This is a genomic window from Pseudomonas sp. GM21 (genome assembly GCF_000282215.1).
Classification (GTDB): Bacteria; Pseudomonadota; Gammaproteobacteria; order Pseudomonadales; family Pseudomonadaceae; genus Aquipseudomonas.
This window is the reverse complement of record NZ_AKJS01000004.1, coordinates 1-41,307: the sequence shown is the minus strand read 5'-3', so window position 1 is coordinate 41,307 and position 41,307 is coordinate 1. Positions and strand designations below refer to the sequence as shown.

At 58.8% G+C, this 41,307-nt stretch carries 41 protein-coding genes, 4 tRNA genes and 1 pseudogene; 27 read left to right on the top strand and 19 right to left on the bottom strand.

Annotation, left to right across the window (positions count from 1 at the left end; genetic code table 11):
• The 3 genes from PMI22_RS28610 to PMI22_RS28620 form a co-directional block, all read left to right on the top strand.
• A partial coding sequence (locus PMI22_RS28610) for a GTPase (RefSeq protein WP_007942343.1) occupies positions 1 to 692 on the top strand: 692 nt, incomplete at its 5' end.
• A gap of 137 nt (positions 693 to 829) precedes the next feature.
• Positions 830 to 1,948 carry a glutamate 5-kinase gene (gene proB / locus PMI22_RS28615; RefSeq protein WP_033048621.1) on the top strand — a complete coding sequence of 373 codons (1,119 nt, stop codon included), beginning with the start codon at positions 830 to 832 and terminating at the stop codon, positions 1,946 to 1,948.
• A gap of 12 nt (positions 1,949 to 1,960) precedes the next feature.
• On the top strand, positions 1,961 to 2,425 hold the full coding sequence (locus PMI22_RS28620) for a CreA family protein (protein ID WP_007942341.1): 465 nt from the start codon (positions 1,961 to 1,963) through the stop codon (positions 2,423 to 2,425).
• 183 nt (positions 2,426 to 2,608) lie between these two features.
• On the opposite strand, the gene rpsT is transcribed toward PMI22_RS28620, so the two are convergent.
• Entirely contained in the window at positions 2,609 to 2,887 is a 279-nt protein-coding gene (gene rpsT, locus PMI22_RS28625; RefSeq protein ID WP_007942340.1) for a 30S ribosomal protein S20, read from the bottom strand.
• Positions 2,888 to 3,139: 252 nt separating this feature from the next.
• Here rpsT and murJ point away from each other — a divergent pair, with 252 nt between their 5' ends.
• From murJ to ispH, 6 genes are all read left to right on the top strand, one after another.
• Entirely contained in the window at positions 3,140 to 4,678 is a 1,539-nt protein-coding gene (murJ, locus tag PMI22_RS28630) for a murein biosynthesis integral membrane protein MurJ (RefSeq protein WP_007942339.1), read from the top strand.
• Between the two features lie 128 nt (positions 4,679 to 4,806).
• Positions 4,807 to 5,757, top strand: a complete 951-nt coding sequence (ribF, locus tag PMI22_RS28635) for a bifunctional riboflavin kinase/FAD synthetase (RefSeq protein ID WP_007942338.1) — start codon at positions 4,807 to 4,809, stop codon at positions 5,755 to 5,757.
• Entirely contained in the window at positions 5,758 to 8,589 is a 2,832-nt protein-coding gene (ileS, locus tag PMI22_RS28640; RefSeq protein ID WP_007942337.1) for an isoleucine--tRNA ligase, read from the top strand.
• A complete protein-coding gene (lspA, locus tag PMI22_RS28645; protein WP_007942336.1) occupies positions 8,582 to 9,094 on the top strand; it encodes a signal peptidase II in 513 nt (170 codons plus the stop codon). Before ileS ends, lspA begins: the two co-directional genes overlap by 8 nt.
• Before the next feature lie 7 nt (positions 9,095 to 9,101).
• Positions 9,102 to 9,539, top strand: a complete 438-nt coding sequence (gene fkpB, locus PMI22_RS28650; protein ID WP_177323418.1) for an FKBP-type peptidyl-prolyl cis-trans isomerase — start codon at positions 9,102 to 9,104, stop codon at positions 9,537 to 9,539.
• A 148-nt stretch (positions 9,540 to 9,687) separates the two neighbouring features.
• Positions 9,688 to 10,635, top strand: coding sequence for a 4-hydroxy-3-methylbut-2-enyl diphosphate reductase (gene ispH, locus PMI22_RS28655; RefSeq protein WP_007942334.1), 948 nt, complete (start codon positions 9,688 to 9,690; stop codon positions 10,633 to 10,635).
• On the opposite strand, the gene PMI22_RS28660 is transcribed toward ispH, so the two are convergent.
• Positions 10,632 to 11,153 (bottom strand): GspH/FimT family pseudopilin, encoded by a 522-nt coding sequence (locus PMI22_RS28660; protein WP_007942332.1) that lies wholly within the window; start codon positions 11,151 to 11,153, stop codon positions 10,632 to 10,634. The genes ispH and PMI22_RS28660 overlap by 4 nt on opposite strands.
• 107 nt (positions 11,154 to 11,260) lie before the next feature.
• Between PMI22_RS28660 and PMI22_RS28665 the strand changes: the two genes are divergently transcribed.
• The 7 genes and pseudogenes from PMI22_RS28665 to thiO all read left to right on the top strand — a co-directional run bounded on the left by PMI22_RS28665 (position 11,261) and on the right by thiO (position 15,341).
• Positions 11,261 to 11,734: a GspH/FimT family pseudopilin gene (locus tag PMI22_RS28665; protein ID WP_007942330.1), complete on the top strand. Its 474-nt coding sequence runs from the start codon at positions 11,261 to 11,263 to the stop codon at positions 11,732 to 11,734.
• On the top strand, positions 11,731 to 12,180 hold the full coding sequence (gene pilV, locus PMI22_RS28670; protein ID WP_007942329.1) for a type IV pilus modification protein PilV: 450 nt from the start codon (positions 11,731 to 11,733) through the stop codon (positions 12,178 to 12,180). The genes PMI22_RS28665 and pilV overlap by 4 nt, the downstream gene beginning before the upstream one ends.
• Complete coding sequence (locus tag PMI22_RS28675) at positions 12,177 to 12,890, top strand: PilW family protein (protein WP_007942328.1); 714 nt, start codon at positions 12,177 to 12,179, stop codon at positions 12,888 to 12,890. The genes pilV and PMI22_RS28675 overlap by 4 nt, the downstream gene beginning before the upstream one ends.
• Entirely contained in the window at positions 12,887 to 13,366 is a 480-nt protein-coding gene (locus PMI22_RS28680; protein ID WP_033048620.1) for a pilus assembly PilX family protein, read from the top strand. Before PMI22_RS28675 ends, PMI22_RS28680 begins: the two co-directional genes overlap by 4 nt.
• Positions 13,367 to 13,553: 187 nt before the next feature.
• A pseudogene (locus PMI22_RS31770) lies at positions 13,554 to 13,769 on the top strand (hypothetical protein); the annotation flags it as partial.
• 14 nt (positions 13,770 to 13,783) lie between these two features.
• Positions 13,784 to 14,185, top strand: a complete 402-nt coding sequence (locus PMI22_RS28690; RefSeq protein WP_007942325.1) for a type IV pilin protein — start codon at positions 13,784 to 13,786, stop codon at positions 14,183 to 14,185.
• A gap of 55 nt (positions 14,186 to 14,240) precedes the next feature.
• The gene (thiO, locus tag PMI22_RS28695; RefSeq protein WP_007942323.1) at positions 14,241 to 15,341 is read left to right on the top strand and encodes a glycine oxidase ThiO; all 1,101 of its coding nucleotides are present in this window, start codon (positions 14,241 to 14,243) and stop codon (positions 15,339 to 15,341) included.
• Between the two features lie 128 nt (positions 15,342 to 15,469).
• On the opposite strand, the gene PMI22_RS28700 is transcribed toward thiO, so the two are convergent.
• The 4 genes from PMI22_RS28700 to PMI22_RS28715 all read right to left on the bottom strand — a co-directional run bounded on the left by PMI22_RS28700 (position 15,470) and on the right by PMI22_RS28715 (position 19,770).
• Positions 15,470 to 16,810, bottom strand: a complete 1,341-nt coding sequence (locus tag PMI22_RS28700) for a sigma-54-dependent transcriptional regulator (RefSeq protein WP_007942317.1) — start codon at positions 16,808 to 16,810, stop codon at positions 15,470 to 15,472.
• 2 nt (positions 16,811 to 16,812) lie between these two features.
• Positions 16,813 to 18,402, bottom strand: a complete 1,590-nt coding sequence (locus tag PMI22_RS28705) for a sensor histidine kinase (RefSeq protein WP_033048619.1) — start codon at positions 18,400 to 18,402, stop codon at positions 16,813 to 16,815.
• Positions 18,392 to 18,625 carry a PP0621 family protein gene (locus PMI22_RS28710; protein WP_007942313.1) on the bottom strand — a complete coding sequence of 78 codons (234 nt, stop codon included), beginning with the start codon at positions 18,623 to 18,625 and terminating at the stop codon, positions 18,392 to 18,394. Before PMI22_RS28710 ends, PMI22_RS28705 begins: the two co-directional genes overlap by 11 nt.
• A gap of 122 nt (positions 18,626 to 18,747) precedes the next feature.
• Positions 18,748 to 19,770, bottom strand: a complete 1,023-nt coding sequence (locus tag PMI22_RS28715) for an outer membrane protein assembly factor BamD (RefSeq protein ID WP_007942312.1) — start codon at positions 19,768 to 19,770, stop codon at positions 18,748 to 18,750.
• 151 nt (positions 19,771 to 19,921) lie between these two features.
• Between PMI22_RS28715 and rluD the strand changes: the two genes are divergently transcribed.
• From rluD to PMI22_RS28750, 7 genes are all read left to right on the top strand, one after another.
• Positions 19,922 to 20,884, top strand: coding sequence for a 23S rRNA pseudouridine(1911/1915/1917) synthase RluD (gene rluD / locus PMI22_RS28720; protein ID WP_007942311.1), 963 nt, complete (start codon positions 19,922 to 19,924; stop codon positions 20,882 to 20,884).
• Positions 20,881 to 21,606: a peptidoglycan editing factor PgeF gene (gene pgeF, locus PMI22_RS28725; protein ID WP_007942310.1), complete on the top strand. Its 726-nt coding sequence runs from the start codon at positions 20,881 to 20,883 to the stop codon at positions 21,604 to 21,606. Before rluD ends, pgeF begins: the two co-directional genes overlap by 4 nt.
• Before the next feature lie 130 nt (positions 21,607 to 21,736).
• Positions 21,737 to 24,301: an ATP-dependent chaperone ClpB gene (gene clpB, locus PMI22_RS28730; RefSeq protein WP_007942308.1), complete on the top strand. Its 2,565-nt coding sequence runs from the start codon at positions 21,737 to 21,739 to the stop codon at positions 24,299 to 24,301.
• Positions 24,302 to 24,600: 299 nt separating this feature from the next.
• Positions 24,601 to 24,676, top strand: a tRNA-Asn gene (locus PMI22_RS28735).
• A 9-nt stretch (positions 24,677 to 24,685) separates the two neighbouring features.
• Positions 24,686 to 24,762, top strand: a tRNA-Pro gene (locus PMI22_RS28740).
• A gap of 5 nt (positions 24,763 to 24,767) precedes the next feature.
• Positions 24,768 to 24,843, top strand: a tRNA-Lys gene (locus PMI22_RS28745).
• A 96-nt stretch (positions 24,844 to 24,939) separates the two neighbouring features.
• Positions 24,940 to 25,016 (top strand) — tRNA-Pro (locus PMI22_RS28750).
• A gap of 99 nt (positions 25,017 to 25,115) precedes the next feature.
• On the opposite strand, the gene PMI22_RS28755 is transcribed toward PMI22_RS28750, so the two are convergent.
• From PMI22_RS28755 to PMI22_RS28775, 5 genes are all read right to left on the bottom strand, one after another.
• The gene (locus PMI22_RS28755) at positions 25,116 to 25,514 is read right to left on the bottom strand and encodes an HvfA family oxazolone/thioamide-modified RiPP metallophore (protein WP_007942307.1); all 399 of its coding nucleotides are present in this window, start codon (positions 25,512 to 25,514) and stop codon (positions 25,116 to 25,118) included.
• Between the two features lie 325 nt (positions 25,515 to 25,839).
• Positions 25,840 to 27,138: an NAD(P)/FAD-dependent oxidoreductase gene (locus PMI22_RS28760; RefSeq protein WP_007942306.1), complete on the bottom strand. Its 1,299-nt coding sequence runs from the start codon at positions 27,136 to 27,138 to the stop codon at positions 25,840 to 25,842.
• A 60-nt stretch (positions 27,139 to 27,198) separates the two neighbouring features.
• Positions 27,199 to 27,372, bottom strand: coding sequence for a DUF3094 domain-containing protein (locus PMI22_RS28765; protein ID WP_007942305.1), 174 nt, complete (start codon positions 27,370 to 27,372; stop codon positions 27,199 to 27,201).
• Between the two features lie 50 nt (positions 27,373 to 27,422).
• A complete protein-coding gene (locus tag PMI22_RS28770; RefSeq protein WP_007942304.1) occupies positions 27,423 to 27,950 on the bottom strand; it encodes an MOSC domain-containing protein in 528 nt (175 codons plus the stop codon).
• Positions 27,947 to 28,573 carry a DUF1780 domain-containing protein gene (locus tag PMI22_RS28775; protein WP_007942303.1) on the bottom strand — a complete coding sequence of 209 codons (627 nt, stop codon included), beginning with the start codon at positions 28,571 to 28,573 and terminating at the stop codon, positions 27,947 to 27,949. The genes PMI22_RS28770 and PMI22_RS28775 overlap by 4 nt, the downstream gene beginning before the upstream one ends.
• Before the next feature lie 138 nt (positions 28,574 to 28,711).
• Between PMI22_RS28775 and PMI22_RS28780 the strand changes: the two genes are divergently transcribed.
• A complete protein-coding gene (locus PMI22_RS28780) occupies positions 28,712 to 29,401 on the top strand; it encodes an energy-coupling factor ABC transporter permease (protein ID WP_007942302.1) in 690 nt (229 codons plus the stop codon).
• A gap of 63 nt (positions 29,402 to 29,464) precedes the next feature.
• Positions 29,465 to 29,680, top strand: coding sequence for a hypothetical protein (locus tag PMI22_RS28785; protein WP_007942300.1), 216 nt, complete (start codon positions 29,465 to 29,467; stop codon positions 29,678 to 29,680).
• 3 nt (positions 29,681 to 29,683) lie between these two features.
• On the opposite strand, the gene yacG is transcribed toward PMI22_RS28785, so the two are convergent.
• The 4 genes from yacG to PMI22_RS28805 are packed head-to-tail and all read right to left on the bottom strand — an operon-like array spanning position 29,684 to position 32,592.
• Complete coding sequence (yacG, locus tag PMI22_RS28790; protein WP_007942299.1) at positions 29,684 to 29,884, bottom strand: DNA gyrase inhibitor YacG; 201 nt, start codon at positions 29,882 to 29,884, stop codon at positions 29,684 to 29,686.
• Positions 29,881 to 30,504: a dephospho-CoA kinase gene (gene coaE, locus PMI22_RS28795; protein WP_007942298.1), complete on the bottom strand. Its 624-nt coding sequence runs from the start codon at positions 30,502 to 30,504 to the stop codon at positions 29,881 to 29,883. Before coaE ends, yacG begins: the two co-directional genes overlap by 4 nt.
• Positions 30,501 to 31,373: a prepilin peptidase gene (locus tag PMI22_RS28800; protein WP_007942297.1), complete on the bottom strand. Its 873-nt coding sequence runs from the start codon at positions 31,371 to 31,373 to the stop codon at positions 30,501 to 30,503. The genes coaE and PMI22_RS28800 overlap by 4 nt, the downstream gene beginning before the upstream one ends.
• A 1-nt stretch (position 31,374) precedes the next feature.
• Positions 31,375 to 32,592, bottom strand: coding sequence for a type II secretion system F family protein (locus PMI22_RS28805; RefSeq protein ID WP_007942296.1), 1,218 nt, complete (start codon positions 32,590 to 32,592; stop codon positions 31,375 to 31,377).
• 231 nt (positions 32,593 to 32,823) lie between these two features.
• Between PMI22_RS28805 and PMI22_RS28810 the strand changes: the two genes are divergently transcribed.
• Together PMI22_RS28810 and PMI22_RS28815 are read left to right on the top strand one after the other, a co-directional pair.
• Complete coding sequence (locus PMI22_RS28810) at positions 32,824 to 33,246, top strand: pilin (protein WP_007942295.1); 423 nt, start codon at positions 32,824 to 32,826, stop codon at positions 33,244 to 33,246.
• A 309-nt stretch (positions 33,247 to 33,555) separates the two neighbouring features.
• Entirely contained in the window at positions 33,556 to 33,909 is a 354-nt protein-coding gene (locus PMI22_RS28815; RefSeq protein WP_007942293.1) for a BON domain-containing protein, read from the top strand.
• Positions 33,910 to 34,129: 220 nt separating this feature from the next.
• Here PMI22_RS28815 and PMI22_RS28820 read toward each other — a convergent pair whose 3' ends face one another.
• The 4 genes from PMI22_RS28820 to acs form a co-directional block, all read right to left on the bottom strand.
• Complete coding sequence (locus PMI22_RS28820) at positions 34,130 to 37,114, bottom strand: DUF748 domain-containing protein (RefSeq protein WP_033048617.1); 2,985 nt, start codon at positions 37,112 to 37,114, stop codon at positions 34,130 to 34,132.
• 60 nt (positions 37,115 to 37,174) lie between these two features.
• A complete protein-coding gene (locus PMI22_RS28825; protein WP_007942291.1) occupies positions 37,175 to 38,191 on the bottom strand; it encodes a class I SAM-dependent rRNA methyltransferase in 1,017 nt (338 codons plus the stop codon).
• 76 nt (positions 38,192 to 38,267) lie between these two features.
• Entirely contained in the window at positions 38,268 to 39,140 is an 873-nt protein-coding gene (locus tag PMI22_RS28830; RefSeq protein WP_007942290.1) for an oxygenase MpaB family protein, read from the bottom strand.
• A 50-nt stretch (positions 39,141 to 39,190) separates the two neighbouring features.
• Positions 39,191 to 41,128 (bottom strand): acetate--CoA ligase, encoded by a 1,938-nt coding sequence (gene acs / locus PMI22_RS28835; protein ID WP_007942289.1) that lies wholly within the window; start codon positions 41,126 to 41,128, stop codon positions 39,191 to 39,193.
• Positions 41,129 to 41,307: the final 179 nt, after the last annotated feature.

Here is a 41,307-nt window from a genome sequence, read left to right as displayed (position 1 = left end):
CGGTATCGGCTGCCAAGCCGAAAGTCGCCGATTACCCGTTCACCACCTTGGTGCCGAACCTGGGCGTGGTCAGCGTCGATCGCTGGAAGAGCTTCGTGGTTGCGGACATTCCGGGCCTGATCGAAGGCGCTTCCGATGGTGCTGGCCTGGGGATTCGCTTCCTCAAGCACCTGGCGCGTACCCGTTTGCTGCTGCACCTCGTGGACATGGCGCCGCTGGATGACACCAGCGCACCGGATGCCGCTGAAGTAATCGTCAGCGAGTTGACCAAATTCAGCCCGTCCCTGGCTGAGCGTGATCGCTGGCTGGTGCTGAACAAGTGCGACCAGATCCTTGAGGAAGAGCACGATGCTCGCGTCAAGGAGATCGTCGATCGTCTGGGGTGGACTGGTCCGGTTTATGTGATCTCGGCTATCTCCAAGCTCGGCACCGAGCGTCTGTGTCACGACATCATGCGCTACATGGAAGATCGTGCTGACCGTCTGGCTGCCGACCCGGCTTACAAGGAAGAGTTGGCTGAGCTCGATCAGCGCATCGAAGACGAAGCCCGTGCTCAGTTGCAGGCCCTGGATGACCAGCGTGCCCTGCGTCGCAGCGGCGTGAAGTCAGTCCATGACATCGGCGACGATGATTGGGATGAAGAAGATGTGGATGACGAAGACGGTCCGGAAATCATTTACGTGCGTGACTGATTCGTTGCAGTAAACTTAAGCGCCGCTCAATCGAGCGGCGTTTTAGTATCTGGAAATCGATAGTTGGTCACGAATAACCACGAATAACGTTACGGGCAGTGCCAGGTCGCGCTGTCCTCAAGCTAAGGTTGAAGATGATGCGGAGCAAGGTGACAGGTGCGCAGCGTTGGGTCGTGAAGATCGGCAGCGCTTTGCTGACGGCGGACGGCAAAGGCCTGGATCGCGCAGCAATGGGTGTCTGGGTCGAGCAGATGGTGGCTTTGCATGAAGCTGGCGTCGAGCTCGTGTTGGTGTCTTCCGGGGCGGTGGCTGCGGGGATGAGCCGCTTGGGCTGGACCGTACGACCCAGCGCGATGCACGAGTTGCAGGCTGCCGCCGCCATCGGTCAGATGGGGTTGGTGCAGGCCTGGGAGTCGAGCTTTGCCGAGCATGATCGGCACACGGCGCAGATTCTCCTGACGCACGATGACTTGTCCGACCGCAAGCGTTACCTGAACGCCCGCAGCACCTTGCGTGCACTGGTTGAGTTGAAGGTGATCCCGGTGATCAACGAAAACGACACCGTGGTGACTGACGAAATCCGTTTCGGCGACAACGACACGCTGGCGGCCCTTGTGGCCAACCTGGTCGAGGCTGACTTGCTGGTGATCCTCACGGATCGCGATGGCATGTTCGACGCTGATCCGCGCAACAACCCCGACGCTAACCTGATTTATGAAGCGCGCGCCGATGATCCAGCGCTGGATGCGGTGGCGGGCGGTACCGGTGGTGCGCTGGGGCGTGGTGGTATGCAGACCAAATTGCGTGCTGCGCGTCTGGCGGCCCGCTCCGGGGCGCACACCATCATCGTGGGCGGGCGCATTGAGCGCGTGCTGGATCGCCTGAAGGCGGGTGAGCGCATTGGCACCTTGCTCTCGCCTGAGCGTGGCATGCTGGCGGCGCGCAAGCAGTGGCTGGCCGGGCATTTGCAAACCCGTGGCACGCTGGTGCTGGATGGTGGTGCGGTGAAAGCGTTGGTCCAGGACCATAAAAGTTTGCTGCCGGTGGGGGTCAAGCTGGTCCAGGGCAGCTTCCGTCGTGGCGAAATGGTGGTGTGTGTGGCGCCGGATGGTCGCGAGATCGCTCGAGGCCTTGCTAACTACAGCGCGCTGGAAGCGCAAAAAATTATCGGTCAGTCGTCTGAGGCGATTGTCGGTCTTTTGGGTTACATGGCTGAGCCGGAACTGGTTCACCGCGATAACCTGATTCTGGTCTGAAGGAATACCTGAATGCGAATGGCAAAAGGATTGTTGGGTCTGCTGCTGGCGATGCCGTTGCTGGCTTCGGCTGAGGAAATTGGCCAGGTATCAACAGTGTTCAAATTCGTCGGTCCGAACGACCGTATCGTCGTCGAAGCGTTTGATGATCCGAAGGTCGATGGCGTGACGTGCTACCTGTCGCGAGCAAAGACGGGTGGTGTGAAGGGTGGTTTGGGGCTGGCTGAAGATCGCGCCGAGGCGTCCATCGCTTGCCGTCAGGTCGGGCCCATCAGCTTCAAGGGTGAGCTGAAGGATGGCGATGAGGTGTTCAAGGAGCGCACGTCGCTGGTGTTCAAGACCATGCAGGTGGTGCGCTTCCTCGACAAGAAGCGCAATACGCTGGTGTATCTGGTCTACAGCGATCGTGTGATTGAAGGTAGCCCGCAGAATGCGGTGACGGCGATTCCGATTCTGCCGTGGGCGCAGCCTCAATAATCTGACGCAAATCCAAGTGTGGGAGCGGGCTTGCTCGCGAAGGCGGTGTAGCAGTCAACGATGATGTTGAATGTAACGACCTCTTCGCGAGCAAGCCCGCTCCCACATTTTTTTTGTTGTGTTTGCCAAATCGCAGGCAATAAAAAACCGACCCTGAGGTCGGTTTTTCAACAAGCTTATCGCTTAAGCGGCAACAGCAAGGTTCAGAGCCTTGACGTGACCGTTCAGGCGGCTCTTATGACGAGCAGCCTTGTTCTTGTGGATGATGCCTTTATCGGCCATACGGTCGATAACTGGCACGGCCAGAACGTAAGCAGCTTGAGCTTTGGCAGCGTCTTTTGCGTCGATGGCTTTAACTACATTCTTGATGTAGGTACGAACCATGGAACGCAGGCTGGCGTTGTGGCTGCGACGCTTCTCAGCCTGTTTTGCACGTTTTTTGGCGGAAGGTGTGTTGGCCACCGTCGAGCTCCTCGAAAGACTTTTTAGGAAATAGCAAACAAAATAGGCCGCGAATCATGCCGATGAGTTGATGTCTTGTCAAGGGCGGTTGAGACGTTCCGCTAAGTGGTAGGTATAAAGAGGCGGGATATTTATTTCCGGCGCTTGACCTGTAAACTCGCGAGCTTTGGCTCTGTGCTGCTGCGGCGCGGAGTATCGCATAAGTAGGCGCTTTGTTCGCCTGCTGTTTATCGACAGGCACAAACTCTTTCAATGAATCTGCTCAAATCGTTGGCCGCCGTCAGCTCTATCACGATGATTTCCCGGGTTTTGGGGTTTGTTCGTGACACGCTGATCGCACGTACATTTGGTGCCGGGATGGCGACGGACGCCTTCTTTATCGCCTTCAAATTGCCAAACCTGTTGCGCCGGATCTTCGCCGAGGGGGCATTTTCCCAGGCTTTCGTGCCGATTCTGGCCGAATACAAAAGTCAGAAGGGTGAGGAGGCGACGCGAACGTTTGTTGCGTACGTCTCGGGCCTGCTGACGCTGGTACTGGCGCTGGTGACAGTGTTGGGGATGATTGCTGCTCCCTGGGTGATCTGGGCGACCGCGCCGGGTTTTACCGATACACCGGAAAAATTCGAGCTGACTGCCAGCCTGTTGCGGGTGACCTTTCCCTACATATTGCTGATCTCCCTGTCTTCCCTGGCCGGTGCGATCCTCAATACGTACAACCGTTTTTCGGTGCCGGCCTTCGTGCCGACCCTGCTCAACGTCAGCATGATCATCTTTTCGCTGTTCCTGACCCCGTATTTCGATCCCCCGGTCATGGCGTTGGGCTGGGCGGTTCTGGTGGGTGGTCTGGCGCAATTGCTCTATCAGCTACCGCACCTGAAAAAGATCGGCATGCTGGTGTTGCCACGCCTGAACCTGCGTGACAGTGGCGTCTGGCGGGTCATGAAGCAGATGCTGCCGGCGATTCTAGGCGTGTCCGTGAGCCAGATTTCGCTGATCATCAACACCATCTTCGCGTCCTTTCTGGTGGCCGGATCGGTGTCCTGGATGTATTACGCCGACCGATTGATGGAATTGCCGTCCGGCGTGCTGGGTGTGGCGTTGGGCACGATTCTGTTGCCGACACTGGCCAAAACCTACGCCAGCAAGGATCGTCACGAGTATTCGCGCATCCTCGATTGGGGGCTGCGCCTGTGCTTCGTCCTGGTGTTGCCGTGTGCGCTGGCGCTGGGGATTCTGGCCGAGCCGCTGACCGTCTCGCTGTTCCAGTACGGCCAGTTCAGCGCCTTTGATGCTTCAATGACGCAACGGGCGTTGATCGCTTATTCAGTCGGGTTGCTCGGTATTATCGTGATCAAAGTGCTGGCGCCAGGCTTTTATGCGCAACAAAACATCCGTACTCCGGTAAAAATTGCAATTTTCACCCTGGTGGTAACCCAGTTGTTCAACCTGATGCTGATCGGTCCGCTGGCCCACGCAGGTCTGGCCCTGGCGATCAGTGCCGGTGCCTGCCTCAACGCCGGGTTATTGTTCTATCAGTTGCGCAAGCAGCAGATGTACCAGCCGCAGCCGGGCTGGGCGAAGTTCGGCGCCAAGCTCGTCATCGCCGTGTTGGTGATGTCAGGGGTGTTGCTGGTCGGGATGCACTTCATGCCGGCCTGGGATCAGGGGCATATGCTGGAGCGGTTCCTGCGCCTTGGTGCTTTGGTCGCGGCCGGTATCGTCTCTTATTTCGGGATGTTGCTGCTGATGGGCTTCCGTTTGCGCGACTTCAATCGCAAGGCATTGAGTTGAGGTTTCGACCTCGATAAACACGGGCGAGCCGGTGGTTTTGTCGGCTCGATCACTTTGGTTACGGTGTTGCCTGTCGTCGGCCGCCGGGTGTGGTTATAATCGACCACTTTATGAGCAAGAAGCGCGTTATGCAGCTGGTTCGAGGCCTCCAAAATCTGCGCCCCCAGCATCGGGGCTGTGTCGCCACCATTGGCAACTTTGACGGTGTTCACCGTGGTCACCAGGCTATCCTGGCGCGGCTGCGTGAACGTGCGCTCGAGTTGGGCGTGCCCAGCTGCGTGGTGATTTTTGAGCCGCAGCCGCGCGAATTCTTTGCTCCGGACACGGCCCCGGCCCGTCTGGCCCGGCTGCGGGACAAACTGCAGCTGCTGGCCGACGAAGGTGTCGACCGCGTCCTGTGCCTGGCTTTCAACCAGCGCCTGAGCAAGCTCAGTGCCAGCGAATTCGTTGATACCATCCTGGTGGATGGCCTTGGCGTACAGCACCTGGAAGTCGGAGATGACTTCCGCTTCGGCTGCGACCGCGTAGGAGATTTCGATTTCCTGCTACAAGCCGGCATCGTTCAGGGCTTTACCGTCGAGGCGGCGCAAACGGTCGAGCTGGACGGCATCCGGGTCAGCAGCACCCAGGTCCGCAATGCCTTGGCCGCTGCTGATTTCGCCTTGGCCGAGCGACTGCTCGGGCGGCCGTTCCAGATTACCGGGCGGGTGCTGCACGGCCAGAAACTGGCGCGCCAGTTGGGTACGCCCACGGCCAACATACAACTCAAGCGCCGTCGCGTGCCGCTGTCCGGGGTTTACCTGGTCAACGTCGACATCGACGGCAAGACCTGGCCAGGTGTCGCCAATATCGGCGTGCGGCCAACGGTTCAAGGTGATGGCAAAGCCCACCTCGAAGTGCATCTTTTAGATTTTGCCGGCGATCTGTATGACCGGCGTTTGACGGTGGTCTTCCACCACAAGCTGCGTGAAGAGCAGCGTTTCGCCTCTCTGGAGGCGCTTAAGACGGCGATCAATGCGGATGTCGCCGCCGCCCGTGCCCTGTCGCACCTAGCGCCAATCGCTAATGAAGAGCCTTAAATGACCGACTATAAAGCCACGCTAAACCTTCCGGACACCGCCTTCCCAATGAAGGCCGGCCTGCCTCAGCGCGAACCGCAGATTCTGCAGCGCTGGGACAGCATTGGCCTGTACGGTAAGTTGCGCGAGATTGGCAAGGATCGTCCGAAGTTCGTCCTGCACGACGGTCCTCCGTACGCCAACGGCACGATTCACATCGGTCATGCGCTGAACAAGATTCTCAAGGACATGATCATCCGCTCGAAGACCCTGTCGGGTTTCGACGCGCCTTATGTGCCGGGTTGGGACTGCCACGGTCTGCCGATCGAGCACAAAGTCGAAGTGACCCACGGCAAGAACCTGGGCGCGGACAAGACCCGCGAACTGTGCCGTGCCTACGCCACTGAGCAGATCGAAGGCCAGAAATCCGAATTCATCCGTCTGGGCGTGTTGGGCGACTTCGCCAACCCGTACAAGACCATGGACTTCAAGAACGAGGCCGGTGAAATCCGCGCCTTGGCTGAAATCGTCAAGGGCGGTTTCGTGTTCAAGGGCCTGAAGCCTGTGAACTGGTGCTTCGACTGCGGTTCGGCCCTCGCTGAAGCGGAAGTCGAGTACGAGAACAAGAAGTCCTCGACCATCGACGTAGCCTTCCCGATTGCCGACGAAGCCAAGCTGGCTGCCGCTTTCGGGCTGCCATCGCTGGCCAAACCGGCTTCGATCGTGATCTGGACCACCACCCCGTGGACCATCCCGGCCAACCAGGCGCTGAACGTTCACCCGGAATTCAATTACGCCCTGGTCGATGTCGGCGACAAACTGCTGGTGCTGGCTGAAGAGCTGGTCGAGTCGTGCCTGGCGCGTTACAGCCTGGAAGGTTCGGTCATCGCGACCACCACCGGTAAAGAACTGGACCTGATCAATTTCCGTCACCCGTTCTACGATCGCCTGTCGCCAGTTTACCTGGCCGAGTACGTTGAACTGGGCGCCGGCACGGGCGTGGTTCACTCCGCACCGGCCTACGGCGTGGACGACTTCGTGACCTGCAAGAAGTACGGCATGGTCAACGACGACATTCTCAATCCGGTACAAAGCAACGGCGTATACGCGACGTCACTGGAATTCTTTGGCGGCCAGTTCATCTGGAAAGCCAACCCGGCCATCGTCGACAAGCTGACTGAAGTCGGCGCGCTGCTGCACACCACGATCATCGAACACAGCTACATGCACTGCTGGCGTCACAAGACCCCGCTGATCTACCGCGCCACCGCGCAGTGGTTCATCGGCATGGACAAAGAGCCTGTGACCGGCGACACCTTGCGCAAGCGGGCGATCAAAGCCATCGAAGACACCAGGTTCGTCCCGGCCTGGGGCCAGGCGCGCCTGCACTCGATGATCGCCAACCGTCCGGACTGGTGCATCTCCCGTCAGCGCAACTGGGGCGTGCCGATCCCGTTTTTCCTGAACAAGGAAAGCGGCGAACTGCACCCACGCACCGCCGAGCTGATGGAAGAAGTCGCCAAGCGCGTCGAGGTCGAAGGCATCGAAGCCTGGTTCAAGATGGACGCCGCCGAACTGCTGGGTGACGAAGCACCGCAGTACGACAAGATCAGCGACACCCTGGACGTCTGGTTCGATTCGGGCACCACGCACTGGCATGTCCTGCGTGGTTCGCACCCGATGGGTCACGAAACTGGTCCACGCGCCGACCTGTACCTGGAAGGTTCGGACCAACACCGTGGCTGGTTCCACTCGTCGTTGCTGACGGGTTGCGCCATCGACAACCACGCGCCATACCGCGAACTGCTGACCCACGGCTTCACGGTTGATGAGTCCGGTCGCAAGATGTCCAAATCTTTGGGCAACGTGATTGCACCGCAAAAGGTCAACGACACCCTGGGCGCCGACATCATGCGTCTGTGGGTGGCTTCCACCGATTACTCGGGTGAAATGGCGGTTTCCGAGCAGATCCTGCAACGCAGTGCGGACGCCTACCGGCGTATCCGTAACACCGCGCGCTTCCTGCTCTCGAACCTGACCGGCTTCAACCCGGCCACCGACATCCTGCCGGCCGAAGACATGCTCGCGCTGGACCGTTGGGCCGTGGACCGCACGCTGCTGCTGCAACGTGAACTGCAAGAGCACTACGGCGAATACCGCTTCTGGAACGTCTATTCCAAGATCCACAACTTCTGCGTGCAGGAGTTGGGTGGTTTTTACCTCGACATCATCAAGGACCGTCAGTACACCACTGGCGCCAACAGCAAGGCCCGCCGTTCGGCGCAAACCGCGCTGTATCACATCTCCGAAGCGCTGGTACGCTGGATTGCACCGATCCTCGCGTTCACCGCTGACGAACTGTGGGAATACCTGCCGGGCGAACGCAACGAATCGGTAATGCTCAACACCTGGTATGAAGGTTTGACCGAGCTGCCGGAAGGCGTCGAGCTGGACCGCGCCTACTGGGAGCGGATCATGGCGGTCAAAGTTGCCGTCAACAAAGAAATGGAAATCCAGCGCGCGGCCAAGGCCGTCGGTGGCAACCTGCAAGCCGAAGTGACGCTGTTTGCCGAAGAAGCGCTGAGCGCCGACCTGGCCAAGCTGAGCAACGAACTGCGCTTCGTGTTGATCACTTCGACCGCGACTGTTGCACCATTCGTTCAGGCGCCGGCCGATGCCGTGGTCACCGAAGTCAGCGGTTTGAAGCTGCAAGTGGTCAAGTCGAGCCACGCCAAGTGCGCCCGTTGCTGGCACTGCCGTGAAGACGTCGGCGTGAACCCGGAGCATCCGGAAATCTGCGGTCGTTGCGTCGACAACATCAGCGGCGCTGGCGAGGTCCGTCACTATGCCTAACGCCGTTGGCCGTTTCGGACGGCTGAGCTGGCTCTGGTTGAGTTTGCTGGTCCTGGTCATCGACCAGGCCAGCAAGTTCTACTTCGAAGACAGGCTCGAGATGTTCCAGCAAATCGTGGTGATCCCCGATTTGTTCAGCTGGACCCTGGCCTACAACACCGGCGCGGCGTTCAGCTTCCTGGCCGACAGTTCCGGCTGGCAGCGCTGGTTGTTCGCACTGATCGCGATAGTGGTCAGTGTGGTGCTGGTGGTGTGGCTCAAGCGTCTGGGGCGCAATGAAACCTGGCTGGCGGTCGCCTTGGCGCTCGTGCTGGGTGGCGCGCTGGGTAACTTGTATGACCGCATTGCCCTGGGCCATGTGATCGATTTCATTCTGGTGCATTGGCAGAACCGCTGGCAGTTCCCGGCGTTCAACGTTGCCGACAGCGCAATCACGGTGGGTGCCGTGATGCTGGCACTGGATATGTTCAAAAGTAAGAAGACCGGAGAAGCCATTCATGACTGAACAGGTATTGGCCGAGCAACGCATCCGCCAGAACACGGAAGTCACCTTGCACTTTGCACTGCGCCTGGAGAACGGCGACACCGTCGACAGCACCTTCGACAAAGCACCGGCGACCTTTCAGGTCGGTGACGGCAACCTGTTGCCGGGTTTCGAAGCCGCACTGTTCGGCTTCAAGGCGGGCGACAAGCGTACGCTGACGATTCAGCCGGAAAACGCTTTCGGCCAGCCGAACCCGCAGAACGTACAGATCATCCCGCGTCCGCAGTTCAAGGACATGGACCTGTCACCGGGTCTGCTGGTGATCTTCAACGATGCGGCGAATACTGAGCTGCCTGGCGTTGTGAAAGAATTCGATGACGAGCAAGTGACCATCGACTTCAACCACCCGCTGGCTGGCAAGACATTGACCTTTGACGTCGAAATCATCAACGTCAAATCGCTGTAACTTGAGGGAGCGAGCCCGCTCGCGATGACGGCCTGACATTCAATATTGATGTCGACTGATACTCCGTCATCGCGAGCAGGCTCGCTCCCACAGTAAAAGGTTTTTCCCTGTTTTCGCTATTTCTTGCGCGCAAGACACGAGGCACAGCATGCAAATCAAACTCGCCAACCCCCGTGGCTTCTGCGCCGGCGTGGACCGTGCGATCGAAATCGTCAACCGCGCCCTTGAAGTCTTCGGGCCGCCGATCTACGTGCGCCACGAAGTGGTTCACAACAAGTTCGTCGTCGAAGACCTGCGTGCTCGCGGGGCGATCTTCGTTGAGGAACTGGATCAGGTGCCGGATGACGTCATCGTGATCTTCAGTGCCCACGGCGTTTCCCAGGCCGTGCGTACCGAAGCCGCCAGCCGTGGCCTCAAGGTGTTCGACGCGACTTGCCCTCTGGTGACCAAGGTACACATCGAAGTCGCTCGCTACAGCCGCGATGGCCGTGAATGCATCCTGATCGGCCACGCCGGTCATCCGGAAGTCGAAGGCACCATGGGCCAGTACGATGGCAGCAATGGTGGCGCGATTTACCTGGTCGAAGACGAGAAAGACGTTGGCGCCTTGCAGGTGCACAATCCGGAAAAACTCGCTTTCGTGACCCAGACCACCCTGTCCATGGACGACACCAGCCGCGTGATCGACGCGCTACGTGCGCGCTTCCCGGCGATTGGTGGTCCGCGCAAGGACGACATCTGCTATGCCACGCAAAACCGTCAGGACGCCGTCAAGCAATTGGCCGACGAATGCGACGTGGTGCTGGTGGTCGGCAGCCCGAACAGTTCCAACTCCAATCGCTTGCGAGAGCTGGCCGAACGGATGGCCACCCCGGCTTACCTGATCGACGGCGCCGAAGATCTGCAAAAGAGCTGGTTTGACGGTGTCGAGCGCATCGGCATTACCGCCGGTGCTTCTGCTCCGGAAGTGTTGGTGCGTGGGGTCATCCAGCAATTGCAGGCCTGGGGCGCAACCGGTGCCGATGAGCTGGCCGGGCGTGAGGAGAACATCACGTTTTCCATGCCTAAAGAACTGCGCGTACGTTCTCTGCTTTAACGCTGACATAAAGTCTGCTCGGCTTTATCGCTGCGCAGGCTGACGCGACCTGTCGCAGCCAACACCACTTGAAGCTGGCTGACGGGTTCGCGAGCTGCGCAAAAGTGCAGTGTCCCCGCTTGAAAGGCCCGTCCTCCGGGCATCTGTGGTGCGCCTATCCCGCTGAAACGAATGTAACGCCTGACCTGCCTATTTCCGACTATCGACCCCCGAGCGCTGCCCGCGTGCTCAACCAGTAGCGGATTGTTGCTGTCCGCCGGCCCTTTACCGCTGATGTCCAGAATGATCCGCCAGCCCTGACCCCAATCCCCGTTGATGCCATGAATCACAACGGTCTGATTGTGTGTGATGGCTAGGGTTCTGGCGTTGCGTATTCCACTGGCCAGCGCGTGCGCCGCTTGCTCTCGATGGTTCGATTCAGTGAGTGCCGCGAACGCCGGACTGACCAACAGTAGAACAATTGTGGCAATTGCCAGTCCCATAAGCAGTTCGATCAGGCTGAAACCTTGCTGTTGCATGGCATTTCCTTCCCTGGAGAGTTGTCACCCACGCAATCCATGCGGGGGTGCAGGCAGATGTTCTAGCGCGTAAAGGCAGGTATAGCCGACGGCAACCGAGGGCACCGATGGATCATCGTACAAAAGGTTTCACGCTGATCGAGTTGTTGCTCGCGCTCGCGGTGTTTCTGATTTTGATCACCCTGGCGGTGCCGGCGTTTACCCGTTCGGTGCAAACCACCAGGGCCGATACTGAAATCGGCGGCTTGCAGCGTGGGCTCAATTTCGCCCGGCTGGAGGCCATCGATCGTGGCATCACCATCCGGGTCCGCCCGACGGCTGGTGGCAATGGATGGAGCGGTGAATTGACGGTCTATGACGGTACCGGCACGCCGGCCAATGTATTGCGGGTTGTTCCAGCGATGAGCGGCGGCGCCACTCTGACGCTAACCTCAGAGGTCACAGCGCTGGACTTCAACAACCTGGGTGGTTTGTCGGCACCGTCTACTTCAGTCGTCATCAACTACGTACGGGGGACGCAAAGCAGGACGCTGAATGTGTGTTTGAACGGACGAATTCTATTGGGTGGAAGTTGCGGATGAGGGGATGGAGCAAGCGTGCACAGGAGGGCATGACGCTGATCGAAGTCTTGGTTGCGTTATTGATACTGACGGTGGGGCTATTGGGGGCCGCGGCGATTCAGCTCAATGCGCTGAAATACACCGACAGTTCACGCATGACCAGCCAGGCCAGTTTTATCGCCTACGACATGATGGACCGCATACGCGCCAATTCCGCGGCCGACTACACCGTCACACCACCGGCCTCGGGCAACTTGAGTGTCGCCCGAGATCAGGATCTCTACGATTTCACCACCAACATCGTCAATTTCGGCGGTGCGACGGCTACCGGCAGCGTGGCGTTGAACCAGCGGGTCTACACCATCACCATCACCTGGGATGACTCGCGCGCTGCCAATACCGCCAACTCGCGCCGCAGCTTCATCTTGACCAGCCGCGCCACGGTCGACCCGGTGTCCACGCCATGAGCCGCTCCAGCCGGGGGTTCGGTTTGATCGAGTTGTTGATTGCGCTGGCGTTGAGCCTGATCGTGGTGCTCGGCGTCGTGCAGATTTTTATCGCGGCTAAAAATACCTACGTTAGCCAGAACGTCTCTGCGGGGATGCAGGAAGACGCGCGATTTGTGTTGAGCAAGATGATTCAGGAAATCCGCATGGTCGGCATGTTCGGCTGTCTGGGGGCCATCACTGACTCAAGTGATGCAGGTGATTTTAACGCCAGCCAGATAACGCCCATCAGTTGGGACAATGCCAATCACAAGCTGACCCTGGTGACGGCGGATGTCGGCGGCGCGGGCGGAGTGCCGGTGTGGACGGTAATCACTAATTGTCGAAACTCGGCGACGGCGTACACCGGCGAACGTAAACCCGCAACGGGGTTTCTGGCGTTTCCGATACGGCGATTGATCTACAGCTTCAGCAATAATCAGATATTGATGGGGGCTGGCGCCGGCAAGCCAACCCAGTACGTACTGGTGAATAACGTGGAGGCGTTCAATGTCAGCTTCGGCCTCGCCAGTTCGGCCACCGATCTGGCCGCTTCCAGTTACAGCAGCAACCCGTCAGACCCGGCACGCATTCGCAGCGTACGGCTAAGCCTGACCCTCACGGACCCGAACCATCGAGTGCGCGACCAAACCTTCAACGTGGTTGCCGCTTTGCGCAACCGCTTGCCATGAGGGTGGCTGCCATGACGTCTCACGCCCAACGCGGTATGGCGCTGCTGGTCAGTCTGGTGTTTCTGCTGTTGCTGACGTTGATCGGCCTGTCTTCGATGCAGAACGCCACCCTGCAGGAAAAAATGGCCGGCAGCGTGAGCTTGCGCAATCAGTCGTTTCAAGGTGCAGAAGCGGCGCTGCGGGTGGGGGAAAGCGCCGTGCAGCGGGACGGCTATTCACTGCCGATTTGCAGCAATGGCCGTCAGTGCTCACCGCCACCCGAGTCAAAGTCCGTGACTGCCGCAGGGGTTAATTCCGCTTCGGGGGTGACCTGGATCGCATCCGGAACGGGCTTTTATGGTGTGCAAAACATTGGCACTACCCAGGCTGCCGTGAATTTACCGACTCACACCACGGCAACCCTGTACCGGGTGACGGCAGTAGGTATTGCGGGCCATTCGCGCAGCGTGGTGGAGAGTATTTATGCAAAATACTAAGCGCCACATTGCATGGCGACTGCGGCGGTTTGGCGTTGGGTTGTTGCTGTGCCTGTCGATGCCGGCCTATTGTTTTACGTCGCCGGACGCGCCAACCCCGAGTAAACGTCGATGTCTGGCCGCTGGCAATTGGTACGGTTTCTATCGCGAAAAACAGGGGTTGACGGCAATCTGCCTGAGGCTGCCTGAAGCGTTCAGCGTTAAGATGCTCGACGGTAATGGCGATGGCGTAGTCGATAATCCCGACGTAATTTCCAGCGGGGTGATCTATATCGGCGATAATCCGTCCTCCGATGGCATCGCCAATGACATCACCGGAAATGATTCTGGAGACGTGATCACCCCAGTGGTGGAAAAATCCGGCGGCGGCAGCCGTCGCATCATGTGGCGACAAATACAGTAAGTGAGAGTTGAGGCATGCGTAGATCCAACCGAGGTTTTACCCTGATCGAAATCATGATCGTGATTGCAATCATCGGGATCGTCATCACCATTGCCGCCCCGAGCTTCACCGAATACCTGAATAAAGGCCGGCGCGGCGAAATTGCCGGAATGCTATCGGAGCAGGCGCAGATCCTTGAACGGTTCTACTCCCAGAACAATGTCTACACCAACGCCACCGGCCTGAGCGCCGGCAACGACTATTACACCATCACCCCGACCCTGACTGATCAGACCTTCCTGCTGACCGCGGTGCGAAAGTCCGGTTCGAGCATGGCCACCGACAAGTGCGGGGATTTCACCCTCACCAATACCGGTGTCAGAAGCATGGTCAACGCCACAGACGGGTTGACCGCCAAGGACTGCTGGGGCGGCTGAGTTTCTTTTCGGGCGCCTCTTGCGCCCTTCGTCTATTTAACGGTTGGATCTGAACATGACCAGGCAACAGCAAGTGGTGATTGTCGGCGGTGGCGTGATTGGGCTGCTGACGGCGTTCAATCTCGCGTCCGAAGTGCAGAGTGTTGTGCTGCTGGATCGTTCGAACGTCGGGCAGGAGTCGTCATGGGCGGGGGGCGGGATTGTTTCGCCGTTGTACCCGTGGCGCTACAGCCCGGCAGTCACTGCGTTGGCGCATTGGTCCCAGGATTTTTATCCACAGCTCGGTGAGCGACTGTTCGCCGCAACCGGGGTTGACCCTGAAGTTCATACCACCGGTTTGTACTGGCTGGATCTGGATGACGAGATTGAGGCGCTGGCCTGGGCCGAGCGCGAGAACCGTCCGCTGCGGGCTGTGGATATCTCGGCGGCACACGATGCAGTGCCGGTGCTGGGCGCGGGTTTTTCGCGGGCGGTCTACATGGCCGATGTCGCCAATGTGCGTAATCCTCGGCTGGTGAAGTCGCTGAAGGCTGCCTTGCTGGCGCTGCCGAATGTGACGATCCACGAGCAGTGCGAAGTCAGCGGGTTCATTCGTGAGGGTGATCAAATCGTGGGTGTGCAGACCTCGACGGGTGCCATTGCGGGTGATCAAGTGGTCCTGACAGCCGGCGCCTGGAGTGGTGATTTACTGAAAAGCCTGGGGCTGGAACTGCCAGTCGAACCGGTAAAAGGGCAAATGATTCTGTACAAGTGCGCGTCAGATTTTCTGCCGAGCATGGTGCTGGCCAAGGGGCGTTATGCGATTCCCCGGCGCGACGGGCACATTCTGATCGGCAGTACGCTGGAGCATGAAGGCTACGACAAGACACCGACCGATTCGGCGCTGGAAAGCCTGAAGGCAACGGCGGTGGAGTTGATTCCGGCATTGGCGGATGCCGAAGTGGTCGGGCATTGGGCCGGGTTGCGGCCGGGCTCGCCGCAAGGCATACCTTACATCGGCCAAGTGCCAGGGTTTGAAGGGCTTTGGCTCAACTGCGGGCATTACCGCAATGGGCTGGTGCTGGCGCCGGCGTCGTGTCAGTTGTTTGCCGATGTGATGCTGGGGCGCGAGCCGATTATTGATCCTGCGCCGTATGCACCGACCGGGCGGATCTGACCGCTAATGATGTATCGCCGGGCAGATAGCTATCGCGAGCAGGCTCGCTCCCACAGGGGATTTGCATAGTTCACAGATCCAATGTGGGAGCGGCGGTGCGACGATTCGACTTGCCCGCTAAGGGGCCCTCAATCCAACCCTAACTTCTTCAGCCTGTAGCGCATCGACCTGAACGACAAACTCAACCGCTGAGCTGCCGCCGTGCGGTTCCAGCGGGTTTCCTCCAGCGCCTGGAGGAGGAGTTTGCGTTCGACGTTTTCCAGATAATGTTCAAGATTATCAATCTGCGTCAGGTCCGCAGCCGCACCTTCTGCCGTGCAATTACCGTCGGCCAGTCGTAAATCACTCGCTTCAATCTGCTTGTTTTCACACAAGGTGTGAGCCCGTTCGAGCACGTTCTCCAGTTCCCGCACATTGCCGGGGAAGCGGTAATTTTTCAGTGCTTCCAGGGCGAGCGGGTGAAGCGTTGCGGCGGGTAGGCCGCTGCTGGAGGCCAAGCGCTTGAGTACATGGCTGGCCAGTGGTTCGATGTCGTCACGGCGTTCGCGCAACGAGGGAACCCGCAGTTCGATCACGTTGAGGCGGTAGTACAAATCCTGGCGAAATCGCTCAGCAGAGATTTCGGCGTCGAGGTCTTTGTGGGTGGCGCAAAGGATGCGCACATCGACCACCGTTTCCTGTTGTTCGCCGATCCGGCGAACTGTTTTTTCCTGAATTGCGCGCAGCAGTTTGACTTGCATGGCCAAAGGTAAATCCGCGACTTCATCGAGGAACAGCGTGCCGCCATGGGCGGCCTGGAACAGCCCGGGCTTGTCTTCGATGGCACCACTGAAACTGCCTTTGCGATGCCCGAAGAACTCGCTTTCCATCAGCTCTGATGGAATCGCCCCACAGTTGACCGGGACGAACGGTTGTTGGGCTCGCGGTCCTTGCTCATGGATCAATCGGGCGACCAATTCTTTGCCACTGCCGGATTCGCCGCTGATATACACCGGCGCCTGGCTGCGCGCGAGTTTGTCGATGTGTTTGCGCAGGCTGCGCATGGGCAGGGAGTTGCCCAGTAGTCGACGATCAATGGCGGTACTGGCGTCGCCCGGTGCAGGCACGCGCAGGGCGCTGGTGATCAGTTCTCGCAGCCGAGTGAGGTCGACCGGTTTGGTCAGGAAGTCGAAGGCGCCGGCCTTGAGTGCATTGATCGCCGTTTCGAGACTGCCGTAGGCGGTGATCATCGCCACCGGCACTTGCGCGTAACGCTGCTGAATGTATTGAACCAACTCAAGGCCGGTGCCGTCGGGCAGGCGCATGTCGGTGAGGCACAAATCGAAGGTTTCCCGGGCCAACAACGCTTGGGCATCGCCCAGGTTACGGACACTGAAGGTATCGAGTTTCATCCGTCCCAGAGTGATTTCGAGGAGTTCGCGGATGTCCGGTTCGTCGTCGACGATCAGGACTTTGGGCCGTGGGCTCATGTTCAACTTCGTTTCCGTCCGTGGGCAAAAGTAATGCGAAAGCAGCCGCCGTCTTGGCGTGGTTTGAAGTCTAGGCGGGCCTGGTTGCTTTCGCACAGCTCACGGGACAGATACAGCCCCAGGCCTGTGCCTTGGCTACGGGTGGTAAAAAACGGTTCGAACAAATGCACCTGCTGGTCCGGCGCAACACCGGGGCCGTCGTCCGTGACTTCGAGGGTGGGCAACTGGCTGTCGGCATCGACAAACAAATCGAGCCAGACCTGGGCCATGTCGTGATTCAGGGCGCTGTGGTGCCAGGCGTTGCGCAACAAATTGTCCAGAACCTGGGTGAGCTGGTCTGGGTCCATCAAGGTGTTGAAATCGCCTGACCCTATATGCAGGTGAATGTGCTGACCTTCGGTCGCAGCTTCACGAATGTCGGCGACGAACGTTTGCAGCCATGGCTTCAGATCGAGCCGTTGCGGGACGGTTTGCTGGCGGCGGGACAATTGCAGGACGTGTTCGATAACCCGATTCATTCGCTGAGAGTGGTCTTGAATAATCTGGGTCAGACGCCGATCTGCCCCCTTGAGTTCCTCTGATTCGCGCAGCAATTGCGCGGCATGACTGATGGCGCCCAATGGATTGCGGATTTCATGGGCAATACCCGCCGTCAGTCGACCGAGTGCAGCGAGTTTTAGTTGCTGTGCTTGTTGTGCGACCTGAGCGAGGTCTTCGAGAAACACCAGGGTCTGGTGATTAGGGTTTTGGTTCAGGGCGATGAAACTGGGTTGCAATTCCAGGCCGCTGCTATCGATTTTCAGACTTTGCGGGCGCAAGGCCGGATTGTTGAACCACAGCTCAAGACGTTCGACCAGCGTTGGCGAAAAGTCATCGATCCGTTGTCCGTCGAGTGCTTTGTGCCCCAGCAATATCAAGGCGCTGTGATTGGCCAGTTGCACCCGCCGCTGCTCATCGAGCACCAGAATGCCCGTGCGCATGCGTTGCAGGATCAGCGCATTGAGCGCTTCGAGTCCCACCACTTCGCTGGCTCGCTGTTCGGCGAGGTGTTCGCTGACTTCCAGGCGTCGGGTCAAGCCTTGCACCAGCAATGCCGCGGCAAAGCACAGTGCGCCGAGCGTGCCGACTTGCAGGTAGTCGTTGGGGCTGGCCTGGTGGCTGAAGCCAAGGAGGAAGCTGAAACCGACGATACCCAGTGCGCCGACGGCGGCGATGGACAGGCCGGTACGTCCACGCAGCAGGGTATTGCTGATGGCCACTGTCACGATCAATAGATTGCCAATACCGCTGGCCACTCCACCTGCGGCGTAAAACAAACCGCAGAGCAGCAAGACGTCGACCAGCGCGAGGCCGAACAGCTGCGCCGGCCGTCGGGTGTTTCCCAAAAACACCACCAGCAGAATATTCAGCACCAGGTACAACCAGCTGCCACTGCGCAGCAGATCGTCATTGGCGAACGTCAGCAACCCGTTGTCGAGGTTGCTGGTCATCAACAACACCAAGGTGATGCCGACGCTTAAGCGGTAGAGGTGGTAAAGGCGCAGCAGTCGCCGAGCCTGTTTGTCGCCGGGACTGGACGTCTCAGCGACCACCAGGGCCCGGGCCTTGCTCAAGGTGAGCCTGGCTGCAATACCACTGTTGTTGAAGGCTCAGCGCGCGGTCGCGGGGCAGGTGAACACCGCAATGGGCGCAGCGGACCATGGGGGCAGCTTCCAGCTCGGCGGAGGACTTGAGCGTGGACGTCGAGCCCTTGAACTTGCGCCAGAACCATACCGCAGCGGCAATCAGGGCGATCCAGAACAGTAAACGAAGCATGGTGAGCAGCTTTATGACGGGTGATTAAGCAGTTTAGCCAAGGACATGCCGAGCGCACAGCGTAATCATCACGCCCACAAAAAAGGAGCCTCGCAAGGCTCCTTTTTGTACAACCAGAGGTGTCAGTCGAACACGCCAAAGGTCATGTAGCTGAACCACGAGCGGTCGCTGTTGTTGCCTTCGGACTCCTGTTGCTCTTCTTCGACGGCGTCGCCACTTCCATCTTTAGGCTTCAGTTCGGCCGGAATCGCTTCCTTGGCATCCTGGAACTGTCTCTGCACGTCCTGGTTGGCGCGGGTTTCGCCCGGCGGCAGCGGTGGACGGGACTCGATCAGGCCCAGCGTGGCCTTGCTCAACCACGAACGGTTGTCGGCTTCGGCGACCGAAGGCTTGAACTGACCGTCTTCCAGGTTTGGATTGTTCGGGTAGTTGAGCTTCAGGGTTTCGAGGCTGGTGGCTGCCAGATCGTCCAGATGCATACGCTGGTAGGCTTCAGTCATGATCGCCAGTCCGTCACCGACGGACGGGGTATCCTGGAAGTTTTCCACCACGTAACGGCCACGGTTCGCGGCGGCAACATAAGCCTGACGGGTCAGGTAATAGTGGCCAACGTGAATCTCGTAGGCCGCCAGCAAGTTGCGCAAGTAAATCATGCGCTGCTTGGCGTCCGGCGAGTAGCGGCTGTTCGGGAAGCGGCTGGTCAGCTGAGCGAACTCGTTGAAGGAGTCGCGAGCGGCGCCCGGATCACGCTTGGTCATGTCCAGCGGCAGGAAACGCGCCAGCAGGCCGACATCCTGATCAAAGGACGTAAGACCTTTCATATAGTAGGCGTAATCCACATTCGGGTGCTGCGGGTGCAGGCGAATGAAACGCTCGGCGGCCGACTTGGCAGCTTCAGGCTCGGTGTTTTTGTAGTTCGCGTAGATGAGCTCGAGTTGAGCCTGATCAGCGTAGCGACCGAACGGATAACGCGATTCCAGAGCCTTCAGCTTGGTAATTGCGCTGGTGTAGCTATTCTTGTCCAGATCTTGCTGAGCCTGCTGGTACAGCTCGACTTCGCTAAGGTTTTCGTCTACGACTTCCTTCGATGAGCAAGCAGCGGTCAATGCGAGGATGGCGATCAGCAGCAGGTGTTTCACTTGCATGGCGGCTTGCGTCCCTATGACGGCCGCTGTCTTGGGCGTGGCCGTCCTGTTATGATGAGCGCCCCGTTGTATAGCCTCGGGGCAAAAGACGCCGTATTTAACCACAAGCGCGCAGCCGAAACCAAAAGCTGTGCCGACGCCTAGTCTGAGCATGTCCGATAAAATTGAACTTCGCGCAGAGGTGCCGTCCGAATTGGGCGGCCAACGCCTCGATCAAGTCGCCGCACAATTATTCGCTGAGCACTCGCGCTCGCGCCTTTCCGCCTGGATCAAAGACGGCCGCCTGACTGTGGATGGGGCGGTTATCCGCCCGCGAGACATCGTTCACGGTGGCGCCATTCTTGAACTGACTGCCGAGCAGGAAGCTCAGGGCGAATGGATCGCTCAAGACATCGAGCTGGACATCGTCTATGAAGATGACGACATCCTGGTGATCAACAAGCCTGCGGGTCTGGTGGTTCATCCGGCTGCCGGCCACGCTGATGGCACCTTGCTCAACGCCTTGCTGCACCACGTGCCGGACATTATCAATGTGCCCCGCGCCGGTATCGTGCATCGCCTGGACAAGGACACCACCGGTCTGATGGTGGTGGCCAAGACCATTCAAGCGCAGACACAGCTTGTCACGCAATTGCAGAGCCGCAGCGTAAGCCGGATCTACGAATGCATCGTGATCGGTGTGGTGACGGCGGGGGGCAAGATCAACGCTCCCATCGGTCGTCACGGCCAGCAACGCCAGCGCATGGCGGTGATGGAAGGTGGCAAGCAAGCCGTCAGCCACTATCGCGTGCTCGAGCGTTTCCGCTCCCACACTCACGTGCGGGTGAAGCTGGAAACCGGTCGTACTCACCAGATTCGTGTGCACATGGCTCACATCAACTACCCGTTGGTCGGAGACCCTGCCTACGGCGGTCGCTTCCGTATCCCGCCGGCAGCCAGTGTGACCATGGTCGAATCGTTGAAGGCGTTCCCGCGTCAGGCCCTGCATGCGCGGTTCCTGGAGCTGGATCACCCGACCACCGGTAAACGCATGAGTTGGGAATCGCCACTGCCGGACGATTTCGTCTGGTTGCTGACCCTGCTCAAGCAAGACCGTGAGGCGTTCATCGGATGAGTGACTGGCTGATTCCCGACTGGCCTGCGCCTGCCGGGGTGAAAGCCTGTGTGACCACCCGTGCGGGCGGCGTCAGTCTGGCGCCGTTCGACAGCCTCAACCTTGGCGATCATGTCGACGACAGCCCAGAAGCTGTGGCCGAAAATCGCCGTCGCCTCACCGATCATTTCTCTATTCAACCGGCCTGGTTGCAACAGGTTCACGGCATCGCCGTGGCCCACGCGAACCCAAGCCTGGTAGCCACCGCTGACGCCAGCTGGACAGCCACGCCCGGTATCGCCTGTGCGGCAATGACGGCCGACTGCTTGCCCGCGCTGTTTTGCGACCGTGCCGGCACCCGCGTTGCGGCGGCGCACGCCGGTTGGCGCGGATTGGCGGCGGGTGTGCTCGAAGCGACGCTCGACGCATTGGCTGTCCCGGCAGAAGACGTGCTGGTCTGGCTCGGCCCGGCCATTGGCCCGCAAGCCTTTGAAGTTGGCCCGGAAGTGCGCGAAACCTTCGTCGAACAATTGCCTGAGGCCGCCAAGGCTTTTGTGCCAAGCGCCAATGCTGGCAAATTCATGGCTGATATCTACGAACTGGCGCGTTTGCGTCTGGCGGCTCGTGGTGTCACTGCTGTTTATGGTGGCGGTTTCTGCACCGTGACCGATCCGCGCTTCTTTTCCTACCGCCGCAATCCACAAACGGGTCGGTTTGCCTCTCTTGTCTGGCTGGAACGCTAGACTTCTCTGATCTGCATCAACTGATCGACGCTTGAAACTCCCAGAATCGACCGCATCTATAACAGTATCTGGCAGGTTTCTTCATTCAGGATGTTTTATAGGTCCGGCCTGCTCAAAAGGAAGGTGACCCATGCGTATAGATCGTTTAACCAGCAAATTGCAGTTAGCACTATCCGACGCCCAATCCCTGGCTGTCGGCCTCGACCATCCCGGCATCGAGCCGGCGCACTTGATGCAGGCGCTGCTTGAACAGCAGGGTGGCTCAATCAAACCTCTGCTGATGCAGGTTGGTTTCGACGTCAACAGCCTGCGTAAAGAGCTGACCAAAGAGCTCGACCAGCTGCCGAAAATCCAGAACCCGACCGGCGACGTGAACATGTCGCAGGACTTGGCGCGCCTGCTTAATCAGGCGGATCGCCTGGCCCAGCAGAAGGGCGACCAGTTCATCTCCAGCGAGCTGGTGCTGCTCGCCGCGATGGACGAGAACAGCAAGCTCGGCAAGTTGCTGCTGGGGCAGGGGGTGAGCAAGAAAGCCCTGGAAAACGCGATCAATAACCTGCGTGGCGGCGAAGCGGTCAACGACGCCAACCACGAGGAGTCGCGCCAGGCGCTGGATAAATACACGGTGGACCTGACCAAGCGTGCCGAAGAAGGCAAGCTCGACCCGGTGATCGGCCGTGACGACGAAATTCGCCGGACCATTCAGGTCCTGCAACGCCGTACCAAGAACAACCCGGTGCTGATCGGTGAGCCTGGCGTGGGTAAAACCGCCATCGCCGAGGGCCTGGCCCAGCGCATCATCAATGGCGAGGTACCGGATGGCCTCAAAGGCAAGCGCCTGCTGTCCCTCGACATGGGCGCGCTGATTGCCGGCGCCAAGTATCGCGGTGAGTTCGAAGAGCGCCTGAAATCGCTGCTCAACGAGCTGTCGAAGCAGGAAGGACAGATCATTCTGTTCATCGACGAACTGCACACCATGGTCGGTGCCGGTAAGGGCGAAGGCTCGATGGATGCGGGCAACATGCTCAAGCCAGCGCTGGCGCGCGGCGAGCTGCATTGCGTCGGCGCGACCACGCTCAACGAGTACCGCCAATATATAGAGAAGGACGCAGCCCTCGAACGGCGCTTCCAGAAAGTTCTGGTGGACGAGCCGAGCGAAGAAGACACCATCGCGATTTTGCGTGGCCTCAAAGAGCGTTACGAGGTTCACCACAAGGTGGCGATCACCGACGGCGCCATCATTGCCGCGGCCAAGCTCAGTCATCGCTACATTACCGATCGCCAGTTGCCGGACAAGGCCATCGACCTGATCGACGAAGCGGCCAGCCGTATTCGGATGGAGATCGATTCCAAGCCTGAAGTGCTCGATCGTCTGGAGCGTCGCCTGATTCAGTTGAAGGTGGAATCTCAGGCGCTGAAGAAAGAAAGCGATGAAGCGGCGATCAAACGCCTGGAAAAACTCCAGGAAGAAATCGTCCGCCTCGAGCGCGAGTATTCGGACCTGGAAGAAATCTGGAATTCGGAAAAAGCCGAAGTCCAGGGTTCTGCGCAGATCCAGCAGAAAATTGAACAGTCCCGTCAGGAACTTGAAGCCGCACGCCGTAAAGGCGACCTCAACCGCATGGCTGAGCTGCAATACGGGGTGATCCCGGACCTGGAACGCAGCCTGCAAATGGTCGATCAGCACGGTAAAAGCGAAAACCAGTTGCTGCGCAGCAAGGTGACTGAGGAAGAAATTGCTGAAGTCGTGTCGAAGTGGACCGGCATTCCGGTGTCGAAAATGCTCGAAGGCGAGCGCGACAAGCTGATGAAAATGGAAAGCCTGTTGCACCAGCGTGTGATCGGTCAGGACGAAGCGGTGATTGCTGTTTCCAACGCCGTGCGCCGTTCGCGGGCCGGGCTGTCCGATCCAAATCGCCCAAGTGGATCGTTCATGTTCCTCGGCCCGACCGGTGTCGGTAAAACCGAGTTGTGCAAGGCACTGGCCGAGTTCCTCTTTGATACGGAAGAGGCGATGGTGCGGATCGACATGTCCGAGTTCATGGAGAAACATTCCGTGGCTCGACTGATCGGTGCGCCACCAGGGTACGTGGGCTATGAAGAGGGCGGTTACCTGACCGAGGCGGTGCGTCGCAAGCCTTACTCGGTAATCCTCCTGGACGAGGTCGAGAAGGCCCACCCGGATGTGTTCAACATCTTGCTGCAAGTGCTGGAAGATGGCCGCTTGACCGACAGCCATGGCCGTACGGTGGACTTCAAGAATACCGTGATCGTCATGACGTCCAACCTGGGTTCGGTGCAGATCCAGGAACTGGTCGGTGATCGTGAAGCGCAGCGTGCGGCGGTGATGGATGCGATTTCCACCCACTTCCGGCCGGAGTTCATCAACCGGGTCGACGAAGTGGTGATCTTCGAGCCGTTGGCACGGGATCAGATCGCGGGCATTACCGAGATCCAATTGGGTCGCCTGCGCAGTCGTCTGACCGAGCGCGAGCTGAAACTGGATCTGAGCCCTGAGGCCATGGATAAGCTGATCGCGGTGGGTTACGACCCTGTATACGGCGCACGTCCGCTCAAGCGAGCGATTCAGCGCTGGATCGAGAACCCGCTGGCTCAGTTGATTCTGTCGGGTCGCTTCATGCCCGGCGAGACCGCCAAGGGTGTGGTGGAAAACGACGAAATCGTATTCGTCTGATTCACTCAGGCAGCAAAATGGATAAGGCCTCGCATTGCGAGGCCTTTTTTTCGCCAGGCTGTTGAACTCTAAGGAAAAGGCTTGTAAAGTGCGCCCCGCAGTAAGTCACCCGCCAGGGTTTCCGCTCCCCAAGCAGAAATCCAAAATAAGTTGCAAATCATTAACTTGAAAGCAATTTAGGGGGTTGACAGAGGTTCTGAAGATTGTAGAATAGCGCGCCTCAGACACACGAACGCAGCGATGCGAACGGGTCGAAGAGAACGCAAAAAGCTTCACCGTTGTAAATTGAAATATGTAGTTCCGTGATAGCTCAGTCGGTAGAGCAAATGACTGTTAATCATTGGGTCCCAGGTTCGAGTCCTGGTCACGGAGCCAATTTCAAACCGGGGTATAGCGCAGTCCGGTAGCGCGCCTGCTTTGGGAGCAGGATGTCAGGAGTTCGAATCCCCTTACCCCGACCATTTTTGGGTCGTTAGCTCAGTTGGTAGAGCAGTTGGCTTTTAACCAATTGGTCGTAGGTTCGAATCCCACACGACCCACCATTTTTGAAACCAGTTAACGCTGGGGTCAGATCTTAAGATCAGAGGCCAAAAGCACTGATCGAAGAAGGCGACTTGTAAAGGTCGCCTTTTTTTTACCGGGGTATAGCGCAGTCCGGTAGCGCGCCTGCTTTGGGAGCAGGATGTCAGGAGTTCGAATCCCCTTACCCCGACCATATTAAAAATCCTCGTATCGAAAGATACGGGGATTTTTTTTGTCTGCCGAAAAAAGCCCCGCTTCTCGGTGGAGAAAGCGGGGCGTGGTACTCAGAGGCTTAGGCGCCGTCTTGGTCTTTCAGGTGCTCGAACAAGCCTTTTGGCATTTTTTTGCCGTTGGCTTCGAAGTTGGCTTTCACGTTATCAAACGCCTCTTGCTCGTCGATGAAGCTGTCATGGTTGGTGTCGATCTTGTCGAAGTTGGATTTCGGCGCGACTTTCTGGAATTCCGCACGCGATACCTTGCCGTCGTCATCGGTGTCGGTCTTTGCCATCGACGCATCGCCACATTTGCCTTCACCGCATTTGCCTTCAGGGGTTTTCACCACCTGTTCGGCCGAGGCCAGCAGATAGCCTTGAGTCAGCGGCTGAGCAGCGAATACGGTGCCGGTCAACATCATGCCGCCAGCCAGAACAGCGCCAAGCAGACCAATAGTGTTTTTGGTGGTACGGGACATTTCAATGCTCCTGGGTTGCACGACACAACCGCTTGATAAAGGGTTGCCACGTAAGTGCGGCGACAACCGAAGCAGGCAGGCTGCCTTGCTCGGGTGTAGCCATTTAGCGGGAGTGGTGTATCGCTACTGTGTCGCGCAAGGGGGAGTTTGTAAGCGAAGGGGCGAATCGCGGGGGCAGATACAGTGAGACACTATCTTTTTGCAGGTCAGACCGAGGCGCCTGCATCGCGGGCAAGCCCAGCTCCCACATTGGATCTGTGTACGACGCAGATCCAATGTGGGAGCCGGGCTTGCCCGCGATGAGGCCCTGACAGGCGTCGAATAATTAATGCAGCTTGAGTCGCGGCTCAGTCCCGCGCCCGATCTTACTGCCCAGCATCAGCATCGCCGTACGGAACGCGCCATACAGCGCCATCTGGTGCATGCGGTACAGCGACACGTAAAACATCCGCGCCAGCCAGCCCTCCAGCATCACACTGCCGGTCAGGTTGCCCATCAAGTTACCCACAGCCGAAAAGCGTGACAGCGAGATCAACGAACCATAATCGGTGTACTTGTACGTAGGCAGAGGCTTGCCTTCGATCCGCAGCTTCAGCGATTTGGCCAGCAACGAGGCTTGTTGATGTGCCGCCTGGGCACGCGGCGGTACATTGCGATCAGTACCCGGTTGCGGGCATGCCGCGCAGTCACCGAAAGCGAAGATATTTTCATCGCGGGTGGTTTGCAGGGTGGGCAGCACGTGCAGCTGGTTGATGCGGTTGGTTTCCAGGCCGTCGATGTCTTTGAGGAACCCCGGTGCACGAATTCCGGCGGCCCAGACTTTGAGGCTGGCGTTGATCACTTTGCCATCGACGGTGATCAAGCTGTCGGCCGTCACTTCACTGACCGCGGCATTGGTCATGACGTTGACCCCGAGTTTCTCCAGGGTTTTATGCACAGGTCCGCCGATACGTTCCGGCAGGGCAGGCAATACCCGTGGTCCGGCTTCGATCAGGGTGATGTGCATGTTTTCCGGTTTGATCCGGTCCAGGCCATAAGCGGCCAGTTCGTGCGCAGCGTTGTGCAGCTCGGCGGCGAGTTCTACGCCGGTAGCACCGGCACCGACGATGGCCACGCTGATTTGCTCGACCTTGTCGGTTTGCCCGGCATGGGCGCGCAGGTAGTGATTGAGCAGTTGCTGGTGGAAACGCTCGGCTTGTTTGCGGGTGTCGAGGAACAGGCAGTGTTGCGCCGCGCCCTGGGTGCCGAAATCATTGGTGGTGCTGCCGACCGCGATCACTAACGAGTCGTAACCCACTTCACGGGCGGGCACCAGTTCCAGGCCCGCTTCGTCGTAAGTAGCGGCCAGCTGGATTTTTTTCTGCGTGCGATCGAGCCCGCTCATGCGTCCTAGCTGGAACTCGAAGTGGTTCCATTTGGCCTGGGCAACATAGTTGAGTTCGTCTTCGGAAGAGTTCAACGACCCGGCTGCCACTTCGTGCAACAGCGGTTTCCAGATGTGGGTCAGGTTCGCGTCAACCAGCATCACGCTGGCCGTGCCGCGCTTGCCCAGAGTCTTACCCAGACGGGTAGCCAACTCCAGACCGCCGGCGCCGCCGCCAACGATGACAATACGATGGGTCATGGGGATATCTCGCAAGGCTAAAAGAAATCGGTGCAATTACCCGAGCGAGCGCGATGCTGCTCATAGCGTCAGGTAACTGATAAATCGGCTCAACAGGCCCAGTCCAATGGTCACTGCCAGCACCACCACCAGGAGCATCCACGGCCGGAAAGGTCGGCGCTCGACTCGGTGCTGGGACAAGTGCAGGTACTCTTCGACACGCTTTTGGTCGTCGGGGTTCAGGCGGCTGGTCATAAAGGCCTCGTCGGTAGACGTTGCTGAATGTGTAGAAGCTACAGGCTGATTTAACGAACGTTGAACGGAGCATAGCCGGTGTCCGGGATGGGCTCGACGCTCACCGTGTCGTCCAGGCGAATGATGCCACTTTGTAACACTCGAGCAGTGATTCCGCCATGTCCGCGCACGGCCTGAAAGGTCCCCGGGCCGAGGTTGTTTTGAAGGCGCGCACAAGGCTGGCACCAGCCGGTGGTTTCGAAAATGGCCTGGCCGATCCGGAAGCGACGACCCTTGAGGCTGAACAGATTGATACCGCTGATAACGAGGTTGCGCCGCAAATCATTAGGCAATACGGGCTGATCGTCCGGGCGCCCCATCAACGAAGTGATCACCGCCAGATGTTCCCACTGAATCAACGTCACCTGCCGTGCGTTGCGTACGCCAGGACGGGCTCGATCGCCGGTCAAACCGGCCTCCAGACGCGCTTCCACCGCCTCCAGTTCGATCATCGGTAGGTGAGGTTTCGGTCGCACGCCGATCCAGCGTACGCGGCCGGTTTGCGGGACTTGCGCGATCAATTCCTGCAATGGGCTCACAGGCTGATTCCGACATCGAAGACGATGCTGCGCCCCAGGTTGCTGCGCAGGAAATCCGGCGCATCCGGGTGCGCGAACAGCACCCGGGCGAACGTCGGGCCAACCAGCGATAACGAGCGCCACCCCTGGCGCAAGTATTCGGTAGGTGGAGGGAAATGACTGTTGAGGTCCAGCACTTCGCGCTTGAGGCTGGCGAAGGCAATGATGTCGAGTTCCCCAAGGTCCATGCCACGTTCCTTGTAGTTGTGCGCTTTTTTGCGCAAGGTCGGCGCCAGTCTCAGCAAAAACTCATTGGCGGGGATGCGTTTGGGTTTGGCTTCGCGTCGCACTAGCTGGCTCAGGGAAAACGCACTGCGCCGACGTTGCAGCTCGTCACGCCATTCGTCGTTCAGTCGCCGGCCCTCATCGAGCACGAAGAACACCTCGAAATTCGCCTCTCGAAACAAAACGTCCGGTGGCTCTCCCGCCGGAGCGAACTCGTCGGCGCGGTAGGGAATGTTCAGGCCTTGCAGCAGGCGCTGGCACACCCAACGCTCACGCTCCCATTTGCGGGCATTGGACAGGAACGCGTTGGCTTGCTCGGCCGCGATGGTCAGCAGGCGTAAATAATCTGAGTCATCCATAGGCCCAAGCTTAGCGTTCAAATGCTACAAGCAGAAAGCTTTGCATCTGATGGAGCCACTTTTGCGCCGGTGTAGACTGCTGTGCATAGAGCCGTTATCACGCAAGGATTCGGCGGTGGAGTTCAAGAGGGTACCCACATGATCGGTGTAGAACTACTGTCACCGCAGACGCTGACAGTCGGCTGGCTGATCTATGTGCCCGTGCTGCTCTGGGCCATCTGGCGTGCGCCCTGGGTTGAGTTGTTCACAGACAGCCGCCGCCAGCATCTGCTGTTCGGCACCGTATTTGCGTTATTTATGTTGTGGCTGGTGCGACGGGATTTCGATACCGGCGTGTCTTATCACTTCATTGGCATGACAGCCGTGACCTTGCTGCTCGACTGGCCTTTGGCAATTGTCGGCGGCTTGGTTGCGCAACTCGGGCTGGTGCTGCTCGGGCGTCAGGACCTGGCCGCCGTTGGCGTGAACGGCGCGCTGCTGATTTTACTGCCGGTGCTGGTCACTGAATGCATCGCCATCCTGGTCGAGCGGGCGCAACCGCGTAATCCCTTTGTGTATATCTTCTGTTCCGGTTTTTTTGCGGCGGCGCTTTCGGCGTTGTTGTGCCTGCTGCTGGCGCTGTGGGTGCTGTGGTACGACGAGCTTTTTGTCATGCCGTACTGGCTGGAGGATTTTGTCGGCTATCTGTGGTTGCTGATATTTCCAGAAGCGTTCATCAACGGCATGGTCGTCAGCGCATTGGTGGTGTTCAGCCCGGAATGGCTGGAGACGTTCAATCGCACGCGCTACCTTTCCGCCCCCTGGAAAGACGACGATCCAAAATCTTGATCCACATCAAATCGATTTTTCGCCGGCGAACACATGCTCGACAAAACCTTCAGGAGCATGGATATGAGTGTCTACGAATGGGCGAGGCAGGAGTTGCGTCAGAGTCTGGACGGGGCGCAGGAGGTGGGGTTTGATCCTGGCTTGAGCCTGCGCGCCTTGCTCAGCGCAGTGGTACAGCAAAGCAAGGCAGTGCGCAGTGCCGAAGACCTGGCCGACGAATTGCGTTTTCTCGCGGAAAACCTTGATGACGGCCAGGACTACAGTTTTACGCGGCCGTGAACATCAGTGACGCGGTTCGAAGTCTTCGCTGAACAGGTCGTCTTCGGCGTCCGGGCTGACCGGAATCTTGTGTTCTTCCGATGCCCATGCCCCGAGGTCAATCAGTTTGCAGCGATCCGAGCAGAACGGCCGGAAGGTGTTTTCGGCACTCCATTCAACAGGCGCGCCACAGGTTGGACATTGGACGGTTGGGGTCTGGCTCATGACTGGCCTCCACGCAAAGTAAGGTAAAAGTTGTGCAGGCGTTCGACCTCGCTGTGCAGCCAGGCGAGGTCGCGGTCGTTGACCACCACGTCGTCGGCATGGCTCACGCGGTCCTGGCGGCTGGACTGGGCCTTGAGGATCGCTTGGACCTGTTGTTCCGTGGTCTGGTCGCGCTGCAAGGTGCGTTCGATTTGTAACTGTTGCGGGGCATCGATCACCAGGACCCGTTGGGTTATGGCGGTCTGCCCGGACTCGATCAGCAGTGGCGAAACCAGAATCGCGTAGGGCGATTGTGCCTTGGCCAGATTGTGTGCAATTTCTTCACCGATCAACGGATGCAACAAGCCTTCGAGCCACCGGCGCTGCTCCGGGACCTCAAAGATCAATGCGCGCAGGGCCGCACGGTCCAGTGTTCCGTCGGCTTGCAGCACGCCGGGGCCGAAGTGTTCGGCGATGGCGGCCAGCGCCGGGCGCCCCGGTTCCACCACCCAGCGCGCCGCGTGATCGGCGTCCACGACGTGGATGCCCAAGTCGATGAAGTGTTGGGCTGCCGCGCTTTTGCCGCTGCCGATGCCGCCGGTCAGGCCGAGAATCCAGGGTTTTTCCACAGGGGTATTCATTTCAAACCGACAAACTGCCAATAGAAGTCGGTTATTTGACCACCCCAGAGCAAGGCAATCCAGCCGGCAATCGCCAGATAGGGGCCGAAGGGGATTGGCGACGAGGTTTTTTCGTTGCGCAGACGCAACAAAATCACCCCGAGAATGGCGCCCACGAGCGATGACAGCAGGATCGTCAGCGGCAAAATCTGCCAGCCGCCCCACGCCCCGAGCATGGCCAGTAACTTGAAATCACCGTGGCCGATACCGTCTTTGCCGGTGAGCAGCTTGAACAGCCAGAAAACCGACCACAACACCATGTATCCGGCCACCGTCCCCCACAGCGCGTCATGCAATGACACGAAGACCCCGAAGCTGTTGACGATCAACCCCAGCCATAACAGCGGTAGCACCAGAACATCCGGCAGCAGTTGGTGCTCGGCGTCGATCAGGCTCATCGCCAGCAAGCCCCAGGTCAGGACCAGCACCGTGCAGGCCTGCCAGCCGAAGCCGAAATGCCAGGCGATAAACGCCGAGAGCAAGCCGCAGGCCAGTTCAGTCAGCGGATAGCGCTTGCTGATCGGTGCGGCGCAGTTCGAGCATCGCCCCCGCAAAAACAGGTAGCTGAGCAGCGGGATGTTTTCCCACGGGCGAATTTGATGATCGCACTGCGGGCAGTGGGAGTGGGGCAGCATCAGATTGTAAGTCGGGCCAGGCGCTTCGGGCGGTACGCCCAGCACATCGTGGGCTTGCAGCCGCCATTCGCGATGGAGCATTTTCGGCAGGCGCCAGATCACCACATTGAGGAAGCTGCCCACGACCAGGCCCACGACCAATGCGAGGGCCACGAAGAACGCCGGGTAAGCAGTCAGAATTTCATTCAAGGGCATGTCAGATCGCTGAGCCGAGTTGGAAGATGGGCAAGTACATCGCAACCACCAGGCCCCCGACGATAACACCCAGCACGACCATGATGAATGGCTCCATCAGGCTGGTGAGGTTATCGACCATGTTGTCCACTTCGTCTTCGTAGAAATTCGCGACTTTGTCGAGCATGTCATCCAGTGCGCCGGACTCTTCACCAATGGCCGTCATTTGAATCGCCATATTGGGAAAGACACCCGAAGTGCGCATGGAAAAATTCAGCTGCATGCCGCTCGACACGTCCTGCTTGATGCGCAGCACCGCACGCTTGAACACGATATTGCCGGTCGCGCCGGCCACGGACTCCAGCGCTTCAACCAGCGGCACGCCGGCGGCAAAGGTTGTCGACAGTGTTCGGGCGTAGCGCGCAACGGCAGACTTGCGCATCAGCGTGCCAATCAGGGGCAGCTTCAACAGCCAGGTGTCCAGCCAGTCGCGAAAGCCCGGAGATTTCCTGAAAGCGTGGCGCACGCCCAAAATACCCGCGAGCAGTATTCCGAGCATTACCCACCACCCTTGCTGCATGAACGCCGACAGGCCGATGACCATCACTGTGAACGCAGGCAACTCTGCACCAAAACCCTTGAACACCGACTCGAACTGCGGCACCACTTTGACCAGCAGGATCCCCGTGACAATGATCGCGACGAACACCACGGCCAATGGGTAGGTCATGGCTTTCTTGATCTTGGCCTTCAGGCTTTCGCTCTTTTCCTTATAGGTCGCCACCCGCTCAAGCAGTGTGTCGAGGGCGCCGGCCTGCTCACCGGCATCCACCAGGTTGCAGTAGAGCTCATCGAAATACTCCGGCTTTTTACGCAGGGACGCGGCGAAGCTGTTGCCCGCCGCGACTTCTTGTTTCAACTCGTCCACCAGTTTGCGCATGGCCGGGTTATCGAAGCCTTCACCGATAATGTCGAACGACTGCAACAGCGGCACACCGGCTTTCATCATGGTCGCCATCTGCCGGGTGAACAGGGCAATGTCCTGAGCCTTGATGCGTTTGCCGATGTTGAAAATCGAAGCGGACTTCTTGCGCACCTTGCCGGGGTTGATGCCTTGTTTGCGCAGTTGGGCCTTGATCAACGCCGGGTTCTGGCCACTCAACTCGCCGGTCATTCTGGCGCCTTTGCGGTCTGTGCCTTCCCAGGCATACACGCTGATTTTTGCTGCTTTGACCGACATGTTCAGTCCTTGGTGACTCGATTGATTTCTTCATGGCTTATAGCCTAGTCAAGGCGCTGAGCCAAACCCGTGGTGTTGGGTGACAAAAATTGTCAGATAGTGCGGTTACTGGGAGTAGGAAAGGTCGTTGATTCCACGTGCTGCCCCGCCAACAGGGGGGTAGCGCTTGGCATGGGCTGTGCTGATGCTATTTCAGATCATGAGCTTTCGACTCATGCATGGAGCTTGTCTATGAAAACTCAGAAAGGTTTTACCTTGATCGAACTGTTGATCGTGGTGGCAATCATCGGGATTCTGGCGACGTTTGCGTTGCCGATGTATTCCAAATATCAAGCCAGGGCGAAGTTGACGGCGGGCCTGGCCGAGATTTCCGCCATGAAGGTGCCGTACGAAGATGCGATCAACCAGGGCGAGGCGCCAACGGTCGCCAACGTAGCGCCGGCGGGTAGTGCCACGACCAGCAATTGCGCCGTGGCGGTCACCGGCACCGTGGCTACAGGGGATGGCAGCATCACCTGCACGATTTTGAATGCCCCGGCACCCGTTATGAGCAAGACCATTACATTGACCCGTAATGCAACCAAAGGCTGGTCGTGTGCCAGTTCCGCTGAGCAGGATTACGTGCCTAAAGGTTGCACCCCTTCCGCCTCGTAAACGCAGATATCCAGCAAGGCCCCGCTGCTTCGGTTGCGGGGCTTTTTTTTATTGTCGAATGCACCGCAACTGTGAAAAAAAAGACAAAAAATTCAGTATGTTAGGAACTTTGTGAAAACCCGCAAGTTGCATGCAGAGTTTTGCCCGGTCATGCATTTTGCATGATTTCGAAATTTCGCCGTATTTTTAAACTATTGATTTATAACGATTTATTGAGTGTTTCAAAGTTGGCACAGCGTTCGCAATATACCTGGTAACCCTGCTGAGAAGACAACCAGCAGACTTTCAAGAAAAACAGGAGTTACACGTATGAAGAAGTTCGCTATCGCTGCCGCTACTGCTACCGCGCTGACCCTGACTCTGGCCAACGCAGCATTCGCACAGACCACCACCACTCAAGCCCCGCTGACATTGGCTTCGGGTGAAGTTGCCAAGGCCACGGAAGCTACTTCCGATACCTGGATCACCACCAAAGTCAAAAGCGACCTGCTGACCGAAAAAGGCATTCCGGGCACCGATATCAAAGTCGAAACCAACAAAGGCGTGGTTTCCCTGTCGTCCACCGTTGCAGTGACTGATGCTCAGAAAGCCACCGCTGTGGCGATCACCAAGAAAATCGAAGGCGTCAAAGCGGTCTCCGCTGACGGCCTGAAAGCCGACTAAGGCAAGACTTCTCGCCTGGACCGGGAGAAGGTGTGGCAGACGAGTGAGTTATACGCCTGCCACTTCTCAAGATTAGGAGTTCATGCGAACGGCCATAAGGATGTGGCCATTACAGGCCCCGGCATTCGTGTCGGGGCCTGTTCTATTTGGGCGGCACAAAATAACTGTGGTCGCTCAAGGTCGTGCAGATCTCACTGGCTACTGAGCCATCTTCTGAGCATCACTCGGCATCCAGATGCAACGGTGTCACCACCCGACCATCACTTTCTGCTTGACCAAGATTGGCATCGATAAAGTACACACGGTCATCGGCCAGCTGACCTTTGTCCACCAGATAGTCCTTGATGCTGCTCGCGCGCTCCTGCCCCAACTGACGCAACAGCACGTCACTGGTGCTCCAGAACTTGATCACGTCGGCGCGCATTTTTGCGGTGCGTTCTTCCTTGCCCAAGTCATTCCATTCAGCCGGTGGCTGAGTCTTCAGACGCGTGCGATAGATGCCTTCCAGCAGCGGGCCTTTCTCGTTTTCCGGGACCGCCAGCAATGAAGCCTGGGCCGGGACTTTGTCGCCGCGACGCTGGAGCATTTTGTAGTAGTTGTACTGGTATTCACGCTCCAGGCGTTGCTCGGCAATGAGTGGGCCGTCGGTGCTGGCGGCGGCCGTGCCTTCGATTTCCAGACGCAGGGCCGGACGTTCCTTCAAGGCTTGGGACAGTTTGACCAACGCACCTTCAGCTTCCTGGCTCAAATCGCTTGAGCCCGCTGCGAACGACACGGTGCCCAAGTCTTCGGAACCACCACCACTGACCAAGCCGCCAATCATTTTGAACGGCGCTGCGGCCGCTTTGACGATCAGGTTGCGCAGGGTTTGCCAGACAATCGGCATGACGCTGAACTGCGGATTATTGAGGTCGCCAGTGACGGGCAGTTCGATGGAAATCTTGCCATCCACATCCTTGAGCAAGGCAATCGCCAGTTTCAGCGGCAGGCTCACGGCGTCCGGGCTGTCGACTTTTTCACCCAGCTGCAGTTGTTCGACCACCACTTTGTTTTCGGCCTTGAGCTGGCCTTTGATGATCAGGTAATGCAGGTCGAGATTGAGTCGGCCCTTGCGGATGCGATACCCGGCAAACTTGCCGGAGTAAGGGGTGAGCGTGGTCAGTTCCACACGTTTGAAACTGGTGGCGATGTCGAGGCTGGCCATCGGATCGAACGGATTGACCGCACCCTTGATGGTCACGGGCGCATAACGGTCGACCTTGCCTTTGATATCCACGCTGGCCGGTTTTGCCTGACGACTGTCGATGGTACCGATCTGCCCGTTGAGCTGTTGCGCGGCGGTGGCGAAGTTCGGTGTCAGGCTGAAGTCGGCGAAGTTGGCTGAGCCGTCATTGATGGCGATGCCGCCGATGTGAATGCCCAGTGGTTTGTTGTTGCTGGCCGGTTTGGCGGAGGTGGTTTTGGCGCCGGCATCGGTCGGTTGCGGGATCAACAGGTCATCGATGTTGGTGGTGCGATCTTCGTTGATCATGAAGCGCGCATAAGGCTGGAACAGATTGACCTTGTCGATCGACAGGTTGTCACCGTGCTGATAGTTCAGGCCTTCAAGCACCAGCTGCTGCCACTTGAGGAAGTCGCGGGTTTTAAGGGTGTCGAGGGTGTGCAACTGATCGACTTGAGCGCGGCCGGTGACGCTGAACGCCAGCGGCTCGGTGCTTTTCAGATCGACCGCCAGATCACTGCCGAGCATGCCGCTACGCAGTTCCAGGCGAATGAAGGGGGTGATGTAGGACTGGGCGACACGCAGGTCGATGTCTTTGGTCTGCACCTTCAGTTTGGCGCTGACCGGGGCGAGATTGACCACGCCGTCGGCGAGGATCTTGCCTTGTTTGCCCACGCCGGTGTCGAGCTTGAGATTAAATGGCGAGCCGTTAAGGCTGTCGAAATTTTGCAGGTTCAGATTCAACGGGCCGACTTCCAGCGCCACAGCGGGTTGCGCCTTGCGGTCGGCAAGGTGCACCAGGGAATCGCGCAGCTGCACGTCTTTGAGCAGCACCTGCCACGGCTTGCCCGGCGGCACCGGTTCAAGTGGGGGTGAGTCAGCGGCCGCTGGTGTACTGGCGGGTTCGGCCTTGGCCTTGGCGGCAGGTTTGGAGGGCTGGCTGGCGAACAGCTTTTGCCAGTCGAGTTGCCCGTCGGCTTCGAGGGCGGCCCAGGTTTCCAGCTTGTGGCTGCGAATCTTGCCGACCACCACGTGTTGCTTGGCCAGGTCTACCGTGGTTTCGCTGATGTCCAGTCGATCGAGCTTCGCCAAAGGTCGGCCGTCCGGGGCCTTGATCGCGAAGGGCGCGATACTGACGGCGACATTGCTCAAGAGCAGTTCGGTTTCTTTGGACAGATTGAGTTTGTAGTCGGTGCTGAGGCTGAGCACACCGCTTTCCAGATCCAGTGGCACCGCGTCACGCACATAAGGCCAGAAGGACTTCATCTTGCCGTCAGTGATTTTCAGCTTACCTTCGGAGGCGAGCGGGATCAGGCTGAAGTTGCCGGTCCAGTCGACTTGCCCACCGGCCGGTCCGATGGCCACCAACGTCATGTCGGCGCTGTCGTCGGGCAGGGTGCTGAGGTGTTTCAGTTCCAGATCGAGTTTGTCGTAGATAAATTCGATGGGTTCGCTGGGGCGCAAATCCTGGAAGTGCACCGAGCCGCCGACCAGATTGATCCGCTCCACGCGCAGCGGAAACGGCTTGGCGTCCGGGTCGGCAGGTGTCGGCTCACTCGCGGGTATTTTGAACAGCCCGAGCAGGTTGAGCCGGCCGTCCTTGCCGAAGAGGATTTCAGTCTTGGCTTTGTCCAGTTCGATCTCGGACAGATGCACGGCCTTGGTCCAGAGACTGTCGAGTTGCAGGTTGGCGTACAGGCGTTCGAAGCCGACCTGCTCTTTGCCCGGCTCACCGATGACCAGGCCCCAAAGGGTGACTTCGAGGCTGAACGGGTTGATTTCGATCCGCTGAAGGTGGGCGGGTACCGTGGCGTAATGGGCCAATTGTTGGTTGGCAACCCGCAACGCGATACCCGGTAAAATCAGAAACCCCAGCAAGCTGTAGAGGGCCAGAGCAGTCAACAAGGCGCCGATGGCGCGAATCAATCCTTTGGGCATGTGTGGCTTCATCTGTCTGAATCGGAGTGCCTTGGAGTATGGCATGCGATTGCAGTTCAAAAGTGACCAGAATTTGCAGGTTTTGTCTGAATTTTCAGGTGGATGTCAGAGCTGCAGGATCAGCGTTTTCAGCGGTGGCTGTTGATCCATCGACGGAAAATCAGCGCCCGGTGTCATCACGGTCCATTCGCGCACCGGTCGCCCGGCTTTCTCCGCGCAACGCAGTACCTGTTCGCGCCAGTCGTCCATGCTGACCTTTGCCAGGTTGTTGCAGCAGATCAGCACGCCATTGTCGGCGGTGGTCAGCAGTGCGGGTTTGAGCAGGCTCTGGTAGTCGCGTAGCAGATCGACGGTGCCGAAAGCACTCTTGGCCCAGGCGGGCGGGTCGAGCAGCACCAGGTCGTACTGACGCTGCTCAAGGCGTTGGTAGCTCGGCAGTTTCTGCCCGCGCCGTTGACTGATGGGCAGGCCCGCCAGTTGACGGATCGCCGGGAAGTAATCGGACTGGATGAATTCCATGGCTGGCAACTGCGGATTGAGCAGACCGTTTTCACGGCCGACTGCCAGGTTGCCCTCGGCAAAATCGAGGTTGCACACCTCACGGGCGCCACCGGCCGCAGCACTCAGCCCGACGCCACAGGTGTAGGCAAACAGGTTGAGCACGCTTTTGTTCTGGCTGTGCGCTTTGACCCAGCCACGGGTATTGCGCAGGTCGAGGAACAGCAGCGGGTCCTGACCGGCATGACGCCCGCGAACCCGGTAGTTGACGCCCCATTCGTGGCCGACCAAGTCCTCCAGCGCCGCCGCATCGGCACGGTAAACCGTGTCTTCACGGTCGATACGCGAATTGCCCCGGGAGCGGTCGTTGTAGACCAGCAGGGTGTCGAGCCCCAAATGCTGGTTGATCGTCTCGTGCAGGTGCAGTAGCACGTCGCGTTCCAGCGACTGGTGAAAGCTTTGCACCAACAACTGCGGGCCATAGCGGTCGATGGTCAGTCCGCCGGCGCCTTCCTGGCTGCCGTGGAACAGGCGATAGCAATCGGTGCCTTGCTGATGCAGTTCGGCAAGCAGGTCCTGGCGATGTTCGAGGGCGGCGCGCAGCGCCTGATTCAAGGAAGACATGCTGGGCGCCTTGCAGGAGGGAATTGGGCGCGGGAGTTTAACAGCTTGGGCCTGCTCGCGATGCTTTTAGGGACCATCAGGTCAGCAACCCCATCCGCCGTTTAGCCCGCTGCACCGAGCCATTGCGCACCGCCCAGCGCAGCATCGGCGCGCTGCGGTTGACGCTGGCGCGGATCAGTTTGCGTTGCAGCGGGGGTTGGGTGACGCCCAGCATGTCACTGGCCCAGTCCGGCAACAGATCGATGCCGGCCTGCATCATCAAACCGCCGAAAGGCTTGGCCAGACGGCTGGGGGAGGGGGCGTTCAACAGCAGTCGCAAGACTTCGCGGCTGCGTGAATCGCACAGCAACTGGGGGCGAATGCGTTCAAGGTAATCCGCTATTTCTTGCCGCGAGCGGGGCACATCACGGGCGCCCAGTCGCTCGGCGACCAGCGCGATTTCCCCGTAGTAACGGTCCTGATCGGCCAGTGACAGATTCGGATTGCGATAACGCAAATGGGCGGCGAGAAAGTTACTGACTTCGGCCACATGCACCCAGGTCAGCAAGTCCGGATCACTGGCCGCATAAGGACGCCCGTCCGGCGCGGTGCCCGTCACTTGCAGGTGGATGGTGCGGACTTTTTCAATCAGCCAGTCGGCATCTTTTCGGGAGCCAAACGTGGTGCCGGAGATGAATTGTCCGGTGCGGCGCAGTCGGCCGAGCATGTCCTCGCGAAAATTTGAATGGTCCCAGACCCCTGCCAGGGCCAATGGATGCAAGGCTTGCAGCATCAGCGCACTGATGCCGCCGATCAGCATGCTGCTGAAATCGCCATGCACTTGCCAACTCACCGAGTCGGGGCCGAACAGACCGGGATCGCCCTTGGGGTTTTCCAGATCGAGCTTTCCGAGGGACAGACCGGTCAGGCTCATGATCTGGGTTTCGATGCGGGTACGGATGAATTCCATGGCGACTCGGTGACGAAATTGAAACGCGGCCATTGCTGGCCGCGTGAGGCTTATTGATTCAGGCGTTTATCCACGAGATCCTGAACAACGCTCGGGTCGGCCAGGGTCGAGGTATCACCCAGCGTGTCCAGTTCATTGCAGGCAATTTTGCGCAGGATACGCCGCATGATCTTGCCCGAGCGGGTTTTCGGCAAAGCCGGGGCCCATTGGATCAAGTCCGGTTTGGCGAAGCTGCCGATTTCCTTGCTGACGTGGGCCAACAGTACTTTCTTCAGTTCGTCGTCGGGGGCGGTGCCGTTCATGGGCGTGACGAAGGCGTAGATACCCTGGCCTTTGAGGTCGTGGGGGTAACCGACCACAGCGGCTTCGGCGATGCTGTCGTGCAGCACCAGGGCGCTTTCCACTTCGGCGGTGCCAATGCGGTGCCCGGAGACGTTGATCACGTCGTCGATGCGCCCGGTGATCCAGTAATCGCCGTCCTCATCGCGCCTCGCGCCGTCACCGGTGAAGTAGTAGCCGGGGTAGGGCTTGAAGTAAGTGTCGACCATCCGTTGCGGGTCGCCGTAGACGCTGCGGATCTGCGCCGGCCAGCTGGATTTGATGGCCAGCACGCCGCTGCCCGCACCTTTGATTTCCTTGCCCGTTTCATCGAGCAACACCGGTTGCACGCCGAACATCGGTTGCGTGGCGCAGCCGGGTTTGATCCGTTGCGCGCTGACCAGCGGGCTAATCATGATGCCGCCGGTTTCGGTCTGCCACCAGGTGTCGACAATCGGGCAGCGCTGTTCGCCGACAATATTGAAGTACCAATCCCACGCCTCCGGGTTGATCGGCTCACCAACAGTGCCAAGTAATCTGAGGCTGGCGCGCGACGTTTCCTTCAACGGTTCCGGCCCTTCGCGCATCAGCGAACGCAGTGCGGTCGGTGCCGTGTAGAAAATGTTGACGTGGTGTTTGTCGATGACCTGCCAGAAGCGCGAGCTGCTCGGGTAACTCGGCACGCCTTCGAAGATCAGCGTGGTCGCGCCGTTGGCCAGCGGACCGTAGACGATGTAGCTGTGGCCAGTGACCCAGCCGACATCGGCGGTGCACCAGAACACTTCGTTGTCACGGTAGTCGAGCACGTATTTGAAGGTCATCGCGGCTTGCAGCAGGTAACCGCCGGTGGTGTGCAACACGCCCTTGGGTTTGCCGGTGCTGCCGGAGGTGTAGAGGATGAACAGTGGGTCTTCGGCGTCCATCGGTTCCGGCGGGCAATCATCGCTGACGTCGCGCAAGGCGTGGTGATACCAGAGGTCGCGACCTTCAACCCAATTCACCGCACCTTGTGTGCGCTCGACCACGATCACCGTACTGACGTTCGGGCAACTCTCAAGCGCCTTGTCGACTTTCTCCTTCAGGGGCACGACTTTGCCGCCGCGCACGCCTTCGTCGGCGGTGATCACGGTGCGGCAATCGGCATCAAGAATCCGGTCGCGCACAGAATCCGGGGAGAAACCGCCGAAGACCACCGAATGCACCGCGCCGATGCGCGTGCAGGCCAGCATGGCGTAGGCCGCTTCGGGGATCATCGGCATGTAAATGCAGACGCGGTCGCCTTTCTTCACGCCACGGCTTTTCAGCACGTTGGCCAGGCGACAGACGTTGTGGTGGAGTTTTTTGTAAGTGATTTGTGCGGATTCGGCGGGGTCATCGCCTTCCCAGATGATCGCGATTTGATCGCCGCGCTGTTCCAGATGGCGGTCGATGCAGTTGTAGCTGACGTTCAATTTGCCACCGGAAAACCAGCTGGCTTCACCGGTTTTCAGGTTGTAGCGCTGGACAGTGTTCCACGGCGCACTCCAGTCGAGAAAGCGCGTGGCTTGTTCAGCCCAGAACGTACTGGGGTGTTCGATGGATTCGCGATACAGGCAGTGATAGTCGTCTTGACTTAAATTCGCAGCCCGGCGGACGGCATCGGCTTTGGGGAACGTGCTGATATCGAACATTGACGGTTCCTTATTCTTGTTTTGCGACAAGTAATAAAGATGCACCGAGTAGCGAACGGGTTCAAGCCGGACACAAAACCAATGTGGGAGCGGGTGTTGCCCACAGAGTTTGTGTTTCAAACCTGTGGGCAGGGCTTCAGATCAGCCGCGGTGACGGCCGCGGAAGTAGTTGATCAGGC

Coding starts and splice junctions, on each gene's coding strand:
- PMI22_RS28680 (WP_033048620.1), top strand. CDS start 12,887: ATGAGGGTGGCTGCCATGACGTCTCACGCCCAACGCGGTATGGCGCTG.
- murJ (WP_007942339.1), top strand. CDS start 3,140: ATGAATCTGCTCAAATCGTTGGCCGCCGTCAGCTCTATCACGATGATT.
- PMI22_RS28810 (WP_007942295.1), top strand. CDS start 32,824: ATGAAAACTCAGAAAGGTTTTACCTTGATCGAACTGTTGATCGTGGTG.
- PMI22_RS28710 (WP_007942313.1), bottom strand. CDS start 18,625: ATGCTTCGTTTACTGTTCTGGATCGCCCTGATTGCCGCTGCGGTATGG.
- PMI22_RS28805 (WP_007942296.1), bottom strand. CDS start 32,592: ATGTCGGTCAAAGCAGCAAAAATCAGCGTGTATGCCTGGGAAGGCACA.
- PMI22_RS28815 (WP_007942293.1), top strand. CDS start 33,556: ATGAAGAAGTTCGCTATCGCTGCCGCTACTGCTACCGCGCTGACCCTG.
- PMI22_RS28665 (WP_007942330.1), top strand. CDS start 11,261: ATGGATCATCGTACAAAAGGTTTCACGCTGATCGAGTTGTTGCTCGCG.
- PMI22_RS28820 (WP_033048617.1), bottom strand. CDS start 37,114: ATGCCATACTCCAAGGCACTCCGATTCAGACAGATGAAGCCACACATG.
- PMI22_RS28780 (WP_007942302.1), top strand. CDS start 28,712: ATGATCGGTGTAGAACTACTGTCACCGCAGACGCTGACAGTCGGCTGG.
- PMI22_RS28715 (WP_007942312.1), bottom strand. CDS start 19,770: ATGCAAGTGAAACACCTGCTGCTGATCGCCATCCTCGCATTGACCGCT.
- proB (WP_033048621.1), top strand. CDS start 830: ATGCGGAGCAAGGTGACAGGTGCGCAGCGTTGGGTCGTGAAGATCGGC.
- clpB (WP_007942308.1), top strand. CDS start 21,737: ATGCGTATAGATCGTTTAACCAGCAAATTGCAGTTAGCACTATCCGAC.
- PMI22_RS28800 (WP_007942297.1), bottom strand. CDS start 31,373: ATGCCCTTGAATGAAATTCTGACTGCTTACCCGGCGTTCTTCGTGGCC.
- PMI22_RS28660 (WP_007942332.1), bottom strand. CDS start 11,153: ATGCAACAGCAAGGTTTCAGCCTGATCGAACTGCTTATGGGACTGGCA.
- PMI22_RS28825 (WP_007942291.1), bottom strand. CDS start 38,191: ATGTCTTCCTTGAATCAGGCGCTGCGCGCCGCCCTCGAACATCGCCAG.
- rluD (WP_007942311.1), top strand. CDS start 19,922: ATGTCCGATAAAATTGAACTTCGCGCAGAGGTGCCGTCCGAATTGGGC.
- PMI22_RS28775 (WP_007942303.1), bottom strand. CDS start 28,573: ATGGATGACTCAGATTATTTACGCCTGCTGACCATCGCGGCCGAGCAA.
- PMI22_RS28765 (WP_007942305.1), bottom strand. CDS start 27,372: ATGACCAGCCGCCTGAACCCCGACGACCAAAAGCGTGTCGAAGAGTAC.
- ileS (WP_007942337.1), top strand. CDS start 5,758: ATGACCGACTATAAAGCCACGCTAAACCTTCCGGACACCGCCTTCCCA.
- coaE (WP_007942298.1), bottom strand. CDS start 30,504: ATGAATACCCCTGTGGAAAAACCCTGGATTCTCGGCCTGACCGGCGGC.
- PMI22_RS28700 (WP_007942317.1), bottom strand. CDS start 16,810: ATGAGCCCACGGCCCAAAGTCCTGATCGTCGACGACGAACCGGACATC.
- thiO (WP_007942323.1), top strand. CDS start 14,241: ATGACCAGGCAACAGCAAGTGGTGATTGTCGGCGGTGGCGTGATTGGG.
- yacG (WP_007942299.1), bottom strand. CDS start 29,884: ATGAGCCAGACCCCAACCGTCCAATGTCCAACCTGTGGCGCGCCTGTT.
- PMI22_RS28620 (WP_007942341.1), top strand. CDS start 1,961: ATGCGAATGGCAAAAGGATTGTTGGGTCTGCTGCTGGCGATGCCGTTG.
- acs (WP_007942289.1), bottom strand. CDS start 41,128: ATGTTCGATATCAGCACGTTCCCCAAAGCCGATGCCGTCCGCCGGGCT.
- PMI22_RS28675 (WP_007942328.1), top strand. CDS start 12,177: ATGAGCCGCTCCAGCCGGGGGTTCGGTTTGATCGAGTTGTTGATTGCG.
- PMI22_RS28830 (WP_007942290.1), bottom strand. CDS start 39,140: ATGGAATTCATCCGTACCCGCATCGAAACCCAGATCATGAGCCTGACC.
- pgeF (WP_007942310.1), top strand. CDS start 20,881: ATGAGTGACTGGCTGATTCCCGACTGGCCTGCGCCTGCCGGGGTGAAA.
- ispH (WP_007942334.1), top strand. CDS start 9,688: ATGCAAATCAAACTCGCCAACCCCCGTGGCTTCTGCGCCGGCGTGGAC.
- PMI22_RS28755 (WP_007942307.1), bottom strand. CDS start 25,514: ATGTCCCGTACCACCAAAAACACTATTGGTCTGCTTGGCGCTGTTCTG.
- lspA (WP_007942336.1), top strand. CDS start 8,582: ATGCCTAACGCCGTTGGCCGTTTCGGACGGCTGAGCTGGCTCTGGTTG.
- PMI22_RS28785 (WP_007942300.1), top strand. CDS start 29,465: ATGAGTGTCTACGAATGGGCGAGGCAGGAGTTGCGTCAGAGTCTGGAC.
- PMI22_RS28760 (WP_007942306.1), bottom strand. CDS start 27,138: ATGACCCATCGTATTGTCATCGTTGGCGGCGGCGCCGGCGGTCTGGAG.
- pilV (WP_007942329.1), top strand. CDS start 11,731: ATGAGGGGATGGAGCAAGCGTGCACAGGAGGGCATGACGCTGATCGAA.
- PMI22_RS28690 (WP_007942325.1), top strand. CDS start 13,784: ATGCGTAGATCCAACCGAGGTTTTACCCTGATCGAAATCATGATCGTG.
- ribF (WP_007942338.1), top strand. CDS start 4,807: ATGCAGCTGGTTCGAGGCCTCCAAAATCTGCGCCCCCAGCATCGGGGC.